General features: G+C 53.6%; 29 protein-coding genes. 3 read left to right on the top strand and 26 right to left on the bottom strand.

Going from position 1 to position 50,230, the window contains the following annotated elements; translation table 11 throughout:
- From BUB55_RS10495 to BUB55_RS10540, 10 genes are all read right to left on the bottom strand, one after another.
- Window positions 1-285: hypothetical protein (locus BUB55_RS10495; protein WP_143152881.1), on the bottom strand; the 285-nt coding region annotated here is incomplete at its 3' end.
- Between the two features lie 123 nt (window positions 286-408).
- Window positions 409-1,257 carry an EamA family transporter gene (locus BUB55_RS10500; RefSeq protein WP_073190947.1) on the bottom strand — a complete coding sequence of 283 codons (849 nt, stop codon included), beginning with the start codon at window positions 1,255-1,257 and terminating at the stop codon, window positions 409-411.
- A 3-nt stretch (window positions 1,258-1,260) separates the two neighbouring features.
- Window positions 1,261-3,615 carry a lytic transglycosylase domain-containing protein gene (locus BUB55_RS10505; protein ID WP_234971902.1) on the bottom strand — a complete coding sequence of 785 codons (2,355 nt, stop codon included), beginning with the start codon at window positions 3,613-3,615 and terminating at the stop codon, window positions 1,261-1,263.
- On the bottom strand, window positions 3,599-5,404 hold the full coding sequence (gene ptsP / locus BUB55_RS10510; protein ID WP_073190952.1) for a phosphoenolpyruvate--protein phosphotransferase: 1,806 nt from the start codon (window positions 5,402-5,404) through the stop codon (window positions 3,599-3,601). Before ptsP ends, BUB55_RS10505 begins: the two co-directional genes overlap by 17 nt.
- The gene (locus tag BUB55_RS10515) at window positions 5,376-5,648 is read right to left on the bottom strand and encodes an HPr family phosphocarrier protein (RefSeq protein WP_073191006.1); all 273 of its coding nucleotides are present in this window, start codon (window positions 5,646-5,648) and stop codon (window positions 5,376-5,378) included. The genes ptsP and BUB55_RS10515 overlap by 29 nt, the downstream gene beginning before the upstream one ends.
- Window positions 5,649-5,655: 7 nt before the next feature.
- Complete coding sequence (locus BUB55_RS10520; protein WP_073190955.1) at window positions 5,656-6,564, bottom strand: MlaD family protein; 909 nt, start codon at window positions 6,562-6,564, stop codon at window positions 5,656-5,658.
- Between the two features lie 83 nt (window positions 6,565-6,647).
- On the bottom strand, window positions 6,648-7,301 hold the full coding sequence (locus BUB55_RS10525) for a TrmH family RNA methyltransferase (protein ID WP_073190958.1): 654 nt from the start codon (window positions 7,299-7,301) through the stop codon (window positions 6,648-6,650).
- Window positions 7,298-8,344, bottom strand: a complete 1,047-nt coding sequence (locus BUB55_RS10530; protein ID WP_073190961.1) for a hypothetical protein — start codon at window positions 8,342-8,344, stop codon at window positions 7,298-7,300. Before BUB55_RS10530 ends, BUB55_RS10525 begins: the two co-directional genes overlap by 4 nt.
- 29 nt (window positions 8,345-8,373) lie before the next feature.
- Window positions 8,374-9,897: a M16 family metallopeptidase gene (locus BUB55_RS10535; protein ID WP_073190964.1), complete on the bottom strand. Its 1,524-nt coding sequence runs from the start codon at window positions 9,895-9,897 to the stop codon at window positions 8,374-8,376.
- 261 nt (window positions 9,898-10,158) lie between these two features.
- Window positions 10,159-11,187 (bottom strand): vWA domain-containing protein, encoded by a 1,029-nt coding sequence (locus BUB55_RS10540; RefSeq protein ID WP_073191009.1) that lies wholly within the window; start codon window positions 11,185-11,187, stop codon window positions 10,159-10,161.
- 187 nt (window positions 11,188-11,374) lie between these two features.
- Here BUB55_RS10540 and BUB55_RS10545 point away from each other — a divergent pair, with 187 nt between their 5' ends.
- A complete protein-coding gene (locus BUB55_RS10545; RefSeq protein ID WP_073190967.1) occupies window positions 11,375-12,499 on the top strand; it encodes a diguanylate cyclase domain-containing protein in 1,125 nt (374 codons plus the stop codon).
- A gap of 26 nt (window positions 12,500-12,525) precedes the next feature.
- On the opposite strand, the gene BUB55_RS10550 is transcribed toward BUB55_RS10545, so the two are convergent.
- Together BUB55_RS10550 and BUB55_RS10555 are read right to left on the bottom strand one after the other, a co-directional pair.
- Window positions 12,526-13,629 carry a vWA domain-containing protein gene (locus tag BUB55_RS10550; RefSeq protein ID WP_073190970.1) on the bottom strand — a complete coding sequence of 368 codons (1,104 nt, stop codon included), beginning with the start codon at window positions 13,627-13,629 and terminating at the stop codon, window positions 12,526-12,528.
- A 120-nt stretch (window positions 13,630-13,749) separates the two neighbouring features.
- Window positions 13,750-16,005 carry a glycosyl hydrolase family 8 gene (locus BUB55_RS10555; protein WP_073190972.1) on the bottom strand — a complete coding sequence of 752 codons (2,256 nt, stop codon included), beginning with the start codon at window positions 16,003-16,005 and terminating at the stop codon, window positions 13,750-13,752.
- 147 nt (window positions 16,006-16,152) lie between these two features.
- Between BUB55_RS10555 and BUB55_RS10560 the strand changes: the two genes are divergently transcribed.
- On the top strand, window positions 16,153-17,349 hold the full coding sequence (locus BUB55_RS10560) for a polysaccharide deacetylase family protein (protein ID WP_073190976.1): 1,197 nt from the start codon (window positions 16,153-16,155) through the stop codon (window positions 17,347-17,349).
- Here BUB55_RS10560 and BUB55_RS10565 read toward each other — a convergent pair.
- The 5 genes from BUB55_RS10565 to BUB55_RS10585 all read right to left on the bottom strand — a co-directional run bounded on the left by BUB55_RS10565 (window position 17,346) and on the right by BUB55_RS10585 (window position 26,920).
- Window positions 17,346-18,515, bottom strand: coding sequence for an acyltransferase family protein (locus tag BUB55_RS10565; protein ID WP_073190978.1), 1,170 nt, complete (start codon window positions 18,513-18,515; stop codon window positions 17,346-17,348). The genes BUB55_RS10560 and BUB55_RS10565 overlap by 4 nt on opposite strands.
- 98 nt (window positions 18,516-18,613) lie before the next feature.
- On the bottom strand, window positions 18,614-20,560 hold the full coding sequence (locus BUB55_RS10570; protein ID WP_073190981.1) for a carbohydrate-binding protein: 1,947 nt from the start codon (window positions 20,558-20,560) through the stop codon (window positions 18,614-18,616).
- 308 nt (window positions 20,561-20,868) lie between these two features.
- The gene (locus tag BUB55_RS10575; protein ID WP_073191012.1) at window positions 20,869-22,725 is read right to left on the bottom strand and encodes an endo-1,4-beta-xylanase; all 1,857 of its coding nucleotides are present in this window, start codon (window positions 22,723-22,725) and stop codon (window positions 20,869-20,871) included.
- A gap of 232 nt (window positions 22,726-22,957) precedes the next feature.
- Window positions 22,958-24,835 (bottom strand): cellulase family glycosylhydrolase, encoded by a 1,878-nt coding sequence (locus tag BUB55_RS10580; protein ID WP_073191015.1) that lies wholly within the window; start codon window positions 24,833-24,835, stop codon window positions 22,958-22,960.
- Window positions 24,836-25,063: 228 nt separating this feature from the next.
- The gene (locus tag BUB55_RS10585) at window positions 25,064-26,920 is read right to left on the bottom strand and encodes an endo-1,4-beta-xylanase (protein WP_234971903.1); all 1,857 of its coding nucleotides are present in this window, start codon (window positions 26,918-26,920) and stop codon (window positions 25,064-25,066) included.
- A 337-nt stretch (window positions 26,921-27,257) separates the two neighbouring features.
- Between BUB55_RS10585 and BUB55_RS10590 the strand changes: the two genes are divergently transcribed.
- Window positions 27,258-28,754 (top strand): hypothetical protein, encoded by a 1,497-nt coding sequence (locus BUB55_RS10590; RefSeq protein WP_073190984.1) that lies wholly within the window; start codon window positions 27,258-27,260, stop codon window positions 28,752-28,754.
- Window positions 28,755-28,919: 165 nt separating this feature from the next.
- On the opposite strand, the gene BUB55_RS10595 is transcribed toward BUB55_RS10590, so the two are convergent.
- The 9 genes from BUB55_RS10595 to BUB55_RS10635 all read right to left on the bottom strand — a co-directional run bounded on the left by BUB55_RS10595 (window position 28,920) and on the right by BUB55_RS10635 (window position 50,053).
- Window positions 28,920-30,380: a carbohydrate binding domain-containing protein gene (locus tag BUB55_RS10595; protein WP_073190988.1), complete on the bottom strand. Its 1,461-nt coding sequence runs from the start codon at window positions 30,378-30,380 to the stop codon at window positions 28,920-28,922.
- Between the two features lie 287 nt (window positions 30,381-30,667).
- Window positions 30,668-32,545, bottom strand: a complete 1,878-nt coding sequence (locus tag BUB55_RS10600) for a carbohydrate-binding protein (RefSeq protein WP_083596980.1) — start codon at window positions 32,543-32,545, stop codon at window positions 30,668-30,670.
- A 53-nt stretch (window positions 32,546-32,598) separates the two neighbouring features.
- Complete coding sequence (locus BUB55_RS10605; RefSeq protein WP_073190991.1) at window positions 32,599-35,505, bottom strand: glycosyl hydrolase family 95 catalytic domain-containing protein; 2,907 nt, start codon at window positions 35,503-35,505, stop codon at window positions 32,599-32,601.
- Between the two features lie 51 nt (window positions 35,506-35,556).
- Window positions 35,557-39,477 (bottom strand): beta-galactosidase, LacZ type, encoded by a 3,921-nt coding sequence (locus tag BUB55_RS10610; protein ID WP_073190994.1) that lies wholly within the window; start codon window positions 39,475-39,477, stop codon window positions 35,557-35,559.
- A gap of 21 nt (window positions 39,478-39,498) precedes the next feature.
- Window positions 39,499-42,036 carry a carbohydrate-binding protein gene (locus BUB55_RS10615; protein ID WP_073190997.1) on the bottom strand — a complete coding sequence of 846 codons (2,538 nt, stop codon included), beginning with the start codon at window positions 42,034-42,036 and terminating at the stop codon, window positions 39,499-39,501.
- A 17-nt stretch (window positions 42,037-42,053) separates the two neighbouring features.
- The gene (locus tag BUB55_RS10620) at window positions 42,054-44,126 is read right to left on the bottom strand and encodes a family 43 glycosylhydrolase (RefSeq protein ID WP_083596981.1); all 2,073 of its coding nucleotides are present in this window, start codon (window positions 44,124-44,126) and stop codon (window positions 42,054-42,056) included.
- Window positions 44,127-44,320: 194 nt separating this feature from the next.
- The gene (locus tag BUB55_RS10625) at window positions 44,321-46,615 is read right to left on the bottom strand and encodes a beta-xylosidase family glycoside hydrolase (protein WP_234971904.1); all 2,295 of its coding nucleotides are present in this window, start codon (window positions 46,613-46,615) and stop codon (window positions 44,321-44,323) included.
- A 237-nt stretch (window positions 46,616-46,852) separates the two neighbouring features.
- On the bottom strand, window positions 46,853-48,505 hold the full coding sequence (locus BUB55_RS10630) for a sialate O-acetylesterase (RefSeq protein WP_073191003.1): 1,653 nt from the start codon (window positions 48,503-48,505) through the stop codon (window positions 46,853-46,855).
- A gap of 180 nt (window positions 48,506-48,685) precedes the next feature.
- A complete protein-coding gene (locus BUB55_RS10635) occupies window positions 48,686-50,053 on the bottom strand; it encodes a carbohydrate-binding protein (protein ID WP_234971905.1) in 1,368 nt (455 codons plus the stop codon).
- Window positions 50,054-50,230: the final 177 nt, after the last annotated feature.

Raw genomic sequence — 50,230 nt, forward strand, 5'->3', positions numbered from 1 at the left:
TACGCGCACCTTCGCCTTGCCGCCCGCGATGTACACGGAACCGCCCTGGCTGGACCACTTCTTGAAGCCCTCCCTGGGGTGGTATGCTGCACCGCCGAGCTGTTCCCTTTCGGCCAGGAGTATCGCCTCCACGAGCCTTGCGCCCATCTCCCTCGACAGCGCGTCAAGGCAGCTTTTCCCCTGTTCGGCAAGGTCGGCCAGAACCACCCCGATACTGGTCGAAATGTCGATTTCTTCGCGGCGGACGATTGACAGTTTTGGGGTTCTTTTTGTACTTTTCATCATGGTGGTTATCCTCTTGCTTGGTGTTTTTTTGCTGAACCAAATTTACAAGTTGGAGACCACCTTTTTCTTTTTGGTTGCAGAAATTTCAACTAACTTTGGGGCATCTTCCATACAGCATCGTCCTTAAACTATGTTTTTTTTGCGCAAAGTGCGAGGGCGACGCACCACAAAAAGTCCCGCGCCTATAAGAACCAGGGTCACCGAGATGATTTTCCCTATGGGAAAAGCCTCCGAGAACACAATCGCCCCGGCAAGAGTGGGCACGGCAGCACCGACAGCGGCACTGAACGGGATGATGAACAGGGCTCGCCCTCTGGAAAACGATATCTGCGAATACAGGAACGCAATCCCGTACGTGGCCACGTAGCCCCAAACGCGCGGGTCCAAAAGAAGTCCGAACACGGTCGACGCGCTCACGGCATCGAGGTCAAAATCCATCGCCACGCTCTTGTAGAACGCCGCCGAAACGCCAAAGCCCACGCCCATGATGAGCGAGTCCACCATTTCACGGTCCTTGCACCACAAGTGGGCAAAGAAGGTCACGGCGCAAAGCGCCCCCGCATACGCCCAAAGCACGGTCACATTCTGCACGCTGGTCGATTCACCCAGGCTTTCTACCGAGTAAAGCAGGCCCGCCACCACAAAGCAAATCGCAACCACAATCCGCTTGGTCAAGGCTTCGCGCAAAATGCAAAAACCCATAAGCGCCGTCAAAACCGGATTCAAAACCATCATGGGCTGCACCTGCGAGAGGTCGTAACGCGCCATCGCAATGTAATAGCCCAAGGTCGCAAGGCCCGAACAACCTATGCCGAACCACCAGAACTTGTTCGTAATTACACCCTTGAAGAATTCCCACGGTCGGGAAGTTCCGCCAGTACGCTTGCCTACCGTAGATACCCCTGACTTTTCAAGGATATTGCCGCAGGCAAAGAGGAACGCCGGACCGATTGTCAAAAGGAGGAACAACATGCGCTAAATCTCGTCGTAAATTTCCTGATAAATCCAGTAATTCCCCATGACGCGCTTGACGTAGTCCCTAGTTTCCCAATAGCTGATTTCTTCGGCACGCACATCCCACGGGAGGCCCTCGCCAGCAGTCTGCCAGCGCTTGGTGGGCTTCGGACCCGCATTGTAGTTGCCCAGCACATACATGTAGTCGTCATTATATTCCGCCTTGAGATCGACCAGGTAACGGATGCCCAAGCGAATGTTCATGTACGGGTTGTAAAGCAGCTTAGGGTCGAACCAGTCGGCAATGCTCTCTTTTTCAGCAAGCATCTTGCCTGTCGCGGGCATAATCTGCAAAAGACCGCAAGCCCCCACCGGAGAGGCAATCTGGAAGTTGAAAATGGATTCCTGGCGCATCACACTGTACACAAAGAACGGGTCGATACGTTCGCCGGAATGAAACTTCACCTGTTCCGTGAACGGGATCGGGTAAAGGTAATGCAGCACGCTAATGGGCGGCGACATCAGACGACGGCGGTCAATATTATTCTGGAACTGGCGCGCCAGGCGGTAACCCGCTGCAGTCTCGCCCACTTCGTAAAAGAGCATTCCGTATTCGTAAAGAAAATCCAGGCGCTTGTAGTTCTTTTTGCGGGCTTCGTCATAAAGCGCAAAGGCCTCGTCGGTAAAGCCGTACAGGAACAAGTCCTTAATGCGCCGGTAACGGGTCGGGTTGTAGCTCGAGTCGACCTTGGTCTGCTTTTGCGAAGCGCGAATCCAAGCGAGGGTCTCTTCGGGCGACATGGCGACCCCATGGGCGAACGGGACCTTGTCGGCATCCATCAGCTTGTTTTCTACAAGCTTGAGACGCGAGCGGTGCGCATAGTAGGCCAGCGGGAAATCCCTGATGCAATCCAAGTAGGCCTCGCGGGCGAGCGAATCCTTGCCGAGCATCATGTAGGTGTCGCCCAAGAACATGCGGGCGCCGCTACCGCTCCACAAGAACGGATCCTTGGTGGCGTCAATAAAGGCGTCGACAGCCTCGTTCCACTTTTCTTGTTTGAAGTAGATAAAGCCTATGCGGAACTTGGCCCACTGGCGCTTGATGTTGTTCTTGAAGCGTTTGTTCGAGAGCTGCCTAAAGCAAACGATAGCACTGTCGTACATCTGCTTTTGCTCGTATTCAAAGCCACGGACCCAGAGGTTGTTGGCGTTTTCCTTGCTAAACTGGCTCACGTCCTGCAAAAGCGAATCCATAGTCTTAATTTCTTTGGCGTAGGTTTTCGCGTCATTGCGATACAGGCGGAGCGTCGACTGCATCCACAACGGGCGCGCCTCCACGGAATCGAGCAAGAACTTGAACTGTGCAATGGACTCTTTTTCGCGTTTCAACGCACGCAAGGTTACCGCCCGCTTTTCCCAAAGCATGATTCGCGTATCCATGTCGAGCGTGCTCGGCGGGAGCTGCTTTTGCAGGGAATCCTCGGGCAGCGGCACTGCCGTTTCGGGAGCCTTGGCGAGTTGCAGCGAATCCAATATGCGGATGGAATCCAGCAAGGCGAGACACACGTTCGCCTCGTCCTTCGCGCAAGCCATCTTGGCGTAGGCAACCTTCTCGCTCAGCGATTCAGGACCACCGCGCACCTTGCGAAGCCTGCGGATTGCCGAGAAAGCAGAATCCTTGTACACGGTTGCACTAGTCAGCAACTGCATGTAGAGGCGTTTCGCCTGTTTGGGCTGTTTGAACTCTTCCAAGAAAACCGCGTAACGATACTTGAGGGCGGCGGCATCGTCCCCCTTGGGGTACTTGTCCAAAAAAACTTTCAGGGAATCCGCATGGGCTCGATCATTCAACGTGGTATCGGCCATGGCAGCCTCGATGCGCATGCGCGAAGCCGACTTGTCAAAGCCGGCATCTTTCTCAAACTTGGCACCCAAGGCGAGGGCCGCTCGCATTTGGCTGTAATCGCCCTGCATAAAGCGGGCCTTGGCCATACGCAAAATCACCGTCTTCTCGAGCACGGTGTCACGGGAACGCAAGGAATCATAAGCGGCATAGGCGCTGTCCCACGCCCCGGTATAAAAGAAGGCAGCGGCCTTGGCAAAGTCACGCACATTCTTGGGGAGCGTTGAATCGGCAGCCGCCTTTTTAGAGCGTTCCGCGCGAACTACCAGGTTTTGAAAATCCACCGAGGGAATCTTTTCCAGTTCCTCATAGGGGTCCAGCGGCGTCACCGGCATGGTCGCAATCAAGCTGTCCGTAGCAATTGTCGGAGCCGGCACGGGATCCACTTTTGTCGTCTCGGCACCGGCATTACATACAAAGGTAAAAAAAGCAAGGGTCAATAAACCATGGTTCAGCCTAAGTCTGTTTTTCACTATCACCACCCAACAAACTAGAAATTCCTAAATCCTTAATGGTTTGCGCGTACTTTTTCTTCAAATAGGCATCCACATTCTCAGCATCATCCATCTGGAGCACAGTCAACGCCGTTTCACGCACGTCCTCAAAGTTAATGGAGCGAATAATCTTCTTGGTCGCCATCACGCTCCAAGGCGTCATGGATAGTTCATCGACTCCCAAGCCCACCAACAAAAGCACACTGAACGGGTCCGAGCTCATTTCACCGCAAACCGCCACGGGGATTCCCTGGCGATGCGCCGCCATCACCGTCTGGTAGATCATGCTAAGCACAGCCGGGTGGTGCGGTTGGAACATGTCGGTAATCAATTCGTTTGTACGGTCCACCGCCAAGGTGAACTGGATTAAGTCGTTGGTTCCAATACTAAAGAAGTCTGACTCCTTGGCAAGCAAGTCCACAAGCATCACGGCAGCAGGCACTTCAATCATCACGCCCACCTTGATATCTGCAACTTCATGGCCTTCGGCAATCAGTTCTTCGCGGCACTTGGCAATGCACGCCTTTGCCCTGCGAAGTTCCGAAAGTCCCGATATCATGGGGAGCAGCACACGCAAATTCCCCTTGCTGTTCGCCAAAAGGAGAGCCCGCAACTGCGTACAAAAAACATCTTCACGGTCCAGGCACACGCGAATGCTGCGCCAGCCCATAAACGGGTTCGCCTCGTTGACCGCCGAGATTCCCGACACCAGCTTGTCTCCGCCAGCATCCAGCGTACGTATGGTCACAGGGCACGGCGCCATGGTGTCCAAAATTTGCTGGTAGGCTTCCCGCTGTTCATTCTCGGTCGGGGCATCCTTCCTAAAGAACAGGAACTCAGAACGGTAAAGCCCTATACCCGTCGCGCCAAAGTCGGTCACCTTTTCGGCTTCACTCGGGAGCTCGATGTTCGCATGCAGCGTGATGTACTTGCCATCGCGAGTCATAGGTTCAAGTCTACGCATCGTGAACAATTCACGGCGTTGACGTTCGTAAACCTCCTGGCGTTCACGGAACCTGCGAATATCTTCTTCGTTCGGGTTCACAATGACCATGCCGCCGGAACCATCCACAATGATGGTGTCGTCGGGCTTGATCAAGGCTGCCACGTTGCGGAGGCCCGACACGGCAGGGATTTGGAGAGAGCGAGCCAAAATGGCCACATGGCTTGTGCGGCCGCCAGTATCCATGGCGAGGGCGCTCGCCTGGCCCGGCTTCACGGACATCAAAAAACTCGGCAAAAACTCGTGCGCCACCAGAACCACGCCGGCTTCGATAGATACTTCCTCTAGTACCGGTCCGGAGTCTTCCATGGCCGCCATCAAACGGTTGTACAGGTCGCGCAAGTCGGCGGCTTTGTCACGGGTCGCCTGAGAATCAATCTTCTCGAACTTGTCGATATAGCCGCCCAAAACCACGTGGACAGCCCACCGGGCGTTCTTGTGCCCCTTCTTGATTTTATCAAGGATCCCATTGATCAAGCCCGGGTCCTGCAAAATCATAAGGTGGGTAGCAAAAATCAAACTGTCCTGGAAGCCCGCACGACTTTCGGAAACTTCCTTGATCTTGTTGATTTCGGTGACGGTCTTGGTGACAGCCTTCAAAAAAAGCTGTTCTTCGGCAGGGATTCGGGACTCCGGCAAAGTCTCTTCAACAACAGAGACCTCCCGATTGATAATCGGGAACGCCTTCCCCATGGCAAAACCCGGGGACGCCGGAACGCCCACCAATACGATGCGTTCAGCCTGGTTCTTCGTTGAACTTGTCATTAAACAGCTGTTCCAACTTTTGTGAGACTTCTTCTTCGTCTTCACCGTCAACTTCGAACTTCACTTCGGAGCCAAGTGGAATGGCCAGCATCATCACGTTCAAGATGCTCTTTGCATTTGCCTTGGATCCTTCGAAAACGATCGAGACGTCACTCTTGGCGGGGCCAGTAATGTCGACAATCATGCCAGCAGGGCGCGCGTGAATTCCAAGTTTGTTAGTGACTGTAAGAGTCTTAACTATCATCTTTTCCTCAGAAAAAATCCACATTCACATCGAGGCCATCGTGCAGAATCACACGGAACAGGCTATCGGCAGAATGGACGGTCTTCACCAGATCGTCATGCAAAGTCTTGTCGGCAAGCAAGGTACCCACGGTATTGTCCTTGGACTGGACCTTGGCAATCAGTTCGTCCAAGTGCTTGGTCACGCCTTCGAGATCCGAAATCAACGAATTGGCGTTGTTCATCACCTTGTCGGCGCCCGCAAACATGTTGTCGATTGGCGGCTTGACGCCGTCCACCAGTTCGCCCACCTTGGCGGTCACCTGGTTCAACCCGTCCAGACTCTTCTTGAGCTGCGGGTCGGTCGTATTGACCATGCTCATCAAACGGTCTTCCAAAGTTTCCGCCTTGGCCAAGAGAGTCTTGAATCGGTCCTGGAATTCAGGATTCGCGATGGTGCCGTTCAACGCCTGCTTTACCGACTCCAATAGAACCTTGGTGCTGTCACAAACTTCACCGGCAAGGCCAATGGCCTCGGCGATACCGGCATCGAACTGACCGTCAATAGTGTCGTTCGGGGCAAAATACTGCGTGGAATCGCCCAAAATCATACCGATCTGGCGTTCGCCCATAATGCCGATATTCTGCACCCGGATTTCGGAATCCTTGGGAATCTTGACATCGGTACGAAGACGGATGCGGACGACCACGCGATGGCCGGCAAGGCTGATGTCCTCGACCTTGCCCAGCTTGACACCGTTCACCTTGACCGGGTCATCGAGCACAAGCGTGCTGACCTGGGTAAAACGGAGGTAGAACGTATTGAAAGTTTCCCTGGGGTCTTTCTCATTCAGGAAGAACACCCCGAAAACCAAAATGACGATGGCGAGGAGAACAACCAAGCCAACAGAGAAATAGAGTGCAGAATTCTTTTTCATTCTAGCTTCAAATTAGCTTATTCACGAAATTTTTCAAAAACTCACTTCTCAAAACGGGGGCTTTTCAAGCCTTTTTGACCATTTTAGCCTTCGATTCTCGTTATTGGGCTGTTATTTTCGATGCCGTTCACATGGCGGTCCAGCCAATCGTGCAACAAGGCGTCCCGTTCGGCCTGAGGCAGCAGGAACTTCTCGCGCCCTTCCTTCTGCATAAAAACGTCCAAGTAAGTCATCAGGACGCCGCCCGCAACCGACACGTTCATGGACTCCGTAATGCCGTACTGGGGCAGTTTGAACTCGTAGTCGGCGTGGGCTAGAGTATCGGGATGGTTCCCGTGGAATTCACTCCCCAGATAAAAGGCAGTCGGCTGACTCAAGTCCAAATCCAGGACCGAGTTCGTGGTGTTCGTACTCGCCACCGCGATCTTGTAGCCCTTTTCGCGAAGCTTTTCCATGCAGAGCATGCGCTTTTTGTACAGGTAGATGCTCATCCACTTGTAGCTGCCCTTCAAAATGGACTTGTTCACGCTGTAGGCGTTGTCCTCTTCGATCACATGCACGTCCTGAATACCAAAGACCTCGGCTGTACGGATGACGGCCGAAATATTGTGCGGGTCGAACAAGTCCTCGAGCACCATGCAAAAGTGCCTGGTACGGCGATTCACCACGCCCGTCAGCAGTTCCTGGCGGCGATCCGTTACTCGAGCCAACAGCGATTCCAACGATTCTTCACTCATTTTACCATCCTCGGTTCTTCAACTTTCAGGGGAGCGGGAGCAGGCCGTTCCTTTTCCCTTTGCCTTTGCAGTCTTTCAAAATCACCCAGCTTCCACGGGGCGCCATTCACCACGGTCTCGAAATCCAAAACATACTGGACATTCTCTTGCGACTTCAAGGCAGCACTTTTGAGCATGGGCTCCTTGTTGCCGCCAAAGTATTCCTTCGAGGCCTTTTTGACATCGTCCACGATGTGGTCGATTTTATCGTTCACCACGCTCTTGAATACATTCATCTGCATAATGGAATTCAAAATGGAATTGGCCGGGAACACAATAGCGGTCAGCTTATACGAAATCTTGTTCGGGGCGATTTCGTCCATGTCCAGGTAGGCGACTGCAGTACCGTGGAGAGACCATTTCAAGACCTTCGCGTGACCATAGCCAAAGAACACGTTCCGCATGCCGAGTTTTTGACCGGCGCTATCCTGAAGCACCCAGTAGAACTCGCCCGATAGGCTGCGGCCATTGCTGCCATGGAAAAAACGGCGGTTTCGGCTTGTGTAACCCAGTTCGTAACCCGAGCCCAAGTAGGCGTTGATCAGTTGCGCCGTAAACGGCATGTTGTCGAACAAATAGCTGATGGCGTTTGCACCCAGCGGGAGCGTTCCCTTGTTCTCGTAAATCGCCCTGTACTGACGACCCAAGCGGGCATAGACCTCGGCAGCCATGGGCTGCTTCAAATCGGCAGGGAATCCACGCCTGGTAATTTCCTTGAACGGTTCACAGAACTCGTCGTCGTACTTCGTCTTGGGCCAGGGCTTTAGGTCTTCTTGGGAGCAAAAATCGTATTGGATGTCCAGGCATTTTTTGACGCCCGAGCAAAGGCTGCGCACATCGTCTTCCTTGTTGGCCAACTGGCGCAGCACCAGCCCGCGGAAACGCACCTTGGCAATGGAATCGCGTTTGGCGTCCATCAGTTCCGCCTTCGAGAGCGCCTCCGGGTTAGAGGGCATGTACTCGCCGGCATAAGCCGTCACCAGCGACACCAAAAGGATCGCCACTACACATCTTATGCCCTTGCCAAAAAACATTATCTAAAATCCAGGCTATCGAGCGGGATCACCGTAAACGGCTTGAGAGCTTCCAGCTTTGCGACGGGCGCCACAATGGAAATCGTCATCTTGTTCTTGTCAAAATACTTGGCGACCATCGCCTTGACCTGATCCTTGGTCACGGCATTCACTTCGGTTACAAAATTCTTGTAATGTTCCGGGGACTTTCCCAAAAGTTCATCTTTCGCAAAGATGGTCGCAATGGATTCCGGGGAATCAAATAACGCAGGCAGACTTTCGACAATCGCCTTTTTAGCCTGGGCTAGTTCCTCGTCGGTGGGGCCTTCCTTTGCCAGCTTTTCCACCTCTTCAAAAATGAGCTTGAGGGCAAAGTCGACCGATTCGACCTTGGTCTGCAGGGCGATGGTCGTCATGGCGGAATCACGATAGTCGTTGCCGGCAGAGCTATAAACACTATAGGCAAGTCCCTCGTCACTGCGCACGCGGTTCACGAGCCTGCTGGTAAAGCTGCCCCCGCCCAAAATAAAGCTTGCCACCGCCGTCGGGTAGTAGTCGGGGTGAGGGCGTTTCACAAACGGCTGGTTCATGGTAATGTTCGCCTGCGAAATGTCCTTGTCGACCACATAAACGCCCGGTTTACGGACAAAGGCGATTGTCTCGGGCTTGGGCCTTGCCACCTTGGGGGCGTCCACTTTCCAGCCAGCAAAGAACTCCTTCATTTGCGTCACGGCGGAATCGCGGTCCACATCGCCCGAGAGGGCGAATACAATGCGCTTCGAAGAGTAGGTCCCCTCGGCCAAGCGTTTCACGTCGGCAACGCTCACCTTCTTGTACTCGTCGGCGGTGGCGTCCCACATCCGCGGGTTCGGCGCATAGTTCACCTTGGACTTCAAAGCCGAGAGAATCTTGGCTGGCGTCTCGTAACGGCGTTCATGAGCGGTCACAAAGTTCGCCTTAACAATTTCCAACTGGTTCTTGTCAAATGCAGGGGCGGTCAGGACCTTCTTCGCCAGTTCCAAAAGCGCAGGGAAATCCTTCGAAAGGCAGTCAATATCGAATGCCGAGAGGAACGTGCCCGCGCTAGTCGAGAGGGAAGCGCTGACAAATTCCAGGGAATCGTCCAGAGCGTGCGCCGAGATACCACCGCCCGCACCGCGACGGAGCATGGTTCCCACCATTTCGGAGGCGGCCTCGTCCTTGATGTTTGACGCGACGTTCGATTCTTCAAAATAGACCGTCAAGTTCACCAGCGGAAGAGCGCGGTCGCTCACAATGTAGCCCGAAACGCCTTCAGCGATTTCGACGCGATAGTCCTTGGGGTACGGAGCCACATACTTGAATTCGGGATACTTGATGTCCTTGTAACTTGCCGGGACAACGGAAGGTTCAGAGGCGGGAGCCTCGGCAACCGCAGGGGCAGCCGTATCGGCGACCGCCGGAGCGGGGCTCGCCGTTTGGGGGGCGGGCGCAGAGGAGCACGCCGCAATTACGGCAAAACAGCCCGCGGCGACAAATCCAATTGAACTAGATCGTTTAAGCATTTGCCAAAATATAGATTAAATCGGGAATCCAGAAAAGCATTCTTCCAAGTTGGAGTAACAAATAAACAAGGAGTGTGTTCCAAATCAAAAAAAATCCGTATATTAGTCAATGAGCCCTTCTGGTGGATAACTTCCGGCATCGCCCAGCGAGCCGCCCGTCTCCAAGAGAGACACATCCACCAGAAAGGCTCTTTTCTCTATCCAAAAACTAAAAGGACATCGCCCGAGCGATGCCCTTTTTTGCTGTACAGAGAAATCCAATTAACTAAAACGACCGTTGAGTTGCTTGCGACGGCGGCCCCGTTCCGATATCATCGCCTCGATCAGGAACAGCAATGCCGAAAATCCCAAAAAGATCTGGTAACGGTCCTGGTAATTTTCCATGCGGTCGCTCGCCTGGTCCTTCTTTTCGAGACTCGCGATTTCGGTCAACACCTTTTGCAGTTGGAACTCACCCGGACTCGCGTAAAAATACAGGGCTCCCGTGACGCTTGCAATCTCCTGCAAAGTCCCTTCCTCGAGTCGCGTCGTTACAATGTTCCCTTGAACGTCCTTCTTGTAGGCGACTTCGCCGTTCTTTGTCTTGACCGGTATGGGCACGCCCTCGCGGCTTCCTATGCCGATGGTGTAAATCTTGATGCCCATCTCGGCGGCTTCCTTGGCGGCGTTCACGGCTTCGGCTTCAAGTTCCTCGCCATCACTCATCAAGATCATCACAGAGTACTTCCCCGCCCCGCCGGAGTTCTTGAACAAATCCATCCCCTTGCGGATGGCGTTCTCGAGGTTCGTGCCCGGCATGAGCCAACCGGGGTTGAGTTCACGGAGCATCATTTGCACCGTGCCATAATCCAGCGTCAGAGGGACCATCACCTGCGCCTCGCCGCTAAAAGCGACCAAGCCCACTCGGTCCCCCGAAAGCCCTTCCAAGAACGAGGAGATCTCGTGACGGCTGCGCACTAGGCGGTTCGGTTTCACATCCTCGGCAAGCATCGAGAGCGAAATATCCTGCAAAAGCACAAGATCCAAGCCACGACGTTCGATGTGTTCCATCTTGCGCCCCCACTGTGGACGGGCAAGGGCCACAAACAAAAAGGCTATGGCCAAGAGTAGTAGGAGCACCTTGGTGAGGCGGCGCCACGGCGACACGCTCGTGGTGAGTTTGGGGAGCATCGAAAGCGAGACAAATCGGGCCGCCAATTTTTTGCGACGGCGGTACGCGTAATAGAACAGCAACGCGAATAGCGGCAGCGTAAACAGGCACCACAAAAAGTTCGGTTCGGCAAAACGCATCAAGGCCTCCAAAAACACAAGCCAATGGGGTCAAAAACCCTGGAATTGACCATGAATATACAAAAAACCATTCTTTTCGCCCCAGTTTTTACAGAAAAAAGCGATTTTTGGACAAAAAATGCATTTTTGAAATTGATACAGCATTTTTCGGGAAACTTGTTATATTTTTCTTACAGAGGGACTGTCTATGTTTGAAAATTTAGTCGGGATAGAAGTCAATGTCATTTGCCTGCTAACTGCCTTACTCATTCTGGGCACCTTGCAAAAGTCGTACCAGCGCAAGCTCCAAACGCGAGCGTTCTGCGCCCTACTACTGTGGTTCATAGCCTTCTGCGTCATCGGCGGAATCACCCACATTGTGGACCCACAGAACATCGCCGCAATGCACGTCCTTATTTGCCTCAAGGTTATCACCTGCGTTTTTGTGGGCTACAACTGGTTCACCTACACTTTCTACGCTACCGCCAACAACTCCTATGGGATCCGGCGATGGGCGCCCCTTGTTATTGCCCCGCCTCTCGCCGTGAGCATCTATGCCATTGTCGTGTGCATTAAGCACATCAGCGATACAGAGCTGCTCCTAGACCCGCTCCTTTGGCTATTCTTGAACATCGTCGGCAACGTCTATTTTATCGCAGCCGTTGTCGTCTCCGTCAAGAGGTCGTTCCGAAGCGCGAACCCTTTCCAAAAGGGAGAGTATCGCCGTCTGAGCCTTGTGGCAATCATCCCCCTTATCGCCATGTTCGTCCAGTACAAGTTCATACAACTGAACATTACGTCCCCTGTCATTATCCTCACCATACTGTACATGTACCTGCTCTCGCTTAAGCAACAGATATTTACGGATCCCGCCACCGGTCTAAACAACAAGCACAAGATGACCGACCACATCGACAAGGTCCTCCAGAACCCGGATCCCGAAAAAAGGCTTTTCTTTGTGCAAATTGGCGTGGATTACTACGAAAAAATCCGTAAAAAATTCGGCAAGAAAAAAGCTCTTCTTGTCATTGAAAAGGTAGCCTGGTTCCTCCGGAGCCAGTGCCACGGGCAAAATGCGTTCCTCGCCCGCTACAGCGCAGACAAATTCGCCATCATCTGCGAAAAAGAAACGCTCTCGGAACTGGAATTCCTGTGCAACGAAATCATCCGCAACAGCGAAACCGGCGAGATCCAATCCGTCATTCCCTGGAAAATCTCCCTCAACGTCTACTGGTCCGAATACGGCACCGAAAAGACCCAGACTGTAGACGACTGGCTCAACGGCGTTTACGACAACTGCATCAAGCCCGCCACCGAGACCCCCGAGTCATAAACACGGAAATCGACGGCAAAGGATTATTACGGGATGCGCACAAAGCGCGTATTTGCAAGCAGCAGTTCCAAAAGAATCAATGCCGCCCCCAGCAAAAGCCACGGGTAGAATTTCTCGGCATAGCGGGCATAGGCGACCGTCTCAATTTCGGTTTTTTCGAGTTGGTCGATTTCGGAGTAGATTTCTTCAAGTTGTTCCTTGTTCTCGGCACGGTAGAACTTGCCGCCCGTCTTTTGGGCGACGGCGCTCAAGGTCGCCTCGTCAATGCCTTCTTCGGGAGTGATGTCGCGCTCGGTCCACGAGATTTCGCCTGTCCACGCGTTCTGCTGGAACCCAAGGATCTTGCCCCGTTTTTTACCCACGCCAACAGTGTAGACCTTCACCCCCAATGACTGCGCGACCTCGGCGGCACGAACCGGGGAGATGACGCTTGCGTTGTCCTTGCCGTCGGTCAACAGGACCACCACGCGGCTCTTGGCCTCAGATTTTTGCAAGCGCGCCAAGGCGTTCATCAGACCGTCGCCAATGGCGGTGCGGTTCGCGAACACGGAGTCGCGTGCCAAATCGTCCGTCGCCCCGAGAATTTCGAGGAGGCTCCCGTAATCAAGAGTCAACGGGCACTGCGTCACGGCACGGCTGCCAAAGGCGGAGAGGCCTATGCGGTCGCTGTGGCGCTTTTGAATAAAGTCGGCAATCACTTCTTGGGCATAACCCATGCGGCTGTACTTCCAGTACTCTCCCGACTTGAGAATGCGTTCCGCGTTCATCACGCCAAGTTTCGCCTGTTCGGCGCGGGTGAGCATGTCGAGCGTCCCCATGGAGCCCGAAACGTCCAAAACCAGCATGATGTCGACACCGTCGGTACTGGTGTATTCCACCTCCATGGCATTTTGCGGGCGGGCAAGAGCCACGATAAAGCAACAAAGGGCAGCCATACGGAGGGCAGGCACAATGTGGCGCAAACGCACTCGGCGACTAGGCGACGCCTTTTTGGCGATAGCCAACGCCGGGAACTTGATGGTACTTTTGCGGCGCTGCTGGCGGTACACGTACAGCGCTATCAATACGGGAACAAAGATAAAGAGCCAAAAGGCTTCAGGATTCTGAAAATGGAGGGCACCTATATCCATGCCCGAGAATATACAAAAAAACAAAAGCGCAAATTTTGCGCTTTTACGGCAAAAAACCGCAAAAAAATGACTCCCGAAGGGGGGAAGCCTTCGGGAGCCAAACACATTAGGATTGTTTAATTACTTTACACGGACCGTGCTGATCTGGTTACCCACACGGAGCAGGTACTGACCCTTGCTCGGCATGACGATGTTCTGGTTGGCACCATCGATGCGGCCAGAAGCAATCACCTTGCCCTGCATGCTGAACACGGCATAGTTGGAGCCGATCTTGGCACCGCTCAGCTGGATCTGCATACCAGAGACGCTCACCTTGGCGACGCTCAAGGCGTCCACAGCCACGATGGCATCCTGACCGCTGGCAGAGCTACCCGGGTTCACAACACCCTGAGAAGAGCTGGTCGGGTTGACGCCCTGAGAAGAGCTGGATGTCGGACTCGAGCCGCCATTGTACTTGGAGAAGTCGTTCGGGACAGCGAAGCCTACAAGCTTCACCGGATCGACCACATTGCCACTGGCATCGAGGAATTCAATAGACTTCACAGACACGGAGCCCGTTCCACCATCCGGCATCTTGGCTTCAAACTTCACGCCAGATGCGGTGGCCATAACGTCGTTGGCGCCCGCAGCAGGAACCGATTCTTGTGTCATCCAGCTATCAATATTAAGGTCTCCAAGGATGTAGCCATTCGGCTTCAACTTGAACGTGAGGGTTTGATAATCGTTCGTCGGATCCAAAAGGATACCCGGTTCGCAACCGGCGCAATGAGGTTCCGCATAAAGAATCGCAAAGCGCATTGTTCCCGTTGTTTTCACATTGATGCGCACGGAAGCAACGTTCAGTGCAGTCAAGTTCACGCCGGATTCGTCACCCTTGAACGACATGGCGATACCGGCAGAAGGATACTTGAGCAAACCAGCTTGCTTCAGTGCTTCATCATACTCCGGTTCCGGACCGATTTCCATGGATGCATTGGCATAAACTTCATCGCCGATGAGGTAAAGCGGAGAAGAACCAGAGTCCGGGTCCATCTTTGTACCAATACCAAGCTTATCATGATAGGCACCCCAGTTCCAGAAACCGGAAACACCCACCAAGGAATCGCCCTTATCCAAGTGAATACCTTCACTGGAGGTAATTTGCTGTCCCAAGGACGGGTCCGGGGTGAACGAAGTAAAGCCGGTCATGTCGTAGAAGTTGGGCATGTTGCCCGTCATGAGGAGCAAATAAAGCAAATTCAAGGTCGCCGGATAGTACTTTTCACCAGGGACGCCTTCACCACAGCCGCTTGCCGAAGCACAGCTAGTCTTATTTTTCAAAGTCTTGTAAACCGTTTCCAGGTACGGTTCTGCTTCGTCGGCACTAGCGGCAGCGAGGCCCAAGCCACCAGAGAACGTGGAGGAACTGAAGTTGTCACGCTTCTGAGACATCGTGCCATCGGGATAATAACCGGAATTGATACCGCCAGCGTTCATCTTCGTTTCCTTGTACATCCAAGGAACGATTTTATCGTTGAACTTTTTGGCGTTGGCGTTACCATACCAATAATAGGCCCAAGCCATGCGCCATGGCGTACGGGCGGCATCGTCAAAGAAGCCCGGATTGTCGGCCTGGCCAACCGCAGCCTGGGAATTGACGGCAGGCTGATGGCTGTTCCAATCACACCAGTCCGTGACAAGGCCGGTAGTGTTGTTCTGACATGCAAGGAGGTCCTGTTCGGCCTTAGACTTCACAGTATTCCACTTACTGTCGTTCGTGACCTTGGCAAAAAGTTCAAAGTTGGCGAGAGTACCATAGCTCGGATTAAACATCAGGTTCCAATCGCTACCCGCCTTGACAGAATTATTGCCATCAATATCGTTGGAAGCAATCCAACTGATGAGGGCCTTTGCGTCAGTCAAGTACTGGGCGTTGTTCCACTGCTTCGAAGCCATAATAAGAGCGAGGGCGGCATCAAAGTCAGCATCGGATGCTGTACCACCGTGAGAGCCTTCACCCACACGCCAGTTCATACCACCGCCATTTCCCTTGGCGTTGTTCTTCCACGTGGCATAGAGCTTGTCGAATTCGGCCTGATGGTCGTCATTGGTGCTAGACATGTAGACCATGATCATCATGCCGTATGCAATACCCTCGGACACGGTTGAATTAGTCCCTTCTGGGCTCAAAATCCAGGCTTCGTTGCCCTTATCCTGATACCAGGCACCCTTCCACTTTTTAAAGTGATCCTGAATCACGGACGGATCTGCATACAACGCAGTTGTACCATGCGGGCTCTTTTTGTTCTGCGGGAACGGGAATTGCGGTGTACCAGCCGAAGCCACCACAGACGTCACCGCTACAGCGGCAAGCGCAATTTTGAAAAAGTTTTTCATTCAAACAATCCTTGTTAATGTGTAAGCCCAATCCCCCCTAAAATATAAGTTGAAAGCATCCAAAATTGCACCCAGGAAATGTAACAAATCCGTTTCAAAGCGCCATTTTTGAGTAAAAAAAATTATAATGAAGATGGAGTGTGCTAAATGTCACGTTTTTTTAAGATAGCCTTGGCGACAGCGTTCGCCGGCGGAGGTTTCGCCATGGCGGCAGGCCCGATTACCACTGTCCCCTGGAACGGGCACGTTGGCGCCGTTTCGTTCACCTTTGACGACGGCATGCAGAACCAGATTGACAACTTGAAGCCCATTTTGGACAAGATGCCCGACGTCACCGTCACCTTTTTTATCCCGGGATTCAGTTCGGTTTGGCAAAACAACCCAAACGACCTCGCAGCCCTCGCCCAGGCGGGCCACGAAATAGGGAACCACAGTCTCTCCCACCCCACGTTGACCGGGCTTTCGGCGGATTCCCTCACCAAGGAAATCGTGAATTTTGCGGAGAGTCTCGAAAAAGGCATCCCGGCACCCAAAATTACCGCCTTCGCCACGCCATTTTGCGCCAACAGTGACGACGTCACCGCCGTCATCAAGCAAAAGCACTTCATCAACCGCGACTGCGGCGACTGGGCATACCGAAACGGCTGGAACAAGGAGCCAAACTGGTTCAAGTTCCCCGCCCTCACCTGGCTCCGCTCGTCCAAAAAGCCCGAGGACATCACCGTCGCCCTAGATACCTGCATAGGGAATGCGGACTTTAGCGGGCTCCCTTCCTGGGAATCGCCCCCCGGCCCCGAAGGCGAATGGATGGTTGTCTTGAACCACGGCGTGGCGCAAGACAACGACGATTACGCCATCGACCCCGCCGACATCAAGAAGATTATCCAGCACGCCCGCGACAACAAGATGTGGGTCGCCTCGTTCAGCACCATCGGAGCCTACTACATGGCGCACTTTACGCTGGACGCCGTCAGCGAAGCCTTGGGTGAATCCGCCAACATTGACGCCGGAATTAAACTCGATTGGAAGTTGCCCAGCGAAAATATGCCCGAGAGCATCCCGCTCAAGGTAAAGCTCGGCGGCCCGCTAACAGCCGTCAAGGGCAAAATAGTAATGGACCAAGGCGACAAGGCCATTTGGCCCGACAGCAGCGGCCACTACACCATCGAGTTCACCAAGCTCTCGCTCAAGGTGCGCCTCGCCACCGCCGAAGAAATCGAGAACCACGGCAACAATACCACTGCCCTCAAGCGCGCAAACCAGCTAAACAAAAAGCCGCGCAGCTCGGGGCCGCACGGCACATTCGACCTCATGGGCCGACGCGTCAAGAACGAGAAGCGTTAACGGGCGGCTTTCGCCTTGGCTCGCTTCTTTTTCCAGATTTTGAACTCCATGTAGAGCGTGCTCACCGTGTAGACAAAGACCATGAAAATGATAGTATTCTTGGGAGTATTCAAGTTACAAATGCCCCAGGCGATGGTAATGAGCGGCAAATGGATGAGGTACGGGTAAAAACTGGCCCTGCCGACCTTCCGCACAATCCCAATGCAAAAGAACCGCGCCATGAAGCCCTTGCCCGAGAGAAGCGAGAGCACAAAGAGACCGTAAATGAGTATGGGCAAGCTATGGTGAAGGAAGTAGTTGACCCCGGGGTTCCACTGCGGGCTCAAAAGGAAGAGGCTCCCGTACAGCGCCCAGAGCAAAAACATTTGCACCATGCCGCTCACATAGTCCCTCTTCAAAAACTCGAAGCAGCCCTCAGCATACAGACGGTAAATGACCATGCCAAAAATGTACTCGAACACGCGAACCGGCGCGAACATGTGGAAAAAACGGTACTTGGCGGCATAGCCGTCAAACCACAGGTTGCCCGTAGCACCGAACACCACTGCCCACAGGATTCCCGGGATAAACACCGTGCCGAACAGCACCCAGAGCGTGCGGCGGTTCTGCTTGAACAGCCAGCGGCTGAACCAGGGCGTAATGGCGTAGCACACAAAAAAGCTGGTGAGCGACCACGAAGGCTCGTTCAGTTTCATCCCCAAGTCCGGGACAACGGACCAGGCGAGAGTCAGGTGCAAAACGAGGCTCCGCCAGGGGTGCACCATATTCGCAATCCCCTTGCCAAAGCAGTCGGGAATCTCGCCAAAGGAGGGCAAATGCGCATAGCCGCTGAACTTGAATACGAGCACCACAAACATGAGGAGCGTCATAAAAAAGTGCAGGCGGTACAACTTGGCAATACGGGCGAACATGAACGGGACAACCGGAATGCTACGCTCGGGGTCGCTAAACTTGCTTGCGAAGAGGAACCCGGCAAAGACGTAGAAGATGCCCGCGGCAAAAGCGGGGGCGCTCACAATGGGCATGAGCCACTTGCAATCGGCCATGTACTGGAGGGCGTTGCTGCTCCCCAGGTGGAGCATCACAATGTTGATGCTCGCCAACAGACGCAAACCGTCTATCGCCGGGAAATAAGGACGCTTGGATTTTTGCTCTGGCTGTTCCATCGTGGGGCTAAATGTAGAATAATCCTTCCCGTTCCACAAAAAACGGCAGTCCTAAGACTGCCGTTTGCTTCAATCAAGGTAGGGAATGATTTTTCACATCACTTTGCCGTGCGGATTAAGTAAGTCTTAAATCCTGGGACACGCACCAAATAGGCTCCTGGACGCTTGGTGGCCTCCTTGCTCACGCGATTGCCGTTCATGTCGAAATATTGGGCTTCTACGGCAGTATTGCCCGGAGTCCTGCGGAGGGAAGTTAAGCCCATCTGCTCTTCCTCCTGTGCCGCCTTGGCATCGACAAACTCAATCCAGTCGATGTTGACGTAGCTCCCGGTAATCGCAAGCTTCAATATATGCTTGCCCGCCGTAAGCGTCTTTTTGCCCAGTTCAAACACCTTGTACGTTTTCCAGTCCTCGCCCGTCTGCGGAACAGCAAAGGACTCGGTAATTTCGGCATCATCCATGAACAGCTGGAAACTGGAAGTCTCGCTACCGCTCGCGACGTTCGCCTTGATCAAGTACTCGCCCTCCTGGGCGACCTCGACCGTGTATTCGAGCCATTCGTCGGCAATGGTATAGCCGATGGCGTAATTGTCGCCGCCCTCCTCGATATCCACACCATCGTCGCGATAGGCGCCACCCTGGTTGTCGGAATCAGTATCGCGGTACGAGAAACCCTGACCAGCCTCATCGTAATTTTCGGCTTCGACCTTGCCCGGGATGGACGCAGCCACGTTCTTGTAGGGATTCTGCGGCACATCGATCGGAGTGAGGTACACGCGGTAACCATAGAACTGGCTCTCAATTTTCACCTGGACCGTAAGGCTTGAACCCGTAAGCGTCATCTCTTTCTCGGAGACGAGCTCGGTCGAGGCCACCGGCGTATCCTTGTCCTTCCAGGTCACACGTTCCACGGTGACTTTCATTTTACCCCCGAGGAAAGCCGGGAGTTTTTCGAACACGACGTTCACATTGCCCACAGAGTTTCCGCCCAGCACGAGGCTAGCATAATTCTGCTTTGCGTCTACGGCAGCGAATCCATCAACGCCTTCGCTCTTGTCGTTTGGCGGCGTGACACGGGCCATGTAGCCGCTCATGTCGCCATACCACTTGTAGAGCCACCAACCGCCCCCTTTTTGATTACTTGCGGTGAGGAGGCTGCCGAGACGCCCAGGCAGGTTTGTGAACCACCAGGAAATCATAGCACTTTCAACATTGTAACGTTCGAACTTGGCAATGTACGGAACCGAGACGCCAGGGGCACCTTCGTAGGTGTGCGTATCGGAAGAATATTCGTTAATGCTAAGCGCACGCGGCGAGATGTTATACTTCTTTTCGATATTGCGGAGGCTCTCCACGGCTCCCACAAAACCGCCACTGCCCCACTGATGCCAGCTAAACACATCGGGCAAGCAGTTGTTCTGCGAACAGTACTTGAGGAATTCATCCACACGGTTGGAGTTGAACCACGAATACGACGGGCCAATGATTTTAGCCTTCGGGTCCAGCTTGCGGATCAAGTCGTAAGTCGGCTTCCAGCAGTTGGTGTAAAAATCGCCATTCTCGTTTTTCCAAGTGCCGTCGGGTTCGTTCCAAATCTCGTAGCCGTCAAAGTTGTTAAGACCGGAATTCAGTTTCTTTTTGATAATCTCCTCGACACTCTTGAGCCAAGAATCCTTGCCGGGCCAGCGGTACGGCCAGCCGGGAAGGATGTCGGCCAATCGAATCTGAACCTTGCCCGTAGTGTTCACCAGACGCTTGGCAACGTCAAAGGCGTCACCAATGGGCTGCTGATGCCCATTGCCGCTAATGGCGGGTTGCACATAGACATTCCCCTTGAGCGGGGCAATGTGGGCAGAGACATCGGCGGGCAAATCCGCCGTAATGCCGTAAAGGGCTCCCGACGCGCAGTGCGTCACAGTACGGATGCTATCGGTCAAATCCACCTTGAGGGTGGCGTCGGCAAAAGCCGTCGTCGCAGACAAGGCTACAAAAGCCACTACCGTGCCCTTAAGCGAGGCCTTGCGCCCCATATCCAAACATTTCATAACGGTACTCCTATTTTCCTTTAAACTATTTTTTGGAGCAGCCGTTTTACAGGGGGGCAAGCGATATACTTTTGGAGTTTTGACAAAAGAGCCTCCGAGTAAAACTCGGAGGCTCTGATCCATAACCAACCCTATTTTTCTTTGAATCTTTCGATTCAACAGCTATAATTTAACCCCTTTTGAGGGTAATTTGTTACACCGCAAAATATATTTCATTTACAAAATGTAAATAAAAGGGTTCCCGGGGCACCCCGGGAATCCTTTTAGGTGTCAACTCCACTTGGAGTCTGGATTAGGATCATTTTGGACTAGCGAGCAACACGGACTGCCTGCATTTTGCCGGTAAAGCGGTTGCGCAGGTAGTAGATGCCCGAGTTCTTGATATCGCCAGTAGTTTGGAGAATCTGGGCCGCACCATCGAAACCGTAGGCAGAGAGGACGCCCAAGTTCACGCCGTGTACGTCAAACACGAAGTAGTCCTGAAGGCTGTTTTCATCGACCTGGAAACTCGGCTGTGCAAACTGGGGATTGTCTTCGGCAGCAATCGGTTCAGGGTCGGTAGCATTCTTACCCTTGACGAAGGTAAAGTAGTCCACGTCGAACCAGGCGCCGGTCACGTCCATGCGGAGGATGTGCTTGCCAGCCGGGAGAGTCACGTTGGCGGAGACCTTGTTGTAGTCATCGTAGTTTTCTTCGCCGGACTTTGCAGCAGGAACCGAAATCACGCTGGTCAGTTCCTTACCGTCAAGAGAAAGCTGGAAGCTAGAAGTAGAACCTGCGGCAGCCACGGCAGCAAACATGGTGTAGTCGCCAGCTTCAGCCACATTCACGGTCCATTCGAGCCAATCGCCTTCGCTGTTGTAGCCCACAATAACGCCGGTCGCCTTCTTGTAGAGGTCTACGCCGGTATCTTTACGGTAGTCGCTGTCGCCATGGTTCTCGGAATCGTCACCATAAGATTCGTTGCTCGTGCCGTCTTCGTTACGGCCCTTGCCCGGGATGTCGAAGTCTTCGGCTTCCACCTTGCCCGGGATGGCGATGGCCTCGCCCTTGAACGGGAGCTGCGGTTCGGGATCCACAACAGTCAAGACACCCGTGGCAAGGCCAGTCGTATTGACGCCCTTGTTCTTGGAGAGGTAGTCCCTGAGCCAAGCCATGGCGGCGCGGTCCTTGCCGTCCTTGATAATGCCGGAGCAACCGCCTGCAGTGCCGTTACAGTCAAGCCAGGTGCGGCCATAGATGTAGCCCCACAAGGTAATACCGGCAACGTGCTCGTTTTCCATGAAGTGGGAAATCTGTTCGGAGTAGCACTGCTTCTGGATATTGTCGTCGGTCGTCGCAATGTCGTATTCGCTAATGAACATCGGGGTCTGGGTCTTGTCCCAGATTTCCTTGGTAATGCTCTTGAGCGTATTGATGTTCAAGCAGACGCCACCGCCACCGGTACCGCCCTGGCCACCGCCCTGGCTCATCATGTCGTGGGCCTGCAAGCCGTAGGCATCGACCGGGGCACCGTTCTTCTTGATGGTCTGGATAAGCTGGATGCCCTGGTCCTTGTTCCACTGGACGGTGTTGTAGTCGTTATAAATGAGGATAGCCTTCGGCCAACGTTCACGAGCCATCTTGAAGGCCGTCGTCACGAAGGTGTAGTCACCATTGTTGTCGCCGCCAAGTGCCGGAATGATATTGTTGTTCTTGCCGTAAGGAGAATGATAGCTGTTGTTGCCCGTGCGGATAGCTTCGTTTACCACGTCGATCATTTCGAGATCGGGGTAATGATCCTTGACCGCATCGAACCAGGCGGTAATCGCTTTCTTCGTTTCGTCCGTGCTGAGGCCGTTAAGCCAGCCCGGATACTGGGAGCCCCACACCAAGGCGTGGAACTTGAAATGCCCACCGTTATTCTTTGCCCAGTTATAGGCGGCATCGCAGGCGCCCCAGTTGTAACGGCCACGGGTACCCTCGACGGAGCCCCACTTACAGCCGTTTTCGGCGGTAGCCTGGTTCCACAGTTGGGTAAAGTCGTTGCCAACCGAGTTACTTTGGGTAATGTTACCCACGAATTTGGCTGCACCATCAGCCAAACCGGGGCCGGCTAGCGAAAACGAAGCCGCGGCGAGAGAAATCGCCAAGGCTCTACTTGCAATTGTTTGTAGTGATTTCATGATCCACATCCCTTATTTTAAACTGAGGATTTACACCCAAATAATCCCTCATTTATAAGATACCCCGAACCATGAAAAACATCCAATCAGGAATATCACTTCTCATGGATAATTTGACAATGCCTTTGTAAATGAAAAAAAATGAAGTTGCGAAAAACATCAAAAAACGCCCCCGATTTCTCGGAGGCATTCGGGTTGCCCCTTTCGGGGCGTGGATTAGGATCTTTGCGTACTAGCGGACAATACGAGTAAACTGCATTTTGCCAGTAGTGCGATTGCGGAAGTAGTAAATTCCCTGGCTCTTAGCCACATCGGAGTTTTTGAGGTAATCAACCGCCTCGCCAAAACTGTAGGCGCTCATGCGTCCCAAGAAAGCCCCCTGCATGTCGAACACGTCGTAATCAGTAAGAACAGGCACATTCATTTGAACCGTATTCGCGATGATCGTTTGTCCGCCATTGTTAATGGGTTCCGGGTCGGTGGCATCTGCGCCGGCAACGAAGGTGATGTAGTCAATGTCAAGCCAGGCTCCCGTCACAGTAAAGCGCAGAATGTGCTTGCCCTGGGTCAAGTTGACATTGGCAGAGACCTTGTTGTAGTCGTCATAGTTCTCTTCGCCAGACTTCGCCGCAGGAACGGCGATGCTTTCGGTAATGTCATTGCCATCCATAGAGAGCTTGAAGCTCGAGGTGTTGCCAGCGGCAGCCACGGCGGCGAACATGGTGTAGGTACCCGTCTCCTTCACGTCGACAGTATATTCAAGCCAGTCGCCTTCGCTGTTGTAGCCAACAATGACACCAGTAGCCTTCTTGTACAGGTCAACGCCGGTATCCTTGCGGTAGTCGGAGTCGCCGTGGTTCTCGGAGTCGTCGCTATAAGAAGCGTTGGTCGTACCGTCCTCGTTGCGACCCACACCGGGGATATCAAAATCTTCCATCTCGATTTTGCCTGGAATAGCCAGAGGTTCGCCCTTGAACGGAGTCTGCGGTTCGGGCTCCACGGTAGTCATGCTGCCCGTGGTGTTCTTGCCCTTGTTGAGATTGTTGGCAAAGTATTCCTCCAGCCACACCATGGCGGCGCGCTTGCGGCCATCCTTTTCCATGATGCCGGTATTGGCAGCCCATGTGGCGCCATTGATGTAGCCCCAGATGGTGATGCCGCCAACCCATTCCGTTTCCCACATGAAGGGAATCTGGTTGGCATAGTCGTTTTTCTGCTTGTTGTCATCAGCTTCGCCGATATCGTATTCCGAAACGAGGAGCGGAAGGCCGGTCTCGTTATGGATTCGGGTCATCTTGCTTTCAAAATCGCTCTTACTCATGCCCTTACAGTCGTGCGCCTGCTGACCATAGAAGTCAATCGGGGCGCCGTTCTTGAGCAGGGTCTGGATCATCTCGATACCTTCGTTCATCTGCCAAGAGAGGGTGTTGTAGTCGTTGTAAATGAGCTTCGCGTTCGGCCAGCGCTTGCGAGCCATCTCGAAGGCGGTCTTCACAAAGGTGTACTGGTGCTTGCCGTTCACAACCGGGTCGCCGCCGAGGGCGTCGATGATGTAGGTACCACCGCAGCTCGGGTCGTCGGTACTGATGCCTTCGGCACCGTTAGCGGGCTTGTTGTAGCCGGAGTGGTAGTTGTTGCCCGCCCAAATGGCCTCGTTCACCACGTCGATGAACTCGAGATCAGGGAACTTCTCCGCCACGGCATCGAACCATTCGGTAATGTACTGCTTGGTCTTTTCGACCGTAATGCCCGGGTTCTTGGCCGTGCAAAGGAAATCCGGCTTCTGGGAGCCCCAGATAAGTGCATGGAACTTGAAGTGGCGACCGGGTTCGGCCTTTGCCCACTTGTAGCCGTTTTCGCAGCTGTCGAAGCCGTTAAAATTGAACTTGCTCTTTCCGCTATTGTCAACAGAATGGATGGAGCCCCACTTACAGCCGTTTTCGTTCGTAAGCTGGTTCCAGTAAGTACCCATGTCGCTACGAATCTGGCTGCTTGTCGTGATATTGCCAAGGAACTTGGCGCCGCCATCGGCGAGGGCGGCAAAAGAAAGAGTCGCCGTGGCAAGAGAAAAAGCCAAGGCCTTAGAAGCAATTGAATGTACTGATTTCATAATCCACATCCCTTATGTGACAGGAATCTACACCACATAAATTCCATATCCAGAAAATATCTTGAAACATGGCTATTAAATCATCGCGAAAACAACTTCTCATGGACAATTTGACAATGTTTTTTACATTCAAAATCGGCTTTTTTGGGGAAAAACGCAAAAAGCCCCCGATCGCTCGGAGACTCTTTGGGCAGCCCCTTTCGGGACTTGGATTAGGAATTCTTACGATTAGCGAACCACGCGGACCTTATACATCTGGCCCGTCTTGCGATTCTTCAGGTAGTAAATACCCGAAGCCGTCACCCTGGGAGATTCGCGAAGCATCTCTCCAGCGGCTTCAAAGCCGTAGCCGCTAATGACGCCCATGCGGACACCCATCGGATCGATCACAAAGTAATGCTGGAGCGTGTTGTCGAACTGCAGGTTCGGCTGCACGAACTGCGGATCGGGTGTAATCGGTTCGGGGTCGGTGGCATCCTTGCCCTTCACAAAGGTGAAGTAGTCTATGTCGAACCAGTCGCCGGTCACATCCATGCGGAGAATATGCTTGCCCGACGGAAGAGTCACGTTAGCAGAGACCTTGTTGTAGTCGTCGTAATTTTCTTCGCCAGAAGATGCCTTCGGCACAGAAATCTTATCGGTGAGAGCATTTCCATCCAAGGACATCTGGAAACTAGAAGTATTGTTCGCAGAGGCCACGGCGGCAAAGAAGGTGTAATCGCCAGCTTCGCTCACGTTAATGGTGTATTCGAGCCAGTCGCCGGTCTGGTTGTAGCCCACGACAATGCGGTCGCCGCTCTTCTTGTACAGGTCTACGCCCGTATCCTTGCGGTAGTCGGAATCGCCGTGGTTTTCGGAATCATCGCCATAGGACTGGTTGCTCGTACCGTCTTCGTTCTTGCCCTTGCCCGGAATGTCGAAGTCTTCGGCCTGAATCTTGCCCGGGATAGCGAAGGCTTCGCCCTTGAACGGGAGCTGCGGTTCAGGCGGGACCGGAGTCACGTCACCTGTCGGAAGGCCAGTCTCGTTGACGCCCTTGTTCTTGGAGAGGTAGTCCTTCAACCATGTCATAGCGGTACGGTCCTGACCGTTCCTGATGAGACCGGAACAACCATTTGCCTTTCCATTACAATCCAACCATGTCTGGCCATAAATATAGCCCCAGAAGGTGATTCCCGCCACATGCGGATCTTCCATCCAGTACTTGAACTGTTCACTGACGCACTGTTTCTGAATACCATCATCGGTACTCGGGACGTCGTACTCAGAAATGAAGATGGGGATATTGTTCGTCTTGCTATGGATTTTTTCCATAGTGCTCGTGAAGGTATTGTAATTCATGCAGTCGCCACCACCACCGGTACCGCCACCATTACCACCATTGGTCATCAAGTCGTGAGCCTGCAAGCCGTAACCATCGATGGGGGCCCCATTCTTCTTGATCGTATTGACAAGATTGATGCCGCCGTCAACATCCCACTGGATGGTGTTGTAATCGTTATAAATGAGAATTGCATTCGGCCAACGATCACGGGCCATCTTGAAGGCCGTCGTGATAAAGGCGTAGTCACCATTGTCGCCACCGAGAGCCTGGATAATCTTGGTATTGTTGTAACCCGAATGGTAATTGCCGTTTCCACCACGGATAGCCTCGTTCACCACGTCGATCATCTCGATATCCGGATAATGATCCTTGACCGCGTCGAACCAAGCCGTAATCGCCTTCTTGGTCTCGTCAACACTCAGGCCAGGAAGCCAGTTCGGGTACTGGGAGCCCCAAACCAGGGCATGGAACTTGAAATGCCCGCCATTGTTTTTTGCCCAGTTGTAGGCAGCATCGCAGCCAGCCCAGTTGTAGCGGCCGCGGGTACCTTCGACAGAGCCCCACTTACAGCCGTTTTCGGCGGTAGCCTGGTTCCAGAGCTGGGTAAATTGGTCATTAGCACCAGGAGAATTGTTAGACTGGGTAATGTTACCCACGAACTTTGCTGCGCCATCGGCAAGGCCAGGGCCAGCAAAAGAGAAAGAGGCAACAGCGAACACTAGCGCCAATGCCTTGGGTGCTTTTGAGAGCATCTGATTCATAATCCACATCCTTTGTTATGGTTACACTTAGTATCCCATACAAACCATCAATAAAAGTACCCTGGGAAAACACATATATCTCAAAAGCCCCGAAACGTTTCATGGACAGATTGTCCATAAGGACTTCAAATTTACGGAACTTTTTGTAACGATTGGAACGTTCCAACATATCCACATTCCAACATATTTTGTTAATTTCTTTTTACAAAAATGCCATGGATAAATTGTCCATGGCCAGCCTTTTTTTTTACATTATCGAAAAGCCCACGGCTTCTAAGTTTAGGGTTAGGCGTTGGGAAGTTTGGAAAAACCGGAAAAACTCAAAAAAGGAGTAAAAATGGCTTTTCCAAAGATGGCTGCTGTTGCGGGAGGAGTGGCAATATGCAGTTCTATTGCATTTGCTTGGAGTATAACAGGAAAAGTGACCTCTGCAGGGTCAGGGCGCGCCCTAGCCAACGTTCAAATATCATCATTCAATTTTGCATCTGTAACTGCAAAAACAGACGCGCAAGGTGCATTCAGCATTAGCGACGAACAAACGGGCCTCAACGAGTCGTTTACCTCCGCAAGCCAGGTCTTTTTTGACGGGAACATTCTCTCCGTAAACAACGTGAACGCGAAGACGCTCAAGATTTACGCGATCAACGCCCTCGGCAAAGTCACCTACCAGCGTACTTTGCACAACATTTTCGGTTCCGCCAGCTTTGACATGGCCAAAAACCAGAGCGCAACCCCCAAGTTCATCCGTATAAGCATCGACAATGCGACCACAAACTACATCATCGGCGGCAAGGGCGTACTCCTCAAGGAGGGAGACCCGCTCCCGGCATTCCAGTTCGCATTGGACGGCTACAAGAGCACCATCCACCAAATGACCCAGGAAGTGGAAACCGATGTCCAAGTTAAAATGGAAAGAGGCAACGACGGTCCGGGAACTTCTTCTATAGTCGAACCCAAGTCCAGCGAAAGCGCAACTCCGACATCTTCCGAAGCGGCACTTTCCTCCTCGTCCAAGCAAGAGGAAGTGGTCGACTGTTCCGGCAAGACTATGAAGGCCGGCACATCCATCACTGTGGATGGTCGTAAAATCGACATCAAGTTCCCGAACGGTTACAAGGGCGACAAGCCGGCACCTCTGCTCGTTTACTACCACCCGATTGGAGGTAGTTCCAGCAACGCTGATGGTTCTTCTACCGTAAAAGCAGCCCTTGCCGACGGCGCAATCGTAGCAGCACCCAACGGTGGGAAAACCCCCGCAGGAGGCATGATGGGCGGTGTCCAGGCTTGGAACGTCGGTCCCTGCTGCACTGATGAAGACGACGTCACTTTCTCCAAACATTTTATTGCAGAAATCCAAGAAAAGGCTTGCGTCGATCCGAAGCGCATCTATGCATCCGGATTCTCGATGGGTGGAGGCATGTCCAACTATGCAGGCTGCTTCATGGCCGATATTTATGCAGCCGCGGCACCTTCCGCATTCGACCTCGCCAAGGAAATCGTCGATGCAGGCAAGTGCAAACCGGCACGTCCCTTCCCGATTCTCAACTTCCGCGGCACTAGCGACAATATCGTGATGTACGACGGCGGACTCTCCCAGGTTGTTCAGGGCAAGCCGATTACCTTCATGGGCGCAGTCAACAATATGAAGGAATGGGCCAAGATGAACGGCTGCAAAGACAGCCCCAAGCAGAACACGCCGGGTAACGGTTGCCAGATGTACGAAGACTGCGAAGGCGGCGTCAAGGTCGGTCTCTGCACCATCCAGGGCGGCTCGCACGCTGAAGGCGACGGCCAGATGGGCTGGAATTTCTTGAAGCAGTTCACCATGCCATAAGGATTTGTGCTATAAGGCAAAAGGATTCATAACCTCCCCCAACACCGCCACCTTACGGTGGTAAGAGTCTCCGCGAATGCGGGGGCTCTTTTTTATACCCCGCACTCGACAGAAGAGCCCGGGGCGTAAATGCCTCGGGCTCTGTTGTTAGGAGTGTGTTATGTATCAGTTCCTGATTGCCTTGAGCAAGTACGCACCGCTCGTCTTCGCAAGCCCGCGAGCCCGCGCATGGGCATCCTGCAAGTTCACGCCCTCGACGCGGCCCAAATAGACGCCGTTCATGTCGAACACGTTGTAGCGGCGGGTCATGCTTACGCCTGCACGCAGGCCAATGGCTGCGGGCGGATCGTCGGGTTCCGTAGTCTTTTTGAGCACCACGTTGTCGAGCGTGAGCGTCCCCGTGGCGGCGCCCGCGTTGAAGCTCAAACGGCTGTTGGTGTCGGTGGCCACAGTCATCTGGAACTTGAACGTGAATGTCTTCGCGGTGGTACCGAGTTCAAAATTCTGCTTTTCGGTGAGGTAAGATGCCCACGGGTCGTTATGCTGTTCCACGTTCACCTCGAGCGTACGGGCAGCACCCGCGCTCGCGTCGAAACTGATTTCGTACCACTGGCCCTTTTCGAGGCGCAGGTCGTGCTGGATGAGCTGCACCTGGTAATTCTGCGTACCGACGGCGGTAATGTCCAGCTGGTACTTACCGTCTTTTGCGGTTCCAGTCGCCTGCGCGTCGCCATGCAACTGCAAATCCCAGGCCACCGCGCTGGAGTCGAAGCCGCCGTTAAAAATGCTGTCGCGGTTCGTAGGCACAATGACCGGAGGCGTAATGCTTGAACCGTCAAGCGAGTAGTTCTTCACAAAATTCCAAATCTCGACGCTCGTGTTGACGCTCACGGCCTCGTCCATGGAATACCAGTGGCCCTTGCCGTCAATCGTCAGCAGGCGAACTTCAACGCCATCGGTGCAGCCACTCCAGATTTCGAGCGACGCAGCAGAGCCCGGTTTGGTTGACGGATACGGCTTGATTTTCTGAGAGTTGGAGGAGCACTTCTGCGCACTGACCCAGTTCTTGAGGGTATTCACGGTGCTGTTGTAGTTCACCACGTCGTCGGTGGTGCCGTGCGTGTGCATAATCGGCATGGCACGCTTGGGCGAGTTCACGCCGCCGCCACCCGACACAGGCGCAATGGCCGCAATCTGGTCGCCCATCTTGTTTGCCACGTGGTAACTCATCATGCCGCCCATCGAGAAGCCCGAAACGTAGACGCGCTTCCTGTCGATCCCGTAGCGCTTTTCCATCTCGTCAATGATCGCCTTGAGGAAGTTGATGTCTTTGTCGCCTCCGATGTCCCACGCCTTGTTCTCGCCGTTGGGGAACACGACCACAAAGCGGGCCGTATCGGCAATGGACTCCCACTTGGCAGCATTCTGCTGGTAGGGGGCATCCTGGTTCATACCATGCATCTGTATAATGAGAGGGCGACCCTTCTCGAGGCCCGACGGGGCATACACGATCATGGAGCGCGACTTCCCATTGACCTGAATATTTTCAATAGCGAATGCGGTCGACCCGCAAATGAGGGCAATCGCTAAAACGGAGGCGAGCCTCTTTCCAAACATTCCAAACATTTTTTACTCCTTGCCACGAACACCAAGTTACGGCAATTTAAAGATATATTCCCCAAGAAGCATATTCGCCCCCAAACAGCCTAATTCCTTGGACAGTTTGTCCATGGTGGACTAGTGCGCTTGACGAGCATATTAAAAAATAAGGTATTGCATGGGAGTTTTGCCCCAAGGTAAAACATTTACCTTTGAGAAAAACGCAAAGCGACTATTGTCAACAAACGCAAAAAAAAGCACCTCAAGCCGGAACTTGAGGTGCTTAGGATGGGTGTGGTTATGGAGTTATTAACTTATTTGAGACGGCGCACGTAGAACGCCTGGTCACGGGCCATGCTGCGGGCGGCGCGGTTGACTTCCTGGGCGCTGGTCGCAGAGACCTTCCCCATGAGTTTGCCGTTCAACCCGTACACGCCGTAGACACGCGGGACCAGCTCAACCTGGTAGGCAACTCTACCGATGGTCGTGGTCGTATCGTCCTTGCCACCAATCGGATCCGGGTCCTTCTCGCCCTGACCAACGAAGTTGATGTAGTCAATATCCATCCAGTCGCCGGTCACCGTGAAGCGGAGGATGTGTTCGCCTTCCTTCAGGTTCACATCGGCGCTTACCTTGTTGTAATCGTCGTAGTTGTCTTCGCCCTCAGAGGCGGCAGGCACAGCGATTTCTTCGGTAATGTCCTCGCCGTCCATGGAGAGCTTGAAACTCGAGGTGCTGTTGGCCGATGCCACGGCTGCGTACATGGTGAAGGTAGCGGTCTTAGCGACATTCACAGTGTACTCGAGCCATTCGCCCGCCTGATTGTAGCCGACGATAACGCCCGTAGCCTTCTTGTAAAGGTCGACACCCGTACCCTGACGATAGTCGCTGTCGCCATGGTTTTCGGGATCCAATTCGTTATAGGAGGTATTGCCCTGGCCCACGCCGTTCACATCGAAATCTTCCATCTCAATTTTGCCTGGGATGGCGAGAGGTTTACCCTTGAACGGTTCGCGGGGAATCGGCTTGAGAACCAAGCGGAGGAGAGCAGAGCCGTGAGCTGGGAGTTCAGCGGAAATGCGGGATAGGAGGCCTAGATCCTTCTTTTTCCAGGCATCGCGAACTTCCACTTCGCCTTCTACGCCGATGTCTGCAAAGTTGCATTCGACCGTCTGGGTAGAGTTGTTGTTGTTGAGGAGTGCCACGGCAAGGTCACCATTCTTCAAGGGCTTGGTCCAGACCTGCTTGCCGTTCACATCAGAGATGCGGTGACCCTGAACACCCAGGGAGTCCTGGTTGATGGCAATCATGTCCTTATTCAGGTACAATTCCTTGGTCTCGTTGCTCATGTTGCGCACGTCGGAACTGATCATGATGGGGGCCGCCATGATAGACCACATCGTCATCTGGGAGCGCTGTTCTTCGTAAGAGAGGCCCCTATTGCCCACTTCGAGCATGTCCGGGTCATTCCAATGACCGGGCTTTGCAATCTGCCAGTACTTGTTGTTCGCGTCAATAATTTCGTAGACGCCACGGTACCAAGAGGTGGAAATCCATTCGGGACCGATATCGAAGGTGGTGCGCCACAAGTTAGCAATCTTAGGCATCCAGTCCTTGTATTCCCACATGCAAATGCTGAACACGATATCGCGTCCAGAATTGCGGAGAGCGTTGGACATGGCAGTGTAATCTTTTTCCTGGGTTTTCGGATCGGAATCGCAGTTATCGTACTTCCAGTAGTCCACGCCCCATTCGGCGAGCTTCTTGGCGTCCTGTACCTCGCGGCCATTGGAACCGCTTTCGCTTTGCCAGTTGCTATTGTAGTGGTGGCAGGTGCGTTTACCGCGGTCGCCGTAAAGGCCAAACTTCAGGCCCTTATTATGCACGTAATCGGCCATGGCCTTCATGCCGCTCGGGAAAGTCTTCGGGTTGTTCTGGAGGTTGCCCTGGGCATCACGCTTGGTATCCATCCAGTTGTCGTCCAGGTTCAAGAAAATGTAGCCTGCATCCTTCAAACCGGAAGAGACCATCGCATCGGCGATTTCCTGAATCTGCTTTTCGTTGATGTTTTCGTGGAACACGTTCCAGCTGTTCCACCCCATAGGAGGAGTGAGCACCAGATTGTCGCTTTGTGCCATGACCGGGAGTGCAGCCAGTGCAACTCCTAAGACGGAAAATCCAAACTTGTTCATACCCTTTAATCCTTGATTGTACCTATAAAATTACCCTACAAAGGTCAGTTTTTTTACTGTACAACTACTAGTTTTGTGGACTTTTTGTCCACAACAACATAGCGACCTGGGCGGAAACCTTGCGTTTTTAGCTTATTTGGGGCATCCTGCCAGTTTTTGAGCATCATTTTGCCCATATACTTGCCGTTGACATCAAAAATCTTGACCGGATACGCCTCGGCGTCCAGGGCAAAGCCCGCGGGAGCGATGGTCATGCCATCGCTCGTGAACTCGAACCAGTCCACGTTCATGAGGAAATTGTCCTCACCCACGAATTCGAACTTGAGTTTCTGTTCGCCTTTCGGGAGGGCGATCTGGGCTTCCGACACCGTCCAGTCGTTCCAACCCGTGGTCGGGTTCACCTTGAGGGTGGCAAGTTCCTTGCCTGCGGAATCCTTCACGACGATGCTGCTCGCATTCTCGGCGGCGGAACCTACAGAAGCGCGGAGGGTATAGGAGGCGGCTGCCGGGGAGTTCACAAAGTAGATTGCGTAATCACCATCGTTGATCCAGCCCATGTTCGTGTTGCCCTCGGCGTCATCCTCAATTTCAACACCCGACATCTCGACATACTCCTCGGCATTGATCTTGGCGGGGAGCGCCGTCGCCTCAACAGGCTGGTTCAAAAGTTTGAGGTTGCCGTCCAGTTCGCAGCTGGAACCGCTCTTGGTGGCGATGGAAAGCTTTTTGCCCGCATATTCCACATTCAAGGTGCCGCCGTTTTCGGAGGTGAGCTTGATGTAGGCCAGCTTGCCGCCTTTCCATGCCAGGGAATCGACCACCACGCCACCGCGGGCACGGATACCCGAAATGGAGCCGTTTGCCCACTTGGACGGGAGTGCCGGGAGCACGCGAATCTTGCCGCCCTGGCTCTGCAGGAGCATTTCGTTGATACCCGAGACCGCGCCAAAGTTGCCATCAATCTGGAAAGGCGGGTGGGCGTCAAAGAGGTTGTTGTAGGTGCGGTCCGGAGTCAAGAGCATGCGCACCAACTTGTAGGCATGGTCACCATCCTGCAAGCGAGCCCAGAGGTTGATTTTCCAAGCGAGGGACCAGCCCGTGGCCAGGTCGCCGCGCTGCGTCAAAGTCGTCTTGGCGGCCTCGGCGAATTCCTTCGTCTCATCCACCGAGATCTGCGAACTCGGGAAAAGGCCGTACAAGTGCGAAACGTGGCGATGGTCGCTGCGCGGGTCATCCCAGTCCTCGAACCATTCCATAAGCTGGCCGTATTTACCCACCTTGTTGGGAGGCAGGCGCTTGACTGCAGCCGCGATTTCGCCCTGCAAATCTTCGTCAGTACCCAGAATCTTCGCCGCTTCCATGGTGTAGTTGAACACGTCGCGAATAATCTGGTTGTCCATTGTGGGGCCAAAACAAACATTGAACCCACCATGAGTGTTCTCCGGGGAATCGCTCGGTGCAGTCACCAGATACTTGTTACCGCTTTTGGGCTCCTCGACCAAGGTAGCCAAGAAGAATTCGGCGGCACCCTTCAAAGCACTGTAGTTATTCCTGAGGAACGTCTTGTCTTGCGTAAACAGGTAGTGTTCCCAAATGTGCGTACTGAGCCAGCCCGCACCAGAGGGCCACACGCCCCACGAGCCGTCCACCGGACCCGTACGGTTCCAAAGGTCGGTATTGTGGTGGACCACCCAACCGCGGTCCGCACCCCAGTTGCTCTTGGCGGTCTTGGCGCCCTGCACCATGAGGCCCTTGATCTTTTCAAAGAGCGGCATAGAACATTCCTGCAAGTTGGCAGATTCCACCATCCAGTAGTTCATTTCGAGGTTGATGTTGGTGGTGTACTTGCTTCCCCACATGGGAGACGTATCACGGTTCCAAATGCCCTGCAAGTTCGCCGGCTGTCCACCCGGACGCGAGCAAGAAATCAGCAAGTAACGACCAAACTGGTAATAGAGTTCCACAAAAGAGGGGTCATCGGTCGAATTGAAGTTCTTGACACGGCTCGTGGTCACGTCGCCGGCGTTGTTCGCCGGAGTGCCCAGGTCAAGGCGCACGCGGTTGAAAATTTCCTGGTAGTCCTTGAGGTGGGATTCCTTGAGCTGTTCATAGGTCTTTTTGCTTGCTGCCGCGATGGTCGCCGTCGTGAGGGAACCCGGATCGGCAGAGATGTCCTCGAAGGTCTTGAAGTTCGTCGCGATATTCAGGACGATGGTCGCCGAGTTGGCTCCCGACACGTTCACGGAACCATTACCCGCCGAAACAGTTCCGCCATCGGCAGAGACTACAAACCGTACCTGGAACTTGATGGAATTGACCGTCCCGTCCATCACAAGGGTATTGCTACCCGAATTCGAGACCCTGTTATTTTTATGAGGCGTGGTGAGGCTGGCGCTAAAAGAGACCTTGCCATTTTCGCTTGCCGAGAGATGGACCACGATGACTTTGTCAGGATAGTTCGCAAAGTATTCACGCGTATAGGTGACTCCGCCCGACTTGTAGGTCGTTTTCGCCATGGCCGTATTTAGGTCCAATTCACGGCGGTAATCCGTACCCGTGTGACCCACGTTCAGCACGAGGTCGCCCACCGGCTGGAACGCCGCAATGTCATATGTGGCAAGCGAACCCGTAAGCGATTCCGCCTGGGAGTAGTTACCCGAGAAAAGGGCCTGACGAATAGCCGAGAGTTTGCTTGCGCCATCGGACTTATTGTTGTTACCAGGGCCGCTGTTCCAAACGGTACCCTCGTTCAAGTTGATGACATCCTTGGAGACACCGCCGTAAACCATACCGCCCATATAGCCGTTGCCAATGGGAAGCGCGTCGGTAAAGGTGTTGCCGGCATCACTGTTATACCACAGCACATGCGAAGATTCAGGAGCGGCAAAAACCGCCGAAACAGCCAGCGCCGTGAAAGTCAGCGCAAAAGCGGCGCCAAAGCGAATCAACTTGTTCATCATTGAACCCTCTAAAAAAAAGCCGCACCACCCCCATAGTGCGGCAATCCTATTTTATTTTCTTATGCGGATCATCTGCTTGACAGAACCGTTAGCCGAGCGCACCATGTAGGCTCCCGCTTGGATGTTCATGTTCAAAAGCTCGGTACGAACCTGGTTCAAGTCCATTGCCTGCATAGAGGCGACAAGCTTGCCCATGAGATTGAACACGAAGAACTTTTGATCCTTGGGCATACTCACTTGGAAATGCTGTTCCGTAATAGGTAGGGTCGCTTCGGTAATGCCCAAGCGAATCCAGTCGATATTCGCATAGGCTCCCGTGATTTCAACCTTGAGCACATGCGTACCCTTGGTAATCGCGCCAACCTTTCCATCGACGGTTCCGTACGTATCCCAGTCCTCTCCGGCAGGGATGGCGACTTCGTCGGTCACTGCCTTGCCATCGATGTAGAGCTTGAAGGAACTACCCTCCAGTCCGCTGGCCACGTTGGCGCGGAACAGGTAATCGCCTGCTTCCTTCACGTCGATGGTGTATTCCATCCACTCGCCCACGTTTGTATAGCCAATGGCGTAGCCCTTGCAATTCTTGTTGCCGTCATCGCAGCCCAAGCCGACCACGTCGACTTCCTCGTCGCGGTACACGGCGCCCTGGTTCGCCATGTCGTCGTCATGGTACGAGAGGCCGTCGCCACCCTTGTCAAAGTTTTCCATCTCAATTTGGCCCGGTACGACGTTAGCCGCAAAGGCCTCCTGCTTGACCTCGCCAAATTCAAGCTCCGGATACGGGGCGGTCGTGGTCGACGTCTGCAAGTTATCGAAACCGAGATTGGCAAGCGGGGTCATGTCTTCCATAAGGCCGCGCACTGGAGTGATGCGGAACTTGTGGCTATAGGTTTTGTTCTTGGTGAACATCTTGTACTTGTCCAAAGGCTGGGCGCCCCAAGTATTGATGCCGCCAAGGCCCATCTGCTGAAGGGCGATGCGGAGCGTAATGTCCTTGTCACGCTTCAAATCCCAGGGGAGTTTGACATCGGTCAACTGTTCCGGGGTATAATGCAGCGCATTGAATTCCATGTAGGGGCTTCCCACGAACATAATGCCCTTGCCCGTAGAGTTGGTGAGGGCCATCCACTTCACGTTGGTGTGCTGGCCGGTCTCGCCGTTTTCCATATAGGGCACGAACATGGAGTCCACAACATTGGTGTAAACGCCAAAGTAGCTACCTTCGTTACGACCCACGTAGTTTTCCTTGGGGCCCTTGCCGTACCAAGAAATCTTTTCGAAACCGCCGGGGATGGTAAAGAGTTCGCCGATTTCCGGAATCTCGGCGGAGGCGCCGGCATCCGGGTAAAGGGTGTAATCCACGATAATGTCGCCGGAACCATAGATGGTGTAGGAAACCTTCATGCTGGAATTGCCCGAAGCGATACCAAATTCAAAATCAATCTTGGTAGCCTTGTCGCTCGTCTTGGTAACCTTGGAAGACTTCACCGTCCTCTTACTACCAGCATAACGCCAGCTGCCATCACGGCTCGTATAACTGTTCGCCTTGTCGTTGTCGTTGGGAGCGCGCCAGAAGTTGGGAATGGCACCCTCCTTGATAATCGCGACTCCACCCAAGGTGTAGTTTTCAATGGCACCGTTCGCCGTATTCACGCGGACTGAGAAATCGGAACCATCAACCGTCACGGACCCGTTCCCCTCGGAGACCTTTTGGTTCGGGAGGCTAGAGACGTCGATCTTTGCCGGGAGATTGTTCGCCGGAGAAAGCTTGAACTGGTTCCTTGCAATAATATGGCCGGCATCAGCCCAGAGTTCCTTCTTCTTGGTCTTGAAAGAAATATCCAAGTAATATTCGGAGCCTTCCCTGAGAGAAGGAATCTTATAGGGGATCGTGATTTCCTTTTTGCTGAGCGCGTCTATCCCAAGGTCCGAGGCAGAAATAGCGCCGGTCGCAACAGGCTTGCCATCTTCGAGAACGGTCCACACGCCATCGGTCTGCTCGCTCACCTTGCTAAAGTTGTAGCGGTTTTCAATCACCACCTTGCTCGAGGCGATGTTGGGTGCAGAAATCTTGATGGGGCTGTACTGGTGCTTAACTTCGTAGAGTTCCGGCTGCGGAACACGGTCGGGGAACACGAGGCCGTTCGCGCAGAAGTTGTCGTCATTGGGGCGGTCGCCCCAAAGGCCACCAAAGTTGAAGAACCTGGTGCCGTCACGGCGGAGGCCCTGGTCAATGAAGTCCCAGATGAAGCCGCCGAAGGAGCGTTTTTGCGCATAGAAGTTATCTACGTATTCACGGAGTTCACCCACGGAGTTACCCATGGCGTGTTCGTATTCGCAAAGCATGAAGGGCTTGCCGTCGCCCCAGCCGCCGCCCCAGTCGGGACCGCAGTACATGCAACTCGTGACGTCGGCATTGCCGTTGTCGCCCTCGTAGTGTACCGGGCGGGAGGGGTCGTTCGACATGGCGTATTCGTGCATGGACTTGAACACGTTACCGTTGCCGGCTTCGTTACCCAGCGACCACACCACTACGGAGGGGTGGTTCTTGTCACGCTGAATCATGGAAGAAATGCGTTCAATAGAGGCCGGGCGCCAGTTGTCGTCGTTCTTCGGAATCTCGTTATTTGCACCGTGAGTTTCCAGGTTCGTTTCGTCAAGCACGTAAATGCCGTACTTGTCGCAAAGTTCGTACATGTAAGGGTTGTTAGGGTAGTGCGAAGTACGGAGGGCGTTGATGTTGAACTGCTTCATCAAAATCACGTCGGCTTCCATACGTTCGTATGTCAGGGCACGGCCACGATCCGGGTCCATTTCGTGGCGGTTCACGCCAAGGAACTTGACCGGTTTGTTGTTGATCATGTACCGATTTTCGCCACCATCATTCTTGATTTCCACCTTGCGGAAACCAATCCTGTTGGATTCGTACTGCACCACCTTGCCGCTGCCGTCCTTAAGGGCAAGGACTATGGTATAGAGGTTCGGGCTTTCGGCAGACCAGAGCTTTGCTCCAGATACAACTGTCGAAGCAAATTTGACTTCGTTTTCCTTGCCGCTGGCAAGAGAGCCTACTGAAGCCTTTTGGGTAGAAATCACTTGCGAGCCGCCCTCGTCATAAAGGGATACTTCCAAGGTGTAGTCGGAAGCGGCAGCCGTTGAAGTGTTCTGGACCCATGCAGACAGCGAAAGGTCGCCGTTTTTGTAATCGGAAGTCACAGAAGAGTGAACAAAGAAGTCCTGAATATGGACCTTGGGGAGCGCATAAATGTAGGCGTCACGATAAATACCGGCAAGCCTAATAAAGTCCTGGTCTTCCATCCAAGAGCCATCGCACCAACGGAACACCTGGACTGATATATTGTTTTCGCCGGAGCGAAGTTTGTCTGTAATATTAAATTCGTGGTCGGTAAAGGTGTTTTCGGAATAACCGACAAACTTGCCGTTCACCCAAACGTAGTAGGCGGATTCCACGCCCTCGAAGTGCAAGCGAATTTCCTTGCCGTCCCAGTCCTTGGGCACCGTAAAGTTACGGCGGTAATGGCCCACGGGGTTATAGTTGGTGGGCGCCGCCGGTTGTTTAATGTTGTCGCTTGCAGCCCACGGATAAACCACGTTGGAATAAATGGGCTTGCCGTAGCCCTGGAGCTGCCAACTGGAGGGAACCGGGATGTCGTCCCAGCCAGACGCGTCAAAGTTGTCTTGGAAGAAGGTCCCGTGACGCTTGGAGGGCTTGTCGACCCAATAGAATTTCCAGGTACCCGAAAGGGTCTGGTACAGGGGGGACGCATGACGGTCGCCCTTGAGAGCCTCGTCAAGCGAGGTGTACGGCATAGACGTCACGTGCGGATTAAGTGTGTTAACCGTGAATGTCTTGGGATTGCCATTCCACTCGTCTCCGGTCTGAGCGTTGGCGGCAACGGCGAATCCCAACGCCAAGACCGCGATACTGCTGAATCCAAACATCTTTTTCATTTTTTGCTCCTTTTCCCTACTTTATTTTTCAACTCTTTTCAAGAATTTTCCGCTCGGGGTCTTCACCATGTAAACTCCCGGACGCAAGGCGGCCTTGTTCACGCGGTTTCCCTTGAGGTCAAAGTACTGAACGCGGTCACCCATTTCGAGGGCACGCAGGTCAAGCGTATTTGCCTTGGCAACTCCACGCGGGTGGAAGCCCATCAGTTCATCTTCGGTCAAGGCGAACTTAATCCAGTCCACGTTTGCGTAACTTCCGGTAATCTTGACGCGCAAAACGTGCTCGCCCTTTTCGATTTTCGCGGTCTTGCCGTCCACATCGCCGTAGGCATTCCAGTCTTCGCCGGCGGGGATGGCGATAGTATCGGTTACGGCGTCGCCATCGATATACAGCATAAAGGAACTGCCGGCAAGTCCACTGGCCACATGGGCACGGAACAGGAATTCGGCGGAAGTCACCACATTAATCGAGAATTCAAGCCATTCGCCAGCATTGGTATAACCGACAGCGAAGCCTTTGCAGTTTTCGGTATTGAGCGTATCGCTGCAGCCAAGGCCTACCACGTCCACGCCGTCTTCGCGATAGACCTTGCCCTGGTTCTCGGGATCGTTATCCGCATATGAGATTCCGGAGCCGCCCTGGTCGTAATCTTCCATCTCGATTTGTCCCGGCAGGGCAAAGACCGCCTTGAAGGGTTCCTGCGTAAATGCGCCAGAGAAGTCCGGAGTCGGCACAGTCTTGTTCCTGATGGACTTGTAATCGCCCTGGAGGCCCGCGGCATCGGCGGTCGCCTGGCTAAAGCCCTTGTTGTCCGTCTCGGTAAAGTGCCCAGCCTGGTTCTGCCCCACACCCGAGGGAGCGTTCTTGTAAGAGTTGTGTTCCACGGCAAAGCCGCTAGAACCCTCATCCAAGTAAATCGGCAAAATCCAGTAATCCGACCATTCCGAAGCAGCGAAGTCATGGAGGTAATTGTACTTGATTTCGCTTCCCGTGCCCTGGTTCGAAAGCGTATAAATCGGGCCCGAATCGCAAAGCAAGCGCGAAATGTGGTGGATATCGTTCTTGTTGATGTGGTTATTGGTCATGGCGGTTTCGTTCTTGGTCCAACCAAAACCCACCGAGATTCCCGAATAGTTTGTATAAGAGACTTCGTTATTTTCAATGACCACATAGCGGGGGTAGCCCGCGGCAATGCCCACGGTGCCCTGGAACTCGTTGGTCACGTTGGTCACCAGGTTGTACTTGAGCGTATCACGGGTGCTAATTTCGTCCTTGTCAGAGGGGTTGTAGCCCTTGTGGATTTCGGTCAAGGAATCCGGAGAGAACTTGCCCACGGAAATTCCGGAACCGCCGATTTCCATGAACACGTTGCCCTGCACTCGGGTATCGTTGGTACCGGAAGTCAAGTCGAGACCGGTGCCACCCATCATGGTGAACACGTTCTCCTCGATTTGCAAGCGGCTGGCGTTAGTCACCTGCATGCCCGCATTCGGGTGCCACAACATAAATTCGTTGGAGTTCAGGTTGCCACGGTTCACCACGTTCACTGCGAACTGACCCGCCTGCAAATCCAAAAATCCGTCAACACTCGGGCGCATGAAGTTGGTATGCGCAAAGACAATTCCCTTGAAACCGATGTTTTCCACCTTGTTCTTGGTGCTTTCGCCAGTGATTTCAACGAGGGTTTCCAGGTTCGGGGCGACCGTCACGGCAGTGTTCAGGTTCTCGCCCGAACGCGGCTTGTAGTAAAGCGTATTCGTAGTCTCGTCGAGGAACCATTCGCCCTCGACATCCAGGAGGTTAATGTCGTTTTCGAGGTAATAGACCTGCTGCTTGGGCGGGTTGCTCATAAACGCCGTGCCAAGCATGGGGTACTTACGGTAAAACAGGCGCGTACGTTCGGGATCCTGCGGAATAATCTTCGATACGTTCCCGTTGTTCTTGATTTCATCTAAACGGAGAATCTGGTCAGCCCAGGCCACCATTAGGTGGATTTCGGTTTTTTTGACGTTCTTGGGCTGCTTGATTTGGTCGGTGTAGACATCAAAAGCACGACCCGCCGAGTCCACCTTGGCAAGGCGGTTGAAGTTGTGCGAACCATCGGCTTTGAGGTTCGGGTGGCGGGCGCGAATGGCCTTCTTGTTGTTGATGTAGAGCTGGCGAAAACGGGCGTCCACGCCCTTCACGCACCAAATTCCATTGGCCTCGTCGCAGACTTCCCAACCCACGATGGGGATGCCGCCGGTCACAAGCGGGGTTTCACCCGGGTAGGCCTGCCAACGTACATAATGGCCATTCTTACCGCCGTCGGCATTTGTTAGGCGAAGCGTCTGGCTCAAGGCATACGTGCCTTCGCGGAGATAGACAACAATGTCATCGGTCATGCTTCCGTTAACGCCGCGCACGGCCTTTTGCGCCTGTTCAAGGGTCTTGAACGGCTTTGCTTTGGAACCGTCATTGGAGTCATTTCCAGACGGAGAAACATAAAATTCCGTCGCAGCAGCAGAATTCAGGCAAAGTCCAAGTACGGCGAAGGCACTTATTGCGAGTTTGTTCATCTTCCTAACCTCTTTTTTTAAAACTCTGCGGTGTTGATTTTTAGATTCTTACCGTCGACCGTACGCACAAAGTAAACACCCGAATCATACCCATACATTCTCAAAACTTCAGGCAATCCGCTCCTAGCCATGTAACCCACACGGACTGTCCCCATATAGCGGCCCTGCATATCGAACACCTTAATGAGACCCGCTGCAATTCCCGTGCCAGCATTCGCACCGAAAGCCACGCGGTCCTTCAATGCGGTTGTCGTGTCGGCGCCAATCCTGATCCAATCAATGTTGGCATAGTCGCCAGTGATGGTCAAGCGGATAACATGTTCGCCGGCAGAAAGAGTCACCTTCCCCGCTTCAACTTCAGAATAAGTGTCCCAATCTTCACCCGCAGGGACCTTGATGGTATCTGACACCACCTTGTCGTCAACCGAGAGGATAAACGAAGAAGCGTTACTGCCGCTAGCCACGCGGGCTGTCAGCGGGTAATCCCCAGCAGCGGTCACATTCACCGTGTATTCCAACCATTCACCAGTTTGAGTATAACCGATGGCAAATTCGCATTGCCCCGCCGTGGTGCAGGATTCATCGAGAGCGACCACGTCGACTTCATCTTCACGGTAGACCTTGCCCTGGTTTTCGCGGTCGTTGTCGTAGAAGGCCTTGTTATGGCCGCCCACATCGTAATTTTCGGCCTCGATTTTGCCCGGAATTGTCGCCGGCTTATCGTTGTATGCCGTCTGCGGAACAGCTGTCTTTTCGCTTTCCATGTACCAGTAGTCGAAATCAAACCCGCCCTGCTTTACCACAAAGAACAGGTCGTCGACGCCGGCAGCATTGGCCACATCGAAGGTATGTTCTTCCCAAGCAGAACTTGAAGGGATATTCATGGATGCAAGGAGAGCGCCGTTTTCGGAACCGGCATGCAGTTCAAGCTTACCGCCGTTACCCCTGGTGCAAACGATAATGCGGTCGGCACCGTCGCCCATGTCAACAGAGCGCACCTTGGTATAGAATCCGCTGTTCATCTTGGTGAGGAATACATTGCCGTATTCGGCACCGACATGCTCGATGATGGTGTAGCCACCCGACGTATTGACAGTCATGCCGCCAACCCAGGACTTGGTTTCGGCTTCCACGCGCACGAACGGGTCGAGGTTCTTGATAGGCTTCACAACGCCATTGTTGGTGGCACGGATTGTGGGAATGGTACCGTCGGCATTCCAGGTGAATTCCTCGATGGCGGTAGAACGGCTGTAGCCGCCGCCCTTCACGTTCTTCTGGTTGTGGTAGAAGAAGAAGCTGCGGCCCTTAAAGTCGACAATGCCGGAGTGGACGGTGAATGCGGAACCCGGTTCGCTACTCGGCATAATGACGCCCTTGTAGGTCCAGGGGCCCGTCGGGGAATCGCTCCAGGAATAGTCAATGGATTCGGGAATGCCACCGGCGGCGTAAATCATGTAATACTTCTTGCCGCGCTTGTGAATCCACGGGCCTTCGGTATACTTGCCGTTAAAGGTGCTCATATCGGAGACCTTGATTTCGCTTGCGCATTCGATCATGTTCTCCTTGAGGGGGCAGTAATAAAGCTTCGGGTTACCCCAGTAGAGCCAAGCCTGGCCATCGTCGTCAATAAACACGGTGGGGTCGATGTAGTCCCAGTTGGGACCCGCCAGGTGCTTGCCGTTCAAGGCATCCTTGAAGGGGCCTTCCTTCTTGTCGGACACACCCACGTTGATGGCGCGGCCTCCGCGGGTGGATTCCACGGTCACGTAATAATAGTACTTGTCATTGCGGCGAATGCATTGAGAAGCCCAGTCGCCGTTCTTCTTGGCAGAACCGTTAAAGTCACCCGCTTCCAAAATGAGGGTGTTCATGTCGGTCCAGTTCACCATATCCGTGGTGCAGGAGACGCGCCAGCCGTGCATCGTGAAGAAGCTACCGCCCTCGTCGTTGCCGGAATAGGTGCAAAGCGTATCGCCAAACACCACAGGCGCCGGGTCCGGAGAGTAGTAAGTCTGGATAAGCGGATTTTCAGCGTATGCGAACGCAGCACTCAAAGCCAGCGCAACGGCAACTTTGTTTTTACCAAACATATATCCCACCATGTTAATGTTCTATACTCAAAAATATTTGATAATCACCTTTTTTTCACCGAGGTCACATGAGTTTTCATGGACTGTTTATCAATAACCGTATACAAAATGTCAATGTTTTTTTGCGCTTTTTGCAAAAAAAAGCCCCTCTGGAAACCAGAGGGGCAAGGAGGATATGGTATTATGGAGACTTTTTATCGGCTTTTTTCAACACGGACCAATCGGGTGCCAAAACCAGGGATCTTGACCAGGTAGACACCAGCCTTCTTAATTGCCGACTTTTCTAGGCGATGGCCCTGCAAATCAAAGTACTGGGCATCGCGGGCTTTATTCATGTCAAGCATGACACCGCGATTCACAAGATTGGTCGGTCCAATGGGTTCCGGATCCGTAGCGTCCTTGCCCTTCACGAAGGTGAAGTAGTCGATATCGAGCCAGGAGCCCACAACCGTGAAACGGAGCACATGTTCGCCCGCGGGGAGCGTCACATTGGACTTCACCTTGTTATAGTCATCGTAATTGTCTTCACCGGAACTTGCCGCCGGCACCGCGATTTCTTCGGTGATGTCCTTGCCGTCCAAAGAGAGCTTGAAGCTAGACGTGGAGCCCGCCGCCGCAACAGCCGCAAACATGGTGTAGTCTCCTGCTTCTGTCACATTCACGGTGTATTCCAGCCAATCGCCTTCGCTGTTATAGCCCACAACGATGCCAGTCGCTTTCTTGTAGAGGTCAACGCCGGTGCCATTGCGGTAATCGCTGTCGCCGTGGTTCTCGGAGTCGCCATCGTAGTAAGATGTACCATCCTTGCCCTTGCCCGGCACGTCGAAGTTTTCGGCCTCGATCTTGCCCGGGAGCGCAACGGCGGGGCAGTTTTCACCTGCGGCGCAGAACGGAGTCTGCGGAACAGGTTCAGAAGCCGCACCATCGAGGTAGATTTCGTCGTTCACGTCGGTACCGACCTTGAACCAGTCAAAGTCCGCATAGCCGCCGGCCTGCTTGGTAGCCATGTTAAAGAGGCCCCAGCGGACACCCACGAACATGTGGAGGTCGTAATTGAGCTTCACGTCGCTGCCGATCTTTGTCCAGGTGTTGCCATCAGTACTGTAGTAGAAGTACGCAGTACCGCGGTCAATCGGCAAGTCGAAATCAATTCGCAGGTAGACCTTGGAACCCGAAATTGCCTTGGTTTCCTTTTGGCTTTCGCCGTCCTTGTTTCCGGTGTACATCACCACCTTGTAGCTACCGCCATCTTTAGCAAGCGCCACAAAGCCCTTGTCATCTTGCAGGGCAACGAGGCCAGCCATGTCGCCATCCTTCATGCCGGTACCATCGACAAGCGTACGGCCCGAACTCTTGGGGCCAAAGGAACGCTGTGTCAAGGTGTTCTTCGCAGTCACCACGCGGCTATCGGTGCGGCTCGTTGTAATGCGGTAGAATCCCGGATTTGCAGAGAGGCTCCAGTTCTTGTTATCGGGATTGTGGTTGAACTGCCATTCAAGAGCAAGTTCGCTGGATTCAAAATCATCGCTGGTGACCATGCCATAGCCCGGGAGCGGGGTTTCAGGCAAGTCAATCGTCGAGGGAGCCTTGCTTCCGCTGGTAGGAACCGGCCAACCGTCCTTCCATTCCATCGGGACAAGGTGCGACATACGGCCGACCGGGCCGGAATCGCGGAACAGGAGGGCATACCACTTGCCATCGGGAGTATCGAAGATGCCGCCCTGCGCAACACCGTTATCGGAAAGGAAGTACCTTCCGCTAAATCCAGAGAGCAGGCTCTTGGAACGGTAAACAATTTCGCTACGGCTCTTGCCCGCCGGCCAAGAAATCGTGAACAGGTAGTATTCGCCGTTCACCTTTTCCATGTGCGAGCCTTCCTGCTGCACATAGTAGTTGCTGGTACCGGTCACCTGGTTGACGCTCACGCCACCGAGTTTGCCACTCTTACCGCCCTGCTTCACGCCGCTTGCATCGTCGTTCAGCTGCACGTAGCTGATCTGGTCGCCACTGCCGTAGAACACCCACACGGTGCCGTCGTCATCGAAGAACAGGGAGGGGTCATGGTAGAACGGAAGTTGGACTTCGGACCACTGGCCGCTTTCCACGTCGGCGGTCTTGTACAGGTGAGTCTTGCCCGTAGTGTAAGACGGGGTCAGCACGTAGAAAAATCCCTTGTGGTAACGGATGCTCGATGCCCACGAGCCCTTACCGTAGGCGTCCTTGCCGCCATTCAGGTTTTGCTGGTCGTTGTTGGTGAGAGTCTGGTAGGCATAGCCCACCGTGCGCCACTGGGCCAAATCCGTGCTCTTGAAGACGGGCACGCCCGGGGCAAAGTGCATGGTCGTCGTCACCATGTAGTAGGCGTCGTCAACGCGGACAATCGAGGGGTCCGGGCTATCGACATACATAATCGGATTGTTGACTGTTGCTGCGCCAGCAAGACCCGCCAAAACGAGCGTGGCACCCGCCAATTTTTTGAAACATCCCATAATATAACTCCTTGTATCCTAAAAATATTTTCTACGGCGCCCCACTTCGCACCCACGGAACAACGTTTTATGGATGTTTTGTCAACACCGTAAACCACGCCAAAGGCGAAAAAAAGCCCCGGCGACAGCCGGGACCTTTTGAGTTCAACGATTAAGGAAATGATTTAACCGTAAATGAAGCCTAAAATGGCAGCTACGGCCGTAAAGAAGATAATCTGCTTTACTACAAAGAGCTCGCTAGTTTTCATAGACTACCACCTTTTGCATTTGGAGTTGTTTACCTTTCTTCTTAGAAACTACAAAATATACCCCTCCCAAGACAATGTTCTGCGTCACACCTTTCCGGGTCATGTCCACAGCTTCCGCCATGTTTTTCGCCTTGAAAGACGCCACCTGGTGGCCCTGGAGGTCAAAAACGCTGAACGAGGATTCGGCTTCGGTCATACCCATGTCCAGTTTTTGGGCGAATATCGCCGTTTTTCCGGAATCCGAGGCGCTCTTCGCCTTGAACTCGACATAGTCGATGTCGACCCAGTCATTGGTAATCTCGAGCTTCAGTTCGTGCTCGCCCGCCTTGAGGGTCGCTGTGCCGCCGCTCACAACTTCGAAGGTTTCGAAGCCTTTACCCGTATTCACCATCTCGGTACCAATCTGTTGGTCATCCATGTAGAGCACAAAGCCGCCCGTGCTGTTTTCGCCAGCGACATTGGCAGAAATCTCGTATTCGCCGTCAGCAGCCACGTTCACGGTGTACTTGAGCCATTCGCCCTTCTGGTTGTAGCCAACGACAATGCCCATGTTCGGCTGGTAAATGTCCACATCGTCCTTGCGGAGCTTGCCGCCCTCGTTCCCCTTGTTCAGGTCGTTATAAGCCTTGCCGGCACCGCCCTTGTTGTAGTTTTCGGCTTCGACCTTGCCCGGGATGGCAATCGGGTCGGTGTAGGGGCCATATTCCTCAGGAGGTTCGTCAGGAACCGTAGACTGGCTCGGGTCCACCAGGTTTACAGGAGGAGCATCCGGGTCAATCGTCTTGTCAATCAGCTTGAGCATCTCGGAGCAGTAGCGCTTGCCGAGTTCAATCACGCCCGCGCGACCAAAGTGGTACGGGTCCTTGCCGTTGCCCTGCAAGCCCTTCGAAGAGGCGAGCCCGAACTTATTGAAGTTGTTCTTGAGCTGGGCAATGCCGCCATTTTTGCTTGAGCAGCAGTTGTTGCCTTCCTGCAGCAGTTCGCCGGCAACGAACGGCACCTCGTTCTCGTCGAGGTCGAGCGCGTCGATAATATCCTTGTAGGTCTTGTAAACGGTCTTGCGCCAGTTAGCATCAGTGCCGTCACTTTCGCCCTGATGGAAGATGAAGCCCTTGATGACGCCCACTTCCTTAGCCTTCTTGGCGAGTTCCAGGATGCGTCCCGGAGGATTGTTGTCGTAATCCTTGGGCCAGCCCCAGTTCATGATGTCCTTGCCGTCGCCCTTGAAATAGCTTTCGTACTGGTCCTTGTCGAAGGCACGGATACTCACCGCACCGATAGCGACCGGGATAATGCCCACAGTCACACCCGGGAGGGAATCGACCATCGCGCGGCCGAAGTAATCCGCCGGGGAGAGGTTCTCAAAGGCATGGAACATCGGGGGAATCGCGGTATACCATTCGCCGGTCTTGATGGATTGGTTCGTCTTACCGCTGCGCTGGCTCGCGTTTGCGTTATGCGAGGCGAGCATCAGGAACTTGTCCTTGTACTGGTCCTGGTCCTCGGAGGGCACAATATCGCCATTACCCGCCATGTTGGACTGCCCGTAAGCAATGTAAATGTGGAAGTTGGGGTTCGGCGCCGCAAAAGCTGCACAAGCCGAAATAGCGGCCAAGCCGAGAATTTTTCTGATACACGCCATAACAAACCCTTTCCTTAAAGAAGTTCTACCCTAAAAATACCCCTCAAAAACCGCAAAATTTCACTAATTTCAGCAATTTCTATGGACAATCCGTCCATAATTTGCATACGAAAATGTTATAAAACAAAAAAAAACAGCCCTCCAACAGGAGTAGCCGTTTTTTCAAAAAATTTGAGTTTTTTACTTCGCGACCGAGATGCGGTGCATCTGGCCTCCGCGGAGGGACTTCGCCAAGTAAACGCCACCGCGTTTCACAAGACGGGAGGCATTTGAGCGGAGTTCACCCACGCCGTTTGCATGAACTATGCCGATATAGCCGCCGTTCATGTCAAACAGACGGAACGCCTCGGTTTCGGTCATCGGGACAGCGCCGACCGCAGTCGTAATGCCGGTCGTGCCGCCAATCGGTTCGGGGTCGGTCGCGTCCTTGCCCTTCACGAAGGTGAAGTAGTCCACGTCCATCCAGTCGCCAACCACAGTAAAGCGGAGGATGTGCTGGCCGGCAGTGAGCGACACATTCTTCTGCACCTTGTTGTAGTCGTCGTAGTTCTCCTCGCCGTCATTCTTCGGGACAGAGATATCGCCCGTGAGTTCATTGCCATCGAGAGTCATGTTGAAACCGGAGGTCGCATTGGCGGAGGCAACCGCGGCAAAGAAGGTGTAGTCACCCGCTTCCTTCACGTTCACCGTGTATTCAAGCCATTCGCCAGCCTGGTTGTAACCCACAATGTAGCCGGTCGCCTTCTTGTAGATATCGACACCGGTTCCTTCGCGGTAGTCAGAGTCTCCGTGGTTATCGGAATCGTTCTCGTTGTAGGTCTTGTTTTCCTTGCCCGTACCCGGAATGTCGAAGTTCTCGGCTTCAATCTTGCCCGGAATTTCAGCGACCTTGCCGCCGAACGGTTCGCGAGGAATAGGATTGGCCGGAGTGCCCACGCCCACGAGCGTCACGATGCAATCCTTGAAGTTGTTGCCACCAGATTGCATTTTGATAGTCACTTCGCCGTTCTTGACTTCGACTTCGCCTTCGTCCTTGGCGTTCTTCGTTTCGCTAGTGGTGTACATGTGGAAGGTCTGGACATCGGCGCCCTGCACCTTGACGGTCACTTCCTTGTCGTTGCCGTAATCGCGGTTCACGAGCACAACGATGACGGAGTCGCCACCGGCGCTCTTGTAGGCGCTCGCAAACAGGTTCGCCTCGGGCTTTGCCGTTGCACCCACGCGCACAGCACCCGGGCGGATAAAGCGGGCGAACTGGCTCATCACGTAGCCGCGCTTCGAGACCTTGCCGATTTCGTTGGACGGAATCTGAAGCTTATTGCCAAAGTCCTTTTCCATGATAAGGCCGTAGCAGCGGCGAATGTACCACCATGTGTACTGGCTGAAGTTGCCCACGACCATAGCGCGGTGGATTTCGTAACCCACGTCCATGGCATTCACGGTATCGCGCTTGTTCTGGTTTGCCTGGTCACCCGTATTCGTAATCGTACGCCAGTAGTTACCGCTGCCCTGGCTTTCGGTGTAGTGTTCCGTCATCCAACGTTCCACCCCTTTTTGGTCGGCCAAGGAATACTGGAACCAGCTATCGGCAGTATTCCTGTCACTTGCATAGAAGTGCGCACCGAGAATAGAATTTGTCCCTTTTTTAGTTGAAAATCCAGGTCTCCAACTGGTGTAAATCTAGGCTATTAGCGCTTCATTGTCAAGTAGTTTCATGCTCTTTTC

The sequence above is a fragment of the Fibrobacter sp. UWP2 genome, from assembly GCF_900141705.1.
GTDB lineage: Bacteria > Fibrobacterota > Fibrobacteria > Fibrobacterales > Fibrobacteraceae > Fibrobacter.

Coding starts and splice junctions, on each gene's coding strand:
- BUB55_RS10615 (WP_073190997.1), bottom strand. CDS start 42,036: ATGAACAAACTCGCAATAAGTGCCTTCGCCGTACTTGGACTTTGCCTG.
- BUB55_RS10565 (WP_073190978.1), bottom strand. CDS start 18,515: ATGGAACAGCCAGAGCAAAAATCCAAGCGTCCTTATTTCCCGGCGATA.
- BUB55_RS10590 (WP_073190984.1), top strand. CDS start 27,258: ATGGCTTTTCCAAAGATGGCTGCTGTTGCGGGAGGAGTGGCAATATGC.
- BUB55_RS10625 (WP_234971904.1), bottom strand. CDS start 46,615: ATGGGATGTTTCAAAAAATTGGCGGGTGCCACGCTCGTTTTGGCGGGT.
- BUB55_RS10630 (WP_073191003.1), bottom strand. CDS start 48,505: ATGGCGTGTATCAGAAAAATTCTCGGCTTGGCCGCTATTTCGGCTTGT.
- BUB55_RS10500 (WP_073190947.1), bottom strand. CDS start 1,257: ATGTTGTTCCTCCTTTTGACAATCGGTCCGGCGTTCCTCTTTGCCTGC.
- BUB55_RS10575 (WP_073191012.1), bottom strand. CDS start 22,725: ATGAAATCACTACAAACAATTGCAAGTAGAGCCTTGGCGATTTCTCTC.
- BUB55_RS10610 (WP_073190994.1), bottom strand. CDS start 39,477: ATGAAAAAGATGTTTGGATTCAGCAGTATCGCGGTCTTGGCGTTGGGA.
- BUB55_RS10620 (WP_083596981.1), bottom strand. CDS start 44,126: ATGTTTGGTAAAAACAAAGTTGCCGTTGCGCTGGCTTTGAGTGCTGCG.
- BUB55_RS10585 (WP_234971903.1), bottom strand. CDS start 26,920: ATGAATCAGATGCTCTCAAAAGCACCCAAGGCATTGGCGCTAGTGTTC.
- BUB55_RS10520 (WP_073190955.1), bottom strand. CDS start 6,564: ATGAAAAAGAATTCTGCACTCTATTTCTCTGTTGGCTTGGTTGTTCTC.
- BUB55_RS10600 (WP_083596980.1), bottom strand. CDS start 32,545: ATGAACAAGTTTGGATTTTCCGTCTTAGGAGTTGCACTGGCTGCACTC.
- BUB55_RS10540 (WP_073191009.1), bottom strand. CDS start 11,187: ATGCGTTTTGCCGAACCGAACTTTTTGTGGTGCCTGTTTACGCTGCCG.
- BUB55_RS10535 (WP_073190964.1), bottom strand. CDS start 9,897: ATGCTTAAACGATCTAGTTCAATTGGATTTGTCGCCGCGGGCTGTTTT.
- BUB55_RS10595 (WP_073190988.1), bottom strand. CDS start 30,380: ATGTTTGGAATGTTTGGAAAGAGGCTCGCCTCCGTTTTAGCGATTGCC.
- BUB55_RS10605 (WP_073190991.1), bottom strand. CDS start 35,505: ATGATGAACAAGTTGATTCGCTTTGGCGCCGCTTTTGCGCTGACTTTC.
- BUB55_RS10525 (WP_073190958.1), bottom strand. CDS start 7,301: ATGAGTGAAGAATCGTTGGAATCGCTGTTGGCTCGAGTAACGGATCGC.
- BUB55_RS10545 (WP_073190967.1), top strand. CDS start 11,375: ATGTTTGAAAATTTAGTCGGGATAGAAGTCAATGTCATTTGCCTGCTA.
- ptsP (WP_073190952.1), bottom strand. CDS start 5,404: ATGACAAGTTCAACGAAGAACCAGGCTGAACGCATCGTATTGGTGGGC.
- BUB55_RS10570 (WP_073190981.1), bottom strand. CDS start 20,560: ATGAAATGTTTGGATATGGGGCGCAAGGCCTCGCTTAAGGGCACGGTA.
- BUB55_RS10560 (WP_073190976.1), top strand. CDS start 16,153: ATGTCACGTTTTTTTAAGATAGCCTTGGCGACAGCGTTCGCCGGCGGA.
- BUB55_RS10580 (WP_073191015.1), bottom strand. CDS start 24,835: ATGAAATCAGTACATTCAATTGCTTCTAAGGCCTTGGCTTTTTCTCTT.
- BUB55_RS10555 (WP_073190972.1), bottom strand. CDS start 16,005: ATGAAAAACTTTTTCAAAATTGCGCTTGCCGCTGTAGCGGTGACGTCT.
- BUB55_RS10550 (WP_073190970.1), bottom strand. CDS start 13,629: ATGGATATAGGTGCCCTCCATTTTCAGAATCCTGAAGCCTTTTGGCTC.
- BUB55_RS10515 (WP_073191006.1), bottom strand. CDS start 5,648: ATGATAGTTAAGACTCTTACAGTCACTAACAAACTTGGAATTCACGCG.